Source organism: Corynebacterium sp. MSK012, assembly GCF_030232435.1.
GTDB lineage: Bacteria > Actinomycetota > Actinomycetes > Mycobacteriales > Mycobacteriaceae > Corynebacterium > Corynebacterium jeikeium_D.
On record NZ_JASPJU010000003.1, the window covers coordinates 1 to 57,671 of the forward strand.

A 57,671-nucleotide genomic window follows, 5' to 3' on the forward strand; every position below is an offset into this window, starting at 1 on the left:
AGCTATTCTTTGGTGATTTGTGGTGTGTGGTCTGGGGTTATGGTGGCATGCGGACACACTTTTCTTTACTTAACCCTGGGTTCAGTGGGGTTTGGGTTCAGTAGGGGCTAGTGACTGCGATTATGGCTGGCGGCGGTGGGTCGATCCGAGTTACTGACTGCGTTTATGTCAAAAATGGCCTGAAAAATGGCATGAAAGTGTCATAAACTCACACAGTTTCACATCTGCAGCCCATAATTCTTGGAGTTGTCAGTTCTTGCGGCTAAGTAGCAAAAAATGTGCCCGCCAGCGATACGCCAGGCGGACACACTTTTGCTGCCTTCCCCACCCTGCCCCCCTTGCTCAGGAACTTCCTGATCTTACGGTTTGTCTACTCCTTGCGCTTCTTGTTCTGGTAGACGATCGCGCCGGCAATGCCGATAAACACGGCGACCACTGCTACAACGGTGCCAATGACCAACGGGCTCATGCCCTCATCTTCCATGTCCGACGAGGATGCGGATGCCTGAGAATCCGTATCCGAGGAGTCAGATTCATTCGACGCATCTTCTGACGAGTCCTTTGACGATTCCTGTTCCGGCTCTCCCTTGGCCAGAATCGGCTTATCGGATGGAGTCGGGCCGTTCTTGTCAGTCGGTCGCCAGTCAGGCCCCTTAGTTGGCTTGTTGTCCAGGAGGAATGCGAGCTGGAACGGCTGATCGATGCCACTGACCTCTTCATCCGGGCGATAGTTAGCCATTCGGACAGTCGCGTAGTAGTAGCCGGCGTTGGCTACAGGTCGTCCTCCAACATTAGATTCTCGGTTGTTGTATTCGACCGGACGATCTGTTGACAAGTTCAGGTCCTCGGAATCCTGATAAAAGTGCATTGTTCCATCCGCCACGGAAACCTCGAATGGATTCAACAGCGCAACTCCCATGGAATCGGCATTATCGCGCTCCGAATTTCCAGTGCGGGCAGCAATCACTGGTCGCTGACCCCACTCGACAGGGATCTTGTAGAACTTCTGTTCACCGGGCACGATTGTGTCAGAGATGTTATCCCCAGATTTAACTTCCGGCGCTTGGGCTGCGTTATTGCCACCGTTTACGGGCTTGGCCTCTCCAAAAGTGGCCTTTTTGTAGGCTTTGTCGCCGGTCGAAGAAGACCGCCCCTCATTTAGTTTGTCAGCATCCTGCTTCTTCAGGACTGGCTCAAACTGGACGCTAACCTCGACCTTCACCGGTTCATCACGATAGTCCGCTACTGAATCACCGTCATAGACCCACACGTTATTTGCGACGAGCCACTTGGTTTGATCGCAACTGGATTCGATGCGGTCACTATCCCATGCAAGAACGCTTGCATCGGCCGAAGTTGGAGTCCACGAATCGGCACTAGCTTCGGCGCCAGTCAGCGACCCCATACGACCGTCGTCCTGGCATTTTCCGCCAGTTTCATTGATGATTTCGTCAACTTCAGTTCGGACATCCTGCTGGCCCTTACCCTCAGCATCGATATTCGCTAACACCTTTGAGGTAACAATCGCGTTGTGTCCCTTCGGCACCGCGATTCGGTAGTAGAGCGGGGTGCGATCGTGCTGGGCAACCTCTGGCACTAGCGTCGTCTGGTACTTGCCCTCGCCGAGCCATTTCGCGCCCTCCTTAGTCTCGGAGAACTCGAAAGGAGTACCCGTGGTTTCGTAGCCCTGCACTGACCGCTGAGTTAAGAACTTCATGTGGTCTGCGAGCTGGGTGGCATCGTCCGCAGTCATGCTTTGACCGCCAGTTGCCTGCGCAACACACTCAAGCTCAGCGCGAGCCTCTTCATCGACCTTGAATCCCACGGTGTGAATCGTCAGGCCAACACCCTGCCCCGCCAATTCTTTCGCAACCTCACACACCGGTGGCGGCGCGCAGGTGTCGATACCGTCAGAGACCAAAATAATTGACCGCTCACCGTCTGAGCCAAGCTCATCAGCCGCCTTACGCAGTGCATTGCCGATCGGCGTATAGCCCTGAGCTTCCAACCCGGCAATCCTGCTCTTCAGGCCTTCTTTGTCGACCTTTTGGACAGGCGACAGCACCTCGATGTCCTGGCAACCACGTTCGCGGTTGGATTCATCACTGGATTCGCGCTGGCCATAAACCAGCATGCCAAGCAGCGCATCATCCGGGAGGGAGTCAATCAGCTCCGTGGATGCGCGCTTTGCCGCATCGAGGCGGGTGCCTCCGGCGTCGTCGGCAAGCATCGAACCAGACAGATCCATGATTAGCTCTGCTTTTGCTTCGCCCGTACCCCCTTCGCCCGTAGGAGCGGGCTGTTCCACCCCGGACGGCGAAGGCGAATCTTGGGCTGCCGCCACCGGAGCCGGAATCGCACTAAACCCAATCGTCCACGCAGCCAACAACAGAGTGACAACGATGGTTACCCTTAGGCGCTTTGAACTACTTGACGAAAAACTATCTTTAAAAAAGTCTTGAACTACCACCATCACAGCGCCTCAAACTGTTTTCCCAACTACAAAAATCAATCGTGTTGGTAGTTTTTCACAGTGACCCCGGTCACGCTAGAGGTGTTTTTAACGGCTAAACAAATGCCGCCTGAACAATTCATGAACCATGAGAAAATCGCACAGCCGTTGGGGAGCCAGCAAAGCAAAAACGCAGCCCCTGAACAGCGAATACTGAACAGGGGCTGCGAAAGTACTAATTCTCGTAACCACTATTAAATTATTCTTTGCCAACCTACGCCGAAACTAAGCCTCAACGAGCTTGTAAATCCAACCGTGGGTGTCCTCAACCTCGCCGTGCTGGATACCGGTCAGGCGCTCGCGCAGCTTCATGGTCCACTCGCCGGTCTCGCCACCGTTGATCTCGAACTCGCCCTCAGCGGACTTCACAAAACCGACCGGGGTGATGACTGCAGCGGTACCGCAGGCGAACGCCTCGCTCATGACACCGGAAGTGGCATCATCCTTCCACTCCTCGGTGGAAATGCGACGCTCCTCGACATTCATGCCCAGATCCTGAGCAGCCTGCAGCAGCGATGCCCGAGTAATGCCCGGCAGCAGCGAACCAGACAGCTCTGGAGTCACCAGCCGAACACCAGCGTCAGCATTCTCATCCGGGTAGATGAACGCCAGGTTCATGCCGCCCATCTCCTCGATGTACTTGCGCTCGACAGCGTCCAGCCACACAACCTGGTCGCAGCCCTTTTCCTCTGCCTGCTGCTGAGCCGCCAGCGAAGCTGCGTAGTTACCTGCGAACTTCGCAGCACCGGTGCCGCCCGGCGCGGCACGCACGTACTCGTGGGAGATCCACACGGTCACCGGGTTAATGCCACCGGAGAAGTACGCGCCGGCAGGTGAAGCGATGAGCAGGAAGGTGTAAGAGTTCGACGGGTGCACGCCCAGGGTGCTCTCGGTGGAGAACATGATTGGACGCAGGTACAGGGATTCTTCGCCACCAGCTGGCGGCACCCATGCTGCATCGGCTTCAACCAGCAGGCGGATTGCCTCGAGGAAGGTCTCCTCCGGCAGCTGCGGCATTGCAATGCGGTCAGCGGAGCGCTGGAAGCGACGGGCGTTCTGCTCCGGGCGGAAAGTAACAATGGAACCATCCGGCATGCGATACGCCTTCAGGCCCTCAAAAATCGACTGCCCGTAATGCAGGACCGAAGAAGACGGCTGCATTTCAATCGAACCGTATGCCTGCAGCTTGGCGTCATGCCAGCCCTTGTCTGCAGTCCAGTCAATTCGGACCATGTGGTCGGTGAAGTGCTTACCAAAACCAGGGTTGCCCAGAATCTCCTCACGCTCGGCATCAGAGAGTGGATTCGGGTTACGTTCGATTGCAAATTCCAAAGCAGACATGTCTTTCATCCTAAACCGTCGAGGATCGAGTCGTATCAATACTCGCCCCCGAAAGACCGTGTTAGTCAGGGCAATGTCAGCGTCGCGGGCACTAGGCGCGGGTACATTCCAATAGTCGTGGCGCTGGCTCGTCAGTCCGCTGTCCAGGGGTGAAGGACACGAACCGGCAAATAGGGATACGGTGGTGTACCACATAGTACGACTACAAGGAGATGCAACTACATGTCAGTCCCCGCTAACAATGATTCGGCACAGCTCGGCGCTTCTCGTAACGCCGCAGTTTTGTCCAACTACCTGCCGGCTATCGGCACTCGCGTGGTCATCGCTGCCGACAAGTCTCTGCCCGCGGACGCCGACGCGGTTCTCGTCGCGCTTATCGACGGCGAGGATGGTCTCGAGCTGGTCGCACCCGAGGCCATCGGTTCGGTTGCAGAGCAGCTGCTCGCCTCCTTTGAGGCAGTCTCCGCCAGCGCTAAGGCCGAGTCCGTGACCACCATCCCGGCTCCTGCTGGCCTGGATGTCGACAGTGTCACGGGCGTTGGCGTGGGTTCTGAGGACCTGGATGCGGAAGACATCCGCCGTGCCTGCGGCGCCGCTGCCCGCCGTATGACCAAGGCCAAGGTGGTCTTTAACACTCTCGGCGCCATCGATCCGCAGGCTGCAGCCGAGGGCTTTGCGCTGGGCGCTTACGCTTACTCCGGTCAGAAGAGCACCGAAGAAAGCAACGAGGCCACCCAGAAGGTGGTTGTGTTGGGCGCTGATGACGACGTCGTAAAGCGCGCTTCGGCAATTGTAGATGCCGTTGCCACCGCGCGTGACTTCGTCAATACAGCATCGTCGCACCTCTACCCCGAGACGTTTGCTGACGCTGCTGCAGCGCTGGGCCGTGACGCGGGGCTCGAGGTCGAGGTGCTTGACGACGACGCTCTGCGCGCCGGCGGTTTCGGAGGCCTCAATGCCGTGGGTGGTGGATCCTCGCGCGGGCCGCGCCTGGTGCGCCTGATCTGGAAGGGCGATGAGTCGGCAGAGAATTCGCTGGGCCTGGTCGGTAAGGGCATCACCTTTGATACTGGCGGTATTTCGCTGAAGCCGGGCGCCAGCATGGAGAACATGATCTCCGATATGGGCGGCGCTGCGGCTGTTATTGCCACAGTCGTCCTGGCTGCTCGCCTAGGTGTATCCACCCCGGTGACCGCAACTGTTCCAATGGCGGAGAACATGCCGGGTGGTAAGGCGTACCGTCCGGGCGACGTCATTACGCAGTACGGCGGTAAGACCATTGAGATTCTGAATACCGACGCTGAGGGCCGCCTCGTACTCGCAGACGCCATTGTCCGCGCCTGCGAAGACAAGCCGACTCACCTGATTGACACCGCTACCCTGACCGGTGCGCAGCTGGTCGCTCTTGGCGAGCGCACCCCGGGCGTCCTGGGTAACGACGAGTTCCGTGACCGTGTTGCAGAGCTGTCTCAGAGCATTGGTGAAAATGGTTGGGCAATGCCGATTCCAGTTGAGCTAGCAGAGGCCCTGAAGTCGCCGGTGGCTGACCTGCGGAATGTCACGAACTCTCGCTTTGGCGGTATGAGTGTTGCAGCTGCATACCTGCGCGAATTCGTTGGCGAGGATGTTGAATGGGTTCACATCGACGTTGCCGGTCCGGCCTTCAACACCACCGGGGAGTATGGTTATACCCCGAAGCGGGGCACTGGTGTTCCGGTTCGGACGATGTTCTCTGTGATTGAGGATTTGGCAACGAAGTAGCCGGTCATCCGACTGCGCCCCGCCCGGCTGGAATCCTGGCTGGAATGAGCTATTCCACGCACCAGTCGAAAGCGGGCGCAGCCCACGGGGCAAGCAGAGTTTTCAACCTGTAAGCTAATTTGTAATAACCGTCTTAAAACGAGATTTCTTAACTTTTCGAGGAGTGCACAAACATGGCGACCTCTATTGAGATGCCGGAGCTCGGTGAATCAGTTACCGAAGGCACCATTACCACCTGGCTGAAGAAGGTCGGCGACACCGTCGAGGTCGACGAACCGTTGCTCGAGGTTTCCACCGACAAGGTCGACACCGAAATTCCATCTCCGGTCGCCGGTGTTCTCACCGAGATTCTCTTTGAAGAAGACGACACCGTCGATGTTGGCGAGGTCATCGCAAAGGTCGGCGAGCCGGGCGAAGAGCCGGAAGGCGCTGACGATTCCGCTGAGGAGACCGAGGAAGAGGCTCCGAAGGAAGACGCTGAAGAGCCAAAGAAGGAAGCACCGAAGGCTGCCTCCGGTTCCGCTACTGACGTTGAGATGCCGGAGCTCGGCGAATCCGTCACCGAAGGCACGATTACCACTTGGCTGAAGAAGGTCGGCGACACCGTCGAGGTCGACGAACCGTTGCTCGAGGTTTCCACCGACAAGGTCGACACCGAAATTCCTTCCCCGGTCGCAGGTACCCTGCTCGAGGTTCTCTACGATGAAGACGACACCGTTGACGTCGGCGAGGTCATCGCTCGCGTTGGCGATGCAGACACTGCTCCGGCCGCCAAGGAAGAGGCCGAGGAGGCATCTGCCGCAGTCGAGAAGGACGAGGAGCCAGTAAAGGCCAACGAGGAGACTGAGGAAGACTCCACTGACGTTGACGCTGGCGACGCTACTGACGTTGAGATGCCGGAGCTCGGCGAATCCGTCACCGAAGGCACCATCACCACCTGGCTGAAGAAGGTCGGCGACACCGTCGAGGTCGACGAGCCACTGCTCGAGGTTTCCACCGACAAGGTCGACACCGAAATTCCTTCCCCAGTCGCAGGCACCCTGCTCGAGGTCCTCTACGACGAAGACGACACCGTTGACGTCGGCGAGGTCATCGCTCGCGTTGGCAGTGGCCAGCCAAAGAAGGCTGCACCGAAGAAGGAAGCTCCAAAGGCTGAATCCAAGCCGGAGCCAAAGAAGGAAGCTCCAAAGGCAGAGTCCAAGCCGGAGCCAAAGAAGGAGACTCCGAAGGCTGAGGCTCCGAAGGCTGAATCCAAGCCTTCCGCTAACAAGGACGTTCCTTACGTCACCCCGCTGGTCCGCAAGCTGGCTGACAAGCACGGCGTTGACCTGACTAAGGTCGAGGGCTCTGGAATCGGCGGCCGCATTCGTAAGCAGGATGTTCTGCGCGCTGCCGAGGGCGGCCAGGAGACTACTGCTGAGTCCGGCTCCAACTGGTCCACCAAGGGCGTTCGCCCTGAGCTCGCTGAGCTGCGCGGCACCACCCAGCGTGTCAACCGCATCCGCGAGATCACCGCTGCCAAGACCCTCGAGTCTCTGCAGACTTCCGCACAGCTGACCCAGGTCCACGAGGCCGATATGACTGCCATCTGGGATTTGCGCGCTACTAAGAAGGCTGAGTTCGAGAAGAAGCACGGCGCAAAGCTGACCTTCCTGCCATTCTTTGCAAAGGCAATCGTTGAGGCTCTGGTCAGCCACCCGAACGTCAACGCTTCCTGGAACGAAGAGACCAAGGAGATTACCTACCACGAGCAGGTCAACCTGGGTATCGCTGTCGATACCGAGCGTGGTTTGCTCTCCCCGGTCATCCACAACGCTCAGGATATGTCCCTGCCGGAGCTGGCTGCTGCTATTGCGGACATCGCAGACCGCGCTCGCAACAACAAGCTGACCCCGAACGACCTGTCCGGCGGCACCTTCACCATTACCAACATCGGCTCCGAGGGCGCTCTGACCGACACTCCGATTCTGGTTCCGCCGCAGGCCGCAATGGTCGGCACCGGCGCGATTAAGAAGCGCGCAGTAGTCGTCACCGAGAATGAGGCAGATGCCATTGGTATTCGCGCCATGGTCTTCCTGCCAATTACCTACGATCACCGCCTGATCGACGGCGCTGATGCAGGTCGCTTCATGACGACCGTTGTTGACCGCCTCGAGGTTGCTAACTTCGAATCGGATCTGCAGCTCTAAGCAGCTTGCTCCCCTCCTGGGGTAGTAGCGCCGCGGGAATCTAGCTGGCTTGCTAGCAGGAGGTTCTGCCTCTTCCCTGCCCGCGTTAGTCGCACTTTGCGGCTGACGCGGGTATTTCTTTTGCCGCATTCGTCCCGCAGGTGAACCTAATCAGCGATTCCTTCAAATGCGCAGGCCCCCTATTCTTGGCTAGTGCTCAGATTTCACGTAGCCACACATAGCTAGCAAAGGCTCCATCGGCACAAAGAATTAACGTGCTGTTATTGCGCCGTTAAGCCATTAGCAGACAGCGGGAGGGTCGAACCGAAAGCAAAGCTGCAAGTAGCAAATGCGCATACTTTTTGTCCTGCCGAAATGCGAGAACACCACACACCCCCGCACACAGTTCCGGCTATCGCTTTCAGCTACACCGACGAGAGCTGAAGATAGCGATAATTAAATTCATTATTTGTTAACCTCGCCGTCACCTAGTTAGCAATTAGCCTTTACCAATCTAAGAAATCATTAGACAGCAGGCTTCTTTGGCGTGCCTATTTTTGCTCTCTGTACGTAACTTAGAAAGGTGGAGCATGTCCTCGGCTCCAGCGAATACTAGTTCGTCGACCGGGACCACATCATCTGAGCAATCGAGCTCCTCAGATAAGTGGTGGCACCTCTTCTTCGGCGGGCTTCTCGCAATCAACATCGTAATTTTTGTCTTCTGGGCTTATGACTTTGTGGGCCCGCAGGCAAATACGGCAATCCTTCTGATTACCATCGCGTTCGCCGTCTTCATGGCGTTCAACATCGGCGGTAACGACGTTGCTAACTCCTTCGGTACTTCAGTCGGTGCCGGCACCCTGAGCATGAAGCAGGCGCTTGTTGTCGCTTCAGTCTTTGAGGTTTCGGGCGCCGTCCTCGCTGGTGGCGAGGTTACTGACACCGTCCGTTCCGGCATTGTGGACCTGAACGCAATCCACGGTTTGGACCCGATGGAGTTCGCCTTCATCATGATGTCCGCGCTTCTCGGCGCGGCAGTGTGGCTCCTCGTTGCCACCCGCATGGGTTGGCCAGTCTCCACTACCCACTCCATCGTCGGCGGTATCGTCGGTGCCGCACTGACGGTCGGTTTCATCACCGGCAAGGGTGGCTGGAGCATGGTCCAGTGGGATCAGATTGGTCAGATCGCCGTTTCCTGGGTCCTCTCTCCGCTCCTCGGCGGTTTGGTCGCGTTCCTCCTGTTCGGCGGCATTAAGAACTCGATTCTCGTCTACAACGACAAGGCTTCCAAGCAGCTGCAGGCCATCCACCAGGAAAAGGCGGACCTCAAGGCGCAGCACCGCGACGACTTCGAAAAGCTCCCTGAGCACGATCAGATCTCGTACACCAACGCGATGCTTCGCGACGCTACGACGATGCGTGACAACGACTGGACTCCGGATGACCTGGAGTCTGAGTACTTCCGCAAGCTCGTCCACATCGAATCCAAGGTTGATGATGTCCGCGCTCACCGTGCGCTGGAAGCTTGGGTTCCGGGTCTAGCAGCCCTGGGCTCTATTGTCATCTCCGCGATGATGCTGTTCAAGGGTCTGAAGAACCTTCACCTAGGGCTTTCCAGCCTGGACAACTTCCTGATTATGGGCATGATCGCCACCGCAGTGTGGCTTGCCGTTTACATCTTCGCGCGTACTTTGAAGCGTCAGGATTTGGATCGTTCCACCTTCCTGCTGTTCAGCTGGATGCAGGTCTTCACCGCTGCTGCGTTCGCTTTCTCCCACGGCTCGAACGACATCGCTAACGCGCTTGGCCCGTTCGTGGCAATTCTGGATGTTCTCCGTACCAACGAGATCTCTTCCGAGTCCGGCGTCCCGCTGGCAGTCATGACCACCATGGGTGTCGCTCTCATCTCCGGTCTGTGGTTTATCGGCCGCTTCGTTATCAAGACCGTCGGATCCGGCCTGACTGAGATCCACCCAGCATCGGGTTTTGCCGCAGAGCTTTCCGCTGCTGTGGTCGTTATGATTGCTTCCCTGCTGGGTCTGCCGGTTTCCTCCACCCACATTCTGATTGGTGCCGTTCTCGGTGTCGGTATCGTTAACCGTGCCGCTAACTGGAACCTGATGAAGCCGATTGGTTTGGCCTGGGTTATTACCCTTCCGGCCGCTGCAGGTATCTCGGCAATCACCGTTTCCATCCTCCGCGTCGTCTTCGGCTAAGCCCACAAAAGCACGCCACTTTTACCCCGGCGGTCACTTTCTAGTGACCACCGGGGTATTTTTACGTCTGGCGCTATCCAAGTAAGTTTGGCGCTATCCAAGTAACAAGTAATCTGAGGCCTACAGAGTTTCGGCGTATCCTATAGGCCACCATGACTGCCCCAAGAAAACCTTTTACTCGCGCAGATAAATCCATTCGGGAATCAAGCTCCGACATCGAGATTCAACATCTCGGCCTTGTCGACTACGAAGAGACCTGGCACCTACAGGCAGACCTTGCTGCCAAGCGTGCGAAAGACCTAATTCCAGATCAGGTTCTCGTGCTTGAGCACCCGAGTCTTTACACAGCAGGAAAGCGCACCCAGCCGGAGGACCGTCCTACCAATGGGTTGCCGGTCGTCGATGTCGACCGCGGTGGCCGCATCACCTGGCACGGCCCGGGCCAGCTTGTGATGTATCCCATCATCAAGCTCGCTCAGCCGGTCGATGTGGTGGACTACGTCCGCAGACTGGAAGAAGCCCTCATTCAAACCGTTCGCCGAGCCGGCATCGCGGCTGCTGGCCGCATCGATGGCCGCTCGGGGGTATGGGTTCCCGCATCAAACGGACTGAGCGACCGAAAGATTGCGGCACTGGGAATCCGCGTGACCCATGGTGTAACCATGCACGGACTCAGTCTGAACTGCGACAACTCTATGGAGTTCTACAACTACATCATCCCGTGTGGCATCTCCGATGCTGGAGTGACCACCCTATCCCGGGAGCTTGACCGAAATGTTAGCGTGTCAGAGATGACAGAGCCGCTTCTGGCAGATTTGCAAGATGCTTTGGAAGGCCGTTTGACCGTTGCCGACCATTCCTTCGGCTCCGCGCCCGACCCCACGAAGGACCTGCCACACCGGGTGAAGCACAACTCCACCACCGGCATATTCGAGTACTCATCAACAAAAGAGTAGGATGAAACTGTGACTGTTAAGCCAGAAGGACGTAAGTTACTGCGCGTCGAGGCACGAAATGCCGAGACCCCTATCGAGAACAAGCCCCGGTGGATTCGCAACCAGGTTCGTCCGGGCCCCAGCTACAAGGACATGAAAAACCGTGTCTCGGGTGCCTCTTTGCACACGGTCTGTCAGGAGGCTGGCTGCCCGAACATTCACGAATGTTGGGAAGACCGCGAGGCCACCTTCCTCATCGGCGGCGATAAGTGCACCCGCCGCTGCGACTTCTGCCAGATTAACTCAGCCAAGCCCGACCCATTGGATAAGGATGAGCCGCGTCGTGTTGCGGAATCCGTCCGCGAGATGGGTCTTCGTTACGCCACTATCACCGGTGTCGCCCGCGACGATCTGCCCGACGGTGCATCCTGGCTCTACGCTGAGACCTGCCGCCAGATCCACGAACTCAACCCGAATACCGGAGTCGAGCTCCTTGTCGATGACTTCCGTGGCGACGAATCTGCAGCACAGCAGGTATTCGACGCCAAGCCCGAGGTTTTCGCCCACAACTTGGAAACGGTGCCGCGTATCTTCAAGCGCATCCGCCCCGCATTCCGCTACGAGCGTTCCTTGGAACTCATCACTCGCGCTCGCGAAGCTGGGCTAGTTACCAAGTCCAACCTCATCCTGGGCATGGGCGAATCCTACGACGAGATCATCTCCGCTATGCAAGATTTGCACGATGCCGGCTGCGATATTCTGACAATCACTCAGTACCTCCGCCCCACTCCACTGCACCATCCAATTGAACGTTGGGTTAAGCCGGAGGAGTTCGTCAAGCTCTCCAAGACCGCTGAAGAGATGGGCTTTGCCGGCGTCATGTCCGGCCCGCTGGTCCGCTCTTCCTACCGCGCTGGACGGCTCTACGCCCGCGCACTGGCGCACCGCGGTCAGGAGCTGCCTGCGCATCTGTCCGCGCTTGCCGACGACAACGACAACAACCTCGCGCTTCAGGAAGCCTCGACTCTGCTCGACCGCTATGGCGCATCGGAGGATACGCCAGTCACTTCGACTATTCCGGCTTCCTAGAGGCCGACGGCCGCAGCGCCGTCGTAAAGCGAAACGGCGCTACGGCGCGGTCTATTGCCTAAAACTACATCGCATGCCCTAAAGTTGGTGATTATGGCGACCAATGATGCGAAAGAAATGAAGAAGGCGAACCGCGCCGCCAAGCGCGCTCAGCGTAAGCAGACTCGTAGCCAGATGTGGCAGGCGTTTAAGCTGCAGCGCTCGCGGGACAACAAGCTCGTGCCTTACATGGCGCTGGGCTTCTTCGGTCCAATTATCCTGCTGTTACTGCTTGGTCTGCTCATTGGTGGAGTCTGGCCCTGGATTCTGACGATTATTGGTATCTCGATCGGCTTTATGGTCGCGATGTACATCTTCTCTAAGCGTCTTGAGGCGTCCTTCTACACAGAGGCGGAAGGCCAGGCCGGCGCTGCAGCGTGGACGCTGGACAATATGCGTCAGGGCGTTGGCTATGTCTGGCACGTCAAGACCGGTGTTGTCGCTAATCAGCACATGGATGCTGTTCACCGTGTTATTGGTAACGCCGGTGTTGTGCTGGTCGGTGAAGGTGATCCGAACCGCGTCAAGCAGATGATTGCTCGTGAGAAGAAGTCGCTGGCACGCATTGCGGGCGAAGCGCCGATTTACGACATGATTGCTGGTAGCGACGAGGGCCAGGTCCCGCCGAAGAAGCTGCAGCGCGAACTCATGCGTTTGCCGCGCAACCTGAATAAGGATCAGGCCAACGCTCTGAATGAGCGCATCCAGTCGATGGACCGTATTCGCGATGCGCGCGCGAACATGCCCAAGGGTCCAATGCCGAAGGGCGCTAACCCACAGGCCGGCATGAACCGTCGTGCGCGCCGTGCCGCCAATCGCGGCAAGAAGCACTAGAGGTTTTAGCTAGGTTTCACCAGGGTCGGTTGCTCGGGCAACCCGCCGAGGGGCAATCTAGGTTGAAGCAGAAAAAAGGGGCTTTCGGGCCCCCTTTTTTTTGTGCTTTAAAGCTTTAAAACGATGCCTAAAGCCATGTCTTCACACACAGTTATTGATGTCTTGTTGAAGTGATTGCTCTCACTTATCACGCTGTCAGCAAAGGTCGTATCCTTGCTGGAAACAATGCTTAATGAAGATTACTGCTAGTTGTGCCACCATGGGATATGTGCAACTCTTGGCTGAAAATGAACTCTTAGCGCTTCTAGTGATTTTGTTTCTTGGCCTGGCAATTGGCCAGATCAAGATCTTCGGCTTCAAGCTTGGCGTGGCTGCCGTCCTCTTCGTCGGCCTTATCCTCGCGACTATTGAGCCGGAAATTCAAATCTCCCCGTTGATTTACATCGTGGGCCTGGCATTATTCGTCTACACCATCGGGTTGGAGGCGGGCCCCGAGTTCTTCAGCTCGTTACGCTCGCGCGGTATCAAGCACAACCTGTTCGGCATTGGTGTGCTCGCAGTTGTCACTATCGAGTCTTTCTTGCTGATCAAGTTTTTGCCTATCGACCCGGTGGAGGGCGCAGGCGCCTTCACAGGCGCCCTGACCAACACCCCGGCTATGGCCGCAATCGTCGATGCTCTTCCTAGCCTCATTTCGGATAAGGGCGAGCTGGCCGCTGCCCACGATATGCCGGTGATTGGTTACTCCCTGGCCTACCCAATCGGCGTGCTGGCAGTGATTGCCTCTATCGGTATTATGTCGAAGGTCTTCCGCGTCGATCACGACCAGGAAGCTATTGACGCAGGTGTCGCCGCGCTTCCGCTACATACTCGGGACATCAAGATTCTCAAGGACGACCTGCCTTCCATCACTGACCTTCCGTCGAAGTTCGGTTTGGACATCACGGTTTCGCGCATTGAGTACAAGGGCCACCTCTACATTCCGTCTCCGGGTGACACTGTCTCCGTCGGCGATATTATTTCCGTCGTCGGTACAGAGGAAGAAATTGCTCGTGCCGCCGAGTACATTGGCGAGCTTATGCCGGGTGATCCGACACACGACGGTCGCCTGGACTTCCGTCGCATCTTCGTCTCTGCATCTGACGTGGTCGGTGTACCCATTGCGGAACTTCAGACTCGCATGGACGGCATAATCATTACGCGTATTCGCCGCGGCGACCACGACATCGTCGCAGAGCCAAACATGCGCCTAGAGCTTGGTGATCGCGTCCGCGTGGTTGCACCGCCAGAGAAAATCAAGGACGCAACAAAGTTCTTCGGCGACTCCTACAAGAAGCTTTCCGACGTCAACCTCTTGCCCCTCACCCTTGGGCTTACGCTGGGTGTCTTGGTGGGTCTCATCAAGATTCCGCTTCCGGGCGGCAGCTCGCTCGCCCTGGGGTCCGCTGGTGGTCCACTGGTTGTGGCGCTGATTCTGGGTGCTGTCGGTCGCACTGGCCCGTTGGTCTGGCCTATCCCCTACTCGGCCAACCTGGCGTTCCGCACCATGGGTCTAGCACTGTTCCTGGCAGGTATCGGCACCACTGCCGGTAAGGGATTCCAGGCTGCGTTGTCTGACCCGGCATCACTGACAGTTCTGGGTCTTGCCGCCATCATCGCGTTTAGCTCCGCACTGTTGACCCTCATTGTCGGTCACCGTGTGCTGAAGATTCCATTCGGCCAAACTGCGGGTATCCTCTCGGGCTTGCAGACTCACCCGGCAGTGCTCTCATACGTCAACGACCAGGCCAAGAACGAGTTGCCGGCAATGGGATACACAACGGTGTATCCAATGGCCATGATCATGAAGATTATTCTCGCCCAGGTCCTGGTCGTGTTGGTGCTATAGCGCTAACCCAAAATGACGGCCGTGCCAGTGGCACGGTCGTGCATGCCGCGCATATCCGAGTCGGTGATTGCTGGCGGCAGCAAGAAAAGAGTAAGCAAGCTGCGGAAGAAGGCACGAACAAAGCCAACTCGCTCGCCGGGCTTGTCCACGCGAGCGACACCCATCTTCATCATCCACTGGCCCGGAGTGCGGGCGAACAGCCAAACCGACACCGTGCCAATAATGAGGAAGACAACTGGCGAATAGGTCGCAAGGAATGACTGCCAGGCGATAAACGAATCCCCGAACTGGTCAATCTGCGCCTCGCTCGGGCCGAAGAACATCGAAAAAGCGCCGGCAATCATCAAGGAAATAATCCAGTCAATGAGAATGCCGCCGACGCGACGCATCAACGTCGCTTGCGATCCTGGGCCATCGGGGGCAAGACCCAATGCCTGGCCGGGATAGTCCGAGAGCTTGTCCGGATTATCGAACTCTCCCGGAATCTGAGGGCCATCTAGCCAACTGTGCTTTTCTTCCATGGGTTCATAGTCTAATGCAGCAATCCGGCTATCAAATCACGGGCTGGGACAGCCATTCAGCGCGTGCGGGGGTAATCCGGGGGCGATGTTGCGTCGCCTTTTCCATTTTCTTATCAGCACGGGAGCTAAAGGCGCGTCGTAAAGCGTGTGTGACATGAATGCGCAGGGTATTGCCTTGTTTCCACAAATAGATAACCTGCTCCCTATTTGCGTAACCTGTTCCGTATTGGCGAATTTCTCACGCACCATGCCAGAAATTCGTGGTTCTAATTCCAGAATGAATGCGTGGTTCGTTAAGCTTGAAGGCGTCAACCGGCCAGTCCTTGACAGCGCGGCAGGTGCACGAAACATCGTGCAAGAATTCCCTACTGCGTACTAAACAAGGCCAACTAAGGAGACCGCACATGTCCTTCAAAACTCCCGAGGAAGTAGTCGCGTATATCAAGGAAGAGGGCGTCGAGTTCGTCGACGTCCGCTTCACGGATGTTCCCGGCATCGAGCAGCACTTCACCATCCCGGCATCCGCATTTGACGAGGACGCGATGGCCGAAGGCCTGGCATTCGACGGTTCCTCGATTCGTGGTTTCACTTCCATCGACGAGTCCGACATGGCACTGCTGCCCGACCTGAGCACCGCGCGCATTGACCCGTTCCGCAAGGCAAAGACCCTGAACGTCAAGTTCTTCGTCCACGATCCGTTTACCCTCGAGCCGTTCTCCCGCGACCCGCGTAACGTCGCGAAGAAGGCGGAGGAATACCTCATCTCTACCGGCATCGCCGACACCTGCTTCTTCGGCGCTGAGGCGGAGTTTTACATCTTCGACAACGTCAAGTTCGAGACCGACACCAACCGCGGCTTCTACGAAGTTGATTCCATCGAAGGCTGGTGGAACCGCGGCAAGGACCAGAACCCGGACGGCTCTGCAAACCTGGGTTACAAGACCCGTCTAAAGGGCGGCTACTTCCCTACCGCTCCGTACGACCACTACCAGGACCTGCGCGACAAGATGTGCCTGAAGCTCGCTGACGCCGGCTTCGACCTGGAGCGCGCCCACCACGAGGTCGGCACCGGTGGTCAGCAGGAGATCAACTACAAGTTCAACACGATGTTGCACGCTGCAGACGACCTGCAGACCTTCAAGTACATCATCAAGAACACCGCCTGGGAAGAGGGCAAGTCCGTCACCTTTATGCCGAAGCCGCTGGCTGGCGACAACGGCTCGGGCATGCACGCTCACCAGTCGCTGTGGAAGGACGGCAAGCCGCTGTTCCACGATGAGGCCGGTTACGCAGGTCTGTCGGACATCGCTCGCTGGTACATCGGCGGTATCCTTCACCACGCAGGTGCGGTACTGGCCTTCACCAACCCGACCCTGAACTCCTACCACCGCCTGGTCAAGGGCTTCGAGGCTCCGATCAACCTGGTCTACTCGCAGCGCAATCGCTCTGCCGCTGTTCGCATTCCGATCACCGGCTCCAACCCGAAGGCAAAGCGCATCGAGTTCCGCGCCCCGGACCCGTCGGGCAACCCGTACCTTGGCTTCGCTGCCATGATGATGGCCGGACTGGACGGCGTGAAGAACCGCATCGAGCCGCACGCTCCGGTCGACAAGGATCTCTACGAGCTCCCGCCGGAGGAAGCCGCCGACATCCCGCAGGCTCCGACCTCTCTCGAGGCCGCACTCGAGGCCCTGCGCAACGACCACGAGTTCCTGCTCGAGGGCGATGTCTTCACCGAGGACCTCATCCAGACCTACATCGACTACAAGTACGAAAACGAGATCGAACCGGTTCGCCTGCGCCCGACTCCGCAGGAATACGAAATGTACTACGACTGCTAAAGTTTTCGCTTCACGACGGCCACAGCAAGCACCCCCCATTGCTCCTCATGGCCGCCCAACGAGCTTGTTAGATGCCGCCTGACCACAGTTAATGTGGTCAGGCGGTTTTTCATTGCGGTCATGCTGGCTGCGGGCGCCTGGGCCCGCATACGCGCGCGTATGTGAGCACGAATTTGTGCGCGGTTCCGGGCCACTCCCCTGAACAGGGTCATACACCACCACAAAAGGGCCGCGACTCCTGCACGAGTAGAGTTGCACACTCTCCGCCCCAGTCTTATCGATGCAATATTCACTTGTCGATGCGCTATAGCGTGGCCATAAGTGAACAGCGCATCGACAAGTGACAGGGTGGGGAGGATACCGTGCGCATAAGTGCCGGACAGCCGTCGATAAGTGACGAAAAATCGTCGATAAGTGAAGGAAAATCATCGATAAGTGCCAGGAAATTGGCCATACGTGCGAGGGTGTCGCTAGGGACAACACGAGGGACGGATGCGAGGGACACCGCAAGGGGGGGGCGGACACCAAGAGCGGATGGGGCATGCTGCGAAGGTAGGACGCCAGGCAATCACGCCCGTTGAACCAGAAATGTGTCGCAACTTAATGACATGTGACAAAGTTCATAAACATTGATGCGTGGGAGGATAATTCACTCATCTGTAATCGTTCTCAAAAAGTATCAATTGTGCATGTCGAAGTAGTTATTACGGGCAACTTATTGACGGAAATTGGACTCTGTCGCTGTGACCGTCGTAAAGCGGGAATGTCGTGCTGAAAACTGCGTAAACGCCCCCCTACGCTGTGGTTTTTCCGTATGGTGGTACGACATACCCCTCGGAAATGGCGCCTCGAGAGCCCACGCCGAGGCGTTTTGATTGATTCTGGAGAGCATGCATCTGGAATAACTTAAGCCCAGCCGCCGCATAGGGTGGCCGATGAACATTAAGAAGGATTTGAGCATTCTTGACTAACGAAAACGCTGCCAACCCAGAAAACTCAACTCGCATTGATTTTCTCTACCTCAGCGAACCTGACATGGTTGAAGCTGGTGTCACGGATTTCGCCAAGTGTGTTGAGACCATGGAAGAAACCCTGATTCTGCTGGCCGACGGCGACTACCGGATGGCCGGCGCTTCCGCTAACTCCCACGGTGCCCAGATCAACTTCCCGGATAACCCAATCCATGAGGGTATGCCGGCAAATGGCCCTGACCGTCGTTTCATGGCAATGCCCGCTTACCTCGGTGGTCGCTTCAACGGCGCAGGTGTGAAGTGGTACGGCTCCAATGCCGATAACCGCCAGAACGACCTGCCACGTTCGATCCACCTGTTCATTCTCAACGATGCAATTACGGGTGCCCCGAAGGCTGTCATGTCGGCAAACCTCCTGTCGGCCTACCGCACTGGCGCTGTTCCGGGTGTCGGCGTCAAGCACCTGGCCGTCGAAGACGCCGAGGTCGTTGGCATCATTGGCCCGGGTGTTATGAGCCGCACCATTCTCGGCTCCGCTATGTCGCAGCGTCCGAGCATTAAGAAGGTTAAGGTCAAGGGCCGCTCCCAGGCTTCGACCCAGAAGGCTGTGGATTGGATTAAGAACGAGTTCCCGCAGCTGGAAGAGGTCCGTATCGTCGAGACCGAAGAAGAGGCCATCCGCGACTCCGACATCCTCATCGCCGGCACCTCGACTTCCTCCGATGGCCCGTCCGGTTTCCCGTACTTCAAGAAGGAGTATCTGAAGCCCGGCGCGCTGCTGCTCATGCCAGCCGCTGCACGCCTCGACGACGACTTCGTGCGTTCCGACGACTGCAACCTCGTCGTTGACTACACCGGCCTGTACGAAGAGTGGTTCAACGAGAACGGCCCAGACGTGACCTATGAGCGCTTGCTCGGTATTCCGGGTAACCGCTGGTGGGACATGAAGGAAGAGGGCACCCTTCCCGCCGAGAAGCTTGTCAACATTGGTGATATCGCTTCCGGTAAGGCCCCGGGTCGCCAGAACGACGAGGAAATCTTCTGCTACTCCATCGGAGGCATGCCAGTCGAGGACGTCGCCTGGGCCACCGATGTCTACGACAACGCCCTGGCAAAGGGCATCGGCACCAAGCTGAACCTGTGGGATGTTCCGCTGCTGAAGTAGTAGTGACCAGCAAGTTCGATAACACGATTAGTAAGCTCAACAAGCTAGACGCGAAGTAGGCGAGTTTTACCAATGGGTAAGTTCAAACCCAGCAGTGACCAGACAACTCCGGAAGGAATCCAACGATACATCCGGGACAATGACATTCGCTGGGTAGACGTCCAGTTCACCGACGTTCCCGGCATCGAACAGCACCTAACCGTTCCGGTATCCGAGTTTGATGAGGACTCAGCCTATGAGGGCCTCGCCTTCGACGGATCGTCCATTGCGGGTTACACCTCGGTGGATAACTCCGACATGATGCTGCTGCCCGACCTGGACACGGCTTTCATCGACCCGTTCCGTAAGTCGAAGACGCTGAACATGAAGTTCTTCGTCCATGACCCGCACACCCGCGAGCCGTTTAGTCGCGACCCGCGCAATATTGCCCGTAAGGCCGAGAACTACCTGAACGAACTGGGCTTCGCCGATACCTGTAATTTTGGCGCTGAGGCAGAGTTCTACATCTTCGACTCCGTCCGCTACGACTCCAGTTCAAACAAGTCATTCCACGAGGTGGACTCGGTTGAGGGCTGGTGGAACTCCGGTGTGAAGGTAAACCCGGACGGATCGCGCAACCTCGGCCACAAGGTGCGCACCAAAGGCGGCTACTTCCCTACTGCTCCGTATGACCACATGCAGGATCTTCGTGACGAAATCGGCGAGCACCTGCAGGATGTTGGCTTCCATGTTGAGCGCTCCCACCACGAGATGGGCTCCGGCGGTCAGCAGGAGATTAACTATCGTTTCAATACCCTGCTGCACGCCGCCGATGACATGCAGACTTTCAAGTACGTGGTGAAGAACACCGCCAAGTTCAACCAGAAGTCCGCTACCTTCATGCCGAAGCCGTTGGCCGGCGATGGCGGCTCTGGTATGCACATCCACCAGTCACTGTGGAAGGATGGCAAGCCACTATTCCACGATGAAAACGGTTACGGCGGCCTGTCCGACATGGCGCGCTACTACATTGGCGGCATCTTGAAGCACGCCGGTGCAGTCCTGGCTTTCACCAACCCGACAATGAACAGCTACCACCGCCTGGTTCCGGGATTCGAGGCTCCCGTCAACTTGGTCTACAGCCAGGAGAACCGCTCGGCCGCCATCCGAATCCCGATTACCGGCGCAAACCCGAAGGCCAAGCGCATCGAGTTCCGCGCTCCGGACCCGTCGGGCAACCCGTACTTGGCTTTCACCGCCGCAATGATGGCTGGTCTCGACGGCATCAAGAACCGCATCGAGCCTGGCAAGCCGATTGACAAGGATCTCTACGAGCTGCCACCAGAGGAACTCAAGGACGTCCCCACCGTCCCGCATTCGCTGGAGGGTGCGCTGAAGGCGCTGGAAGAGGACCACGAGTTCCTGCTTGCCGGCGATGTCTTCACACAGGATCTCATCGACGCGCATATCCGCTACAAGTTCGAGCAGGAGATTATGCCGGCACGTCTGCGCCCGACGACGCAGGAGTTCGAGCTCTACTACGACTGCTAGCATTCGCCCCGTAAAGCTCGCTTGACGACGCCCACACCGCTACCCCACCTAACCGTATTGGGGTAGCGGTGTTTTTAGCTGGGACACGCTGTTTTTAGTCGGCACATTTAGTAGAGCTAGCACCACTGCGAACTAAACGGATTGGGGCTACCCTTGATTGTTATGAACAACAAGTCACTGACCCGTTCCACCAATAACAAAATGGTTGCCGGTGTGCTCGGTGGGTTCGCTGAGTATTTCAACTGGGATGCGACTTTGCTGCGCGTTATATTTGTCGCGTCTTTCCTGATGCCTGGTCCGCAGTTTCTTCTCTATCTCGCAGCATGGATCATCATGCCGAAGGAAACTTACGTATAAGCGCGATCTACCGAAATATACTTAAATAGCCATACCTTGGAGTATTTATCTAATGAGCGACGCCGCTCCCGAAAAATCCACCAAGAAGATTTACCGCTCGCGTAATGACCGCCTCCTCGGTGGCGTCCTTGCAGGAATCGCGGAAAGCCAAGGCTGGGATATCACTTTCACACGAATGGTCTACATCATCCTTCCCTGCGTTGGATCGATGATTGGCTGGAAGATTGGCGCTGGATTCCTAGCTCTTTACCTCTTAGCCTGGTTCGTCCTGCCAGATGGCGAGTACACGCTTGACGACGATGCCCGCGGCTCCAACCACGCAGAGAAAGAAAATAAGCAATAAACGTCAAGCTTAATAAGATTGATACCTTTCCGTTACTCGCAACGCCCTCACCAGCACTATTCCAATTTCGCAATCACGCAAATTCGGTAACAAATAGAGCATAGAGTGCACAGACTCGCGCCATTTGACTTGCACAGGCCCCAGAATTACCTAGTGTTCTTTCTGTACGGCTTTGAAGCCACACCATCTTCGAATGTCCGATATTCAAAAGAATTGTCAATTTCTCTTTGAATTTAATTCGGACAAATAGTGGAAGATGCCAATAATTGAATAGGTAACTTAGTTAGCTCTCAAGAAAGTGGTTTTGAAATGCAGAACAAGAAGATGACCCGTATCGCTACCGCAATCGTTGGCTCCGCCGCCCTACTCGGCGGCCTGGCTGCATGTTCTTCCGATGATGCACAGGATGCTGCTAACAACGCCAAGGATCAGGCTGGCCAGGTAGCAACCGACGCCACTGATAAGGCTGGCGACGCTATGGACGGCGCTAAGGACAAGGCCGGCGGCGCAGCTGATGGCGCTAAGGACAAGGCTGGCGAGGCTGCTGATGGCGCTAAGGACAAGGCCGGCGAGGCTATGAACGGTCTGGGTCTGGGCGACGCTGCTGGCGAGGATGTGGCAGAGGCTGACCTGCCTGAGTCCATCACCGAGGCAGCTTCTTCCTTCACCTCCCCGTACGATGCTGAGGCTGGCGAGTTCAAGTCCGCTAAGAAGGTCGGCGACGCAGTTGCCGCTGAATACGAGAACGTCACCTTCGTTGAGTCCCCGGAGACCAACGGTGCACAGCCGCTGATCGGTAAGATTCGCGAGACCTGGGTTGCCAACGGTGCACTGGAAAACGAGATTGGTCTGCCGACCGCACCGGAGTCGGAGATTGAAAACGGCTGGGAGCAGCCGTTCACTAAGGACACCATGAAGTGGACCTCTGAGGACGGCCAGAACTACTCCGACTCCTACGAGAACAAGTAGTTCTACACGAACCGAAAGATTTTGAGCGTGCCGGGTGGCACGCTCTTTTTCTTTCCCCCTAGCTAGTTAAATCCCCCTTTCCCCTAGCCAAAAACGCCAGAGGCACCGCGCCGATGTGCGCCAACAATGTTGATATCGACAATCCCCACGGCAGCCATTGATGCAAAGACCGTGGTGGGGCCTACGAACTTAAAACCAGCTTTCTTCAATGCCTTGGCAAGCGCCTTGGACTCCTCGGAGAAGCTGGGCACCTCTTCGATTGAACGTGGCTCGGGAGACTTCTCCGGTTTAAACGACCACATCAACTCGGCTAAGCCGCCGTTTTCACGCAAGGCAATAGTCGCGGCGGCGTTATTGATTACCGCGGTAATCTTCCTGTGATTCCGAATGATTCGTTCATCATTCATCAATCTTTCGACATCTTCGTCATCGAAATCAGCAACCGCATCGGGGTCGAAGTTCGCGAAGGCTTCCTGAAACGCGGGCCGCTTCTTCAGCACTGTCTCCCACGACAACCCCGCCTGAAATACCTCCAGGCTGAGCCGTTCGAATAGTCCTTGCTCATCGCGCACCGGCATCCCCCACTCGGTGTCGTAGTACTCTCTCAGCAGCTCACTGTGAGCAGCCCATGCCGGTCGAGCCAATCCATCCTCACCGATGATGAGCCCATTGTTTTCCGTGTAGTCCGATCCAATTTTCATCAGTCTTTCCAATCCCCCAATTCCGGTTTGACTTAGCTGAGCACCGCAGCTCTTAATTCATATGCTTGTGTTGACGCCCAACCAGAGCGCCATACACCAGATCCAGCGTCGGCGTTTCCACTTTCGCCTTCTGCCCCCATCCGGCGGATCGCGCCAATCTGGGCATCGAGCTCATTGGTAAGTCCCGCGGTGTAGTCGCGCTGCATCGACGAGGTGTTGTCGTACCCTTGATCATCAGTAAAGGCCAAGGTCCGCGACACGATGTCCTCTGGCAGCGCAACGCCGCAGGCTCGACCGACTGCCTCGGTTTCTTCAAACATCCGCGTCAAGCTGTCGCGCATTTCCGAACGCAAGTAACCAATCGGACTATCAGCCAGGGCACCTAGGGCACCGAGGTTAGCCACGAACATCGCTTTTGCCCAGATATCGACCCAGATATCCGGGAGCTGTTCGCCACCGAGCCCAGCCATGTGCAATGCCTCGATAACTGCCCCGACCAGGTCATTAGTGGAGTCATCGAATGTGCCGATGTTCAGGCTCATCGGTCCTGGTCGGAAGGTGACTTCTGCCGGGCCAGTGTGGATAAAGAAACCGCGGATAACACCCGGGAACACCTTGTCTTCACCGAACCGCCCCGCTGCCAAATAAGGGATTTCCACCGAGTTATGGGTGGTCACCACTGCTGCACCAGCCGGAACTTGCGGGAAAGGATCGTTGCCCGGCAGCGCCTTGGTTGCCGCAATCACAACATCGACGTCGACGCCATCGGCAGTGAGTTCACCCCAATTGTCGGCTGCTTTGACGGGGATAATGCTGCGTTCCCCGTGCTCGTCGATAAGCGTGAGCCCCACCTCACGAAGACGTGTCAGGGTCTCGCCGCGGGCGAGAAAGACGACATCATAACCCGCTTGCACGAGGCGACCGCCAAACCAGCCGCCGACAGCTCCTACACCTAAAACTCCAATCCTCATAGCTGCCACCTTACGACTTCCGCACTGAGCGCGAAATAGGTTGCATGCGGTTGTCCACAGACAATCCAGGCTATCCCCAAATGTGAAATTTGAGCTTGAATTACTACCTTGTCAAAACTATGTAAAGCGGAGTAGGGTCGAAGTTAATAGATATCAACCCAGGGTTGTTACTCTTTTGAGGCAAGACCTGAGGCCCACAGTTTGTGGTGCCTCGGGTCTTTTTGCGTTTAACGGCCCTGCTTACTGTGAAGGAAGGTCACGATGGGGTCGTCAAAAGATTCCAGCGCGAGGGCAATAGTTGAAAACCTCGGTGGACCCGGAAACATCACAAGCATGACGCACTGTGCGACGCGTCTGCGTTTTGAACTCGGTGATGTCTCCAAGATTAACGAGGACAAGATTGACAAGGTGCCGGGCGTACTCGGTGTCGTTCACCAGGGCGATAACCGCTACCAGGTCATCTGTGGCGGTGGCGTCGAATCGATGTACACGGCAATTAAGCATCTACCGGAAATGAAGGGTGCCGGCGCAGTCGCCACTAAGTCCGACGCAGACGTTAAGGCAGAAGCTCGCTCGAAGGCACGCGGCAAGTACTCCTGGCTGGACAATTTCTTCGAGTACCTCTCGGATTCCTTCCGCCCAATCCTGGGCGTGCTGTTGGGTGCATCGCTGATTATCGCGATTGCGGCTGTACTCGACGGCCTGAACATCGTCGACTTCCGCGCTGAGGATAAGTCCGCCACCTGGATTTTCGTCGATGCCATGTGGCGCAGCGTCTTCTACTTCCTGCCAATCATGGTCGCCTACAACGCAGCGAAGAAGCTGCGGGTAGATCCATGGCTGGGCGCAGCCATCATGGCTGCCCTAATGACGCCGGAGTTTATGAGTCTGCAGGATACCGATCGCTTCTCGGACACCATCAAGACAGTCAACGAGGAACTCGGTACCGAAACTTTCACCGCCAACATCTTCGGCCTGCCAATGCAGCTCAATGACTACGGCGGACAGGTCTTTGTACCGCTGATCATGGTCGCCATCCTGGCAGTGGTCTACCACGGTTTGAAGAAGATCTTCCCGGAGAATGTGCAGATGGTCTTCGTGCCGTTTATCTCCATGCTGATCATGATTCCGCTAACGGCCTTCCTCATCGGCCCGCTGGGCATCTGGCTTGGTAACGGCATCGGCTCCGGCCTGGCATGGATGAACTCGAACGCACCGTTTGTGTTCGCAATTCTCATCCCGATGCTCTACCCGTTCCTCGTACCGCTTGGCCTGCACTGGCCACTGAATGCGCTGATGCTGGTCAATATCCAGACTCTCGGCTACGACTTCATCCAAGGCCCGATGGGTGCCTGGAACTTCGCCTGCTTCGGAGCAACTGCCGGTGTGCTGGTTCTTTCCATGCGCGACCACGACACTCAGATGCGCCAAACTGCAACGGGTGCACTCGCTGCCGGTCTCTTCGGTGGTATCTCCGAGCCGTCCCTCTACGGTATTCACCTGCGCTTCAAGCGGATTTACCCGCGCATGCTGCTCGGCTGTTTCGCCGGCGGTCTGACTATCGCCATCCTGTCGGCTCCGTTCGGTGGTGTGACAACCAACGCCTTCGTCTTCACCTCCCTCATCACCACTGTCGTGTTCAAACCGATGTGGGTCTACCTGATTTCCGTCGCCGTGGCATTCTTCGTCGCCATGTTCGCCATCATTCTCACCGACTACCGCACGCCGGAAGAGAAGGCTGAGGCCGAGGCCGCACGCGCCGCAGAGCTTGACGACGAACCCAGCGACGCCACCCCACACGCTGCCACCAGTGGCTCCGATTCGGCTCCAGCTGAGGCTTCCGGTGACGCTGGTACCAACGCCGAGGCTGCCGCACCGGCTGCTGCGGCAGCTGGCGCCGGTGGTGTCGCAACTGCCGTTGATACCAAGCCTGTACAGGTGCAGGCCCCGGTTGCCGGTGAGGTTGTCAGCCTTGCCGAGGCCGGCGACGCGGTCTTTGCCTCCGGTGCTCTCGGTGACGGTGTCGGTATCAAGCCAACCAGTTCTACCGTGGTCGCACCCGTATCGGGCACGTTGATGACTGTGGCAAAGACCGGTCACGCCTTCGGTATTAAGACCGATGACGGTGTAGAGGTACTCGTCCACGTCGGTATCGACACAGTCAAGATGGCCGGTGAAGGCTTCGATGTCCAGGTTTCCAAGAAGCAGCACGTCGAGGCCGGCGATGTACTTGCCGAGGTCGATTTCGACAAGGTCAAGGAAGCTGGTTACCCAACCACGACACTGATGACCATCACCAATACCAAGAAGCTAACCAAGGTTTCCCCGGTCACCGGCATCTCTGTCCAAGCCGGCGACATGGTCATCGAAGTTCAGCCATAATTGATTTCTAGAAGGCATACCGGCCTGAAATCCCTCAACTTATGGAGGAGTTCACGGTTACCGACATGGAAATCCTGAGAGTATTCAATAACAACGTGGTCCTGGCCAAGGACGCGACCGGTGAAAAAATCATCACCGGCCGCGGCATTGGGTTCAAGGCTCGCCCGGGACAGCCGGTTGATTCGAGCAAAGTAGTCCGAATCTTCGTCCCGGCAGAAGGCCGCGATCCGGACCATATTGCCACGATGCTCACAGAAATTCCGCTGGCTCACATGACTCTTGTGACCGATGCGGTAACCGCAGCCGGCCTGCCGGAATCGATGACGAAGAACGCTTCCCTCCTTGTGGCGTTGGCCGATCACATTGGTTTCGCCATCATGAGGGCAGCTAACGGGCAGCGAGCAGAGTACCCGCTGCTCGCGGAGGTCAGCCAACTTTATAGTGAAGAATACGCGCAGGCGCAGGCGATTTTGTCGCATATCAATCGCGCCCTCAATGACCGTCGTATAGCGCCATTGCCCCGCTCAGAAGCGGTGGCGATTACGTTACACCTGGTCAATGCTGGTTTTTCTACGGGTGATTTGAGCTTCACCTACACCATGACGGGCGTCCTGCAGCAGCTGCTCACAATCATTGAAAGTGATTTTGGCATCACGCTGGAGCCAGAGACTGTCAATGTGGGGCGCTTCATCACACACCTGCGCTACCTGTTCGTCCGGATTGCCAAGCATGAGCAGTTGAAAGATCACTCCTCCGCTATTGGCCAGGCCATCCGTGACTCCGCCCCAGAGGCGTTTCGCTGCGCACAGCGTATCTCCGCAGTCATTGAACTGCGTCTGGGGTCGGGGTTGACGGAAGACGAAGTTTCCTACCTCACCCTGCACATTGCACGCATTGTGCAGGCAGCGGCTGTATCTCCCACCGCCTCCAGGGTTTCCCGGAGCGTGCGCGACGTTGATGCTAAGCAAGCACCAGCGGGCGGCGCACCCGCGGTGGGATGTACAGGCACTGTGCCTGAGTCAGAAAATTTCACATATTCGACCCGAAAGGATTCAACCATGATTACTCGTACCGCTACCATCGGTTCCTCCGTAGGCCTGCACGCTCGCCCGGCTTCCCTGTTCACTCAGGCTGCTGCTGAGTACGACTACGACATTGTCATTTCCCTTGACGACGAAGAGGCCGATGCCGCCTCGATCCTGGAGGTCATGACCCTCGGCGCTAAGCACGGCGACGAAGTCACGCTGAGCTGCGAGGACGACTCCGCAGCTGCAGCTCTGGACGAGCTTGCAGCCATGCTCGAGCGCGACCTGGATGCCGAGTAAGCCCAGCTAAAACACTCCTGGATAACACCACGGCACACCACGACCGACGAGTATCCCCGCAGAGGTCCCGAAAAGGAGATCGGAAGCAATGAACGAGCAGCACACTGTCATCTATGGCATCGGTGTCTCGACCGGTACGGCCAGCGCTGAAGTAGTAAAGGTACTCCCCGCCCCGGGAGTTGATACTCAAGAGCCGTCGTCGACCGATCCCGTCGCCGATGGTGAGCGCGTCCGCGCGGCGATGGCCAACGTCGCAGAGTCGCTGAAGAAGCAGGCTGAGCACTCCAGCCCGCAGGCACGTCCGATTCTGGAGGCCACTGCGCAACTGGCTTCCGATAGGGCGCTCGCCAAGGCCGTGGTGAAGAAACTCAAGGCGGGTTCCGGCGTCACCCAGGCCGTTCACGATGCCGTTGAGGACTACGCGCAGCTCCTAACCAGTCTCGGTGGCTACATGGCTGAACGTGTCACCGACCTCTACGATGTTCGCGACCGCACAATTTGCGAGCTGCGTGGCCTGCCAAAACCGGGCGTCCCGGATGTCTCCACCCCAACTATTCTGCTTGCCGACGATCTCGCGCCCGCCGAAACCGTGGGTCTTGACCCCGAGTTGGTCGTAGGCATTGCCACCGCTGGTGGCGGGCCGACCAGTCACACGGCTATCCTCGCAGCACAGCTGGGCATTCCAGCCGTCGTTAAGGCGAAGGGCGTCATGGAACTCGAGGCCGGAACCTTCGTCGCCATTGACGGCGGCGCCGGTGAGGTGATTGCGAATCCGACCGCCGATGAGGTCGCCGCGTTGGAAGAGCGCGCTCGACGCCGGGAAGCAGCCCTAGCGCAGTCTGTGGGCGCAGGCAAGACCGCTGATGGTTACCCGGTGAATCTGCTGGCCAACATTGGTACCGCGGAAGATGGTGAGTCTGCGGCAGCGCAGGATAATGAGGGCACCGGCCTGTTCCGTACTGAGTTCCTTTTCCTCGACCGCGACAAGGCTCCGAGTTTGGAAGAACAAACGGAAACCTACACTCGTGTGCTGAAGGCATTCGGTGAGCGACGCGTGGTTGTGCGCACGCTGGATGCGGGTGCGGATAAGCCGCTGAGCTTTGCCGACCTAGGCGAGGAAGAAAACCCGGCGCTGGGTCGCCGCGGACTGCGCCTGTCGCAGGCTCGGGAAGATTTGCTGGATACGCAGCTGGATGCACTCGCCGCTGCGTTTGACGCCACCGGCCGTAAGGCTGACCTGCGGGTTATGGCTCCGATGATCGCAACGGTCGAAGAAACAAAGTGGTTTGCAGACAAGGCACGGGAGCGTGGCCTGCCGAAGGTCGGCATCATGATTGAGGTCCCCGCAGCAGCAATTCGCGCGAAGCAGCTGCTGTCCATTGTGGACTTTGCCTCCATTGGTACTAACGACTTGTCGCAGTACACTATGGCGGCCGACCGTATGCAGGGGGCTCTGGCGGATCTCCTATCGCCATGGCAGCCGGCTGTGCTGCAAATGATTAAGTCCGCATGCAAGGGCGGCAATGCTACCGGCAAGCCCATTAGTGTCTGCGGTGAAGCCGGCGGTGACCCGCTGCTGGCACTGGTCCTGGTGGGCCTCGGCGTGAGCTCGCTGTCCATGGCTTCCAAGAAGGTGCCGGCCGTCCGCGCCGCTCTCCGCCTCCACGACCGCGCTACCTGCCAGCAGATGGCAGCATACGCTGTCGATGCCGAAACTGCGGCCGATGCGAAGGCCGCAGTGACCGCGCTGGTGGATCCGAAGGTGAAGGATCTGCTGTAGAGCGACGGAATTAGCACTAAGCCTGGCGTACACACGCTGTCAGCGTAAACGTGTGCGCCAGGCTCTTTCTCTTATGTTCGCTGCCCCATCACAGGCAGCAAATTTTCTGGGAAATTTCTTGATTTTCTCTCTCTCGAACGCCCCATTAGGATAAATAGAGTGCCTTCGTCGGCACCACCAACGCCGTCGAAGCCCCTTAATAATTCCAATAAAGACGGCTCATACAAGCCGCAACTTAATTCACGCATCAGGCTCCACCCAGCCCGTGAAAATTCACAATTTCACATTAAGAGTGTCAGTTTTCGACATCGTGGCCTTTCATCTACATGGGCACACGAACTGCAATTGCGCTGTTGTAACGGGCGTTTGCGCCACCGCAGCACAGGCAACAACGGCGTCGCCACAGCAGCTTGCAGCATCGCCCTTGACCTTACGGGCGACACTAATTTAGAAAGAACACAATTCTCATGACCAAGTCGAGCGGAGTGGAGTCCCCGAAGTCTTTCGCTTCCATTATCGTTGTTACAGCTCTCATGCTGTTTTCGATGTTCTTCGGCGCGGGCAACCTCATCTTCCCGCCGAAGCTCGGAGTGGATTCCGGTACCAATTTTGGCCCCTCAATCACCGGCTTCCTGCTCACCGGTGTGGCGTTGCCAGTTCTGGCCATCATCGCTATCGCCATTTCAGGCAACAACCTGCGTGACCTAGCGTTCCGCGCGGGCCGCATCTTTTCCTTGGGCTTCCCGGTAATCGCATACCTTTCCATCGGTGCTTTCTACGCTCTGCCGCGTACCGGTGCCGTGTCGTACGAAACCGGTGTCCAGCCGATTTTCGGCAGTGATTCACTGGCCGTCGCTGCGGCCTTCTACTTTGTTTTCTTCGGTATCGCCTTAGCACTTGCGTGGAATCCGAATGAAATTGTGTCCAAACTGGGCAAGATTCTCACCCCGGCTTTGCTGATTCTCTTGGTTGTATTGGTTGGAATGTCGGCATTCAAATTCGATGCCGCTCCGGCTGCGCCAATTGAGAAGTACTCCTCTACCCCATTTGCCTCCGGCCTGGTCGAGGGCTACCTCACCATGGACTCCATCGCCGGCCTGGCATTCGGCATTATTGTGATTTCCGCCCTGCGCGTCAGCGGTGTCCCAGAAGGCAAGCGCATGGTTCGCGGAACCATGACCGCAGGACTGTTCGCCGGCATTTTGCTCGCCATCATCTACTTGGGTCTGGGCTATGTCGGCCAGGTGCTGCCGAATGCCGCCTCCTTCGATAACGGCTCGGGCATTCTCGCAGAGGCTTCCAAGCTGGCCATGGGCCAGGTCGGACAGATTGTCTTCGGCCTCATCGTTCTGCTCGCATGTATGACCACGGCTGTCGGCCTAATTGCCGCCACCAGTGAGTTCTTCAACCTGCTGCTTCCGGGCATCAGTTACAAGGCCTGGGCCATTATCTTCACGGTCATGTCCTTCGTAATGGCAACACAGGGGCTGTCTCAGGTACTGGCGATTGCCGCGCCGATCATCACCTTTATTTACCCGCCGGCTATCACTCTGATTGCACTGACTCTTCTCGACCCGGTCATTTCCTACTCCTTCAAGCTGCATTACACCTACCGCCTGGGCGTCTGGGTTGCCACCATCTGGTCGGGTATCTCAGTACTCTCCGGTTTGGGTGTCGGTGGTTCTGCTTTGGCGGACTTCCTCAGTCTCGTACCTGGTCAGAGCATCGAGTTCGGATGGTTCCTGCCGACTCTGGCAGCGACGGTGATCGGATACGCAATTGACGTCGTCACGCGAAAGCAGCGCGCAAATCGCCCGGCGAGTGTGCTTGCCGACGAGACCGTTGCAGAAGAGGTAGCCGAAAAGGCGTAAAACCACACCCGGTTATTTGCGTTGCATAACGTAAATACCGCACGCTAGAGAAGTAAATTCCATCCGAACAAGGATTGACTATGAGTACCCGAATGCGTTTTACGCAAACGCTCCTTTTCCGCGTTATTGTCGCGATTATTCTGGGCATTGTCTGCAGCTTTTTCTTCCCGGACTGGCTGGCTCGAATTTTTGTCACTTTCAATGGCCTCTTTGGTAACTTCCTGGGCTTCTTTATCCCGGTGCTGATTTTTGCCCTCATCACGCCGGCGATTGCCAGCCTGGGCCGCGGCGCCGGAAAGTGGCTGGGTATTACCACTGCTATCGCCTACGGCTCGACGGTGTTCTCGGGTCTATTGGCCTACGCCGCCACCCAGGGGCTCTACCCTTGGCTGCTCGGCGCTGACCAAGCCGGCGCATCGGTGGATATTGATGAGGGCGCGCTGGAGAGCTTCTTCAATGTGGAGATGCCACCGCCGTTTGACGTCATGACCGCCCTGTTGCTGGCTTTCACGGTCGGTGTGGCGATGACCACCGTGAAGTCGGACTCGCTCTACCGCGGTGCGACGCAGCTGCGCGACGTGATTATGAAGATCATCTCGGCGTTTATCATCCCGCTGCTGCCGATTTACATCTTCGGCATGTTCCTGTCTATGGGCATGAACGGCAACCTGACCACGACGCTGTCGATGTTCTTCAAGGTGCTGCTTCTGGCAGTCATCGGCACCGTGCTCCTGTTGGCAATCCAGTTCTCCATCGCTGGCGCCATCGCTGGCCGTAGCCCGTGGACGTCCCTGAAGAACATGCTGCCGGCTTACGTCACCGCACTCGGCACCTCCTCCTCGGCCGCTACCATTCCGGTGACGTACAAGGCCGCGCTGAAGAATGGTGTCTCGGAGAAGGTCGCTGGCTTTACCGTGCCACTGTGCGCAACCATCCACCTGGCCGGTTCGATGATGAAAATCACGCTGTTCGCATTTGCCGTGATGTTCATGGCGGACAAGCCGCTTTCGCCGGGCATGGCCATCGGCTTCATTCTCACTTTGGGTATCACCATGATCGCGGCTCCGGGCGTTCCAGGTGGCGCAATTATGGCCGCGGTCGGTGTGCTGCAGTCCATGCTGGGCTTCGATCAGGAGCAGGTCGCTTTGATGATTGCCGCCTACATCGCCATCGACTCCTTCGGTACCGCATGTAATGTCACTGGAGACGGTGCAATTGCCATGATTGTTAACCGCTTTGCCAAGGATGATGTCATCGACCGTTCCGAAGAGCTCAGCTTCGACGCTGAAGAGGCCAATTCCGCATCTTCCACAACCGAGGCCTAACTGGCTTCGGTGCATATGTAAAAATTAAAGAAAACATCCACCGGTCAACCCCGTCGCAATCTTTCAAAAGGCCTTCTTATGGGCCGATGCGGCGGGTGTTGGCATACATGTAAGGGGCCCGCCTTGGACTTCATTTCGACTCGCGACCCAGAGCGCACGCCGCACAAGTTCTCAGACATTCTCCTGGGAGGTCTCGCTAACGACGGTGGCCTCTACCTGCCGGTCGAGTACCCACAGGTTGACGATGCCACTTTGACGCGTTGGCGCTCCGTGCTTGTCGACGACGGTTACGCAGCCTTGGCTGCAGAGGTCGTCAGCCTTTTTGTGGACGACATTCCACTGGAGGATTTGCGCGGTATCTGTGCACGGGCGTACACCTACCCGAAGTTCTCCGATCCGGATATTGTGCCGGTGACGAAGCTGGAAGATCAGCTCTACATCGGTCACTTGTCCATGGGCCCCACAGCGGCATTCAAGGATATGGCGATGCAGCTGCTCGGTGAGTTCTTCGAGTATGAACTGGCTCGTCGTGGCGAGACCCTGAACATCCTCGGCGCCACCTCTGGTGACACGGGTTCCTCGGCCGAGTATGCAATGCGCGGCCGTGAGGGAATCAGCGTGTTCATGCTAACTCCGGCTGGTCGAATGACCGCGTTCCAGCAGGCTCAGATGTTTGGTCTGCAGGATGCCAACATTCACAACGTCGCCCTCGACGGTGTCTTCGACGATTGCCAGGACATCGTTAAGGCGGTCTCCGGTGACTTGGAGTACAAGGCCAGCCGCCACATTGGCGCAGTCAACTCCATCAACTGGGCTCGCCTGATGGCTCAGATCGTGTACTACGTCTCCTCGTGGATTCGTGTCACTGGCGGCAACGGTGCTGAGGCGAACAACGCGCAGAAGGTCAGCTTCAGTGTGCCGACCGGCAACTTCGGTGATATTTGCGCCGGCCATATTGCGCGCCAGATGGGTGTGCCAATTGACCGCCTGATTGTGGCTACCAATGAAAACGATGTCTTGGATGAGTTCTTCCGCACGGGTGCCTACCGCGTGCGCAGCGCTGCGGAGACTCAGGCTACCTCTTCCCCATCGATGGATATCTCCCGCGCGTCTAACTTCGAGCGTTTCATCTTCGATCTGCTGGGGCGCGATGCTGAGCGCACTGCAGACCTCTTTGGTGTCAAGGTCAAGGAGGGCGGCTTCTCTCTTACTGCTGATCCGATCTTCCCGGAGGCTTCTGCCCAGTACGGTTTCCTCTCCGGTCGCTCGACTCACGCTGACCGCGTCGAGACCATCAAGGACTGCTGGGAGCGCCTAGAGGTCATGGTCGATCCGCACACCGCTGACGGCATCCACGTCGCCCGCGGCCTGGTAGACCAGGTATCCACCCCAATTGTCTGCCTGGAGACCGCTCTGCCGGTAAAGTTCTCCGAGACCATCCTGGAGGCCACCGGACGCGAGCCGGACTGCCCGGAGCGTTTCGCGGACATCATGAATGCCCCGCGCCGCGTTACTGAGCTGCCGAATGATGTCGATGTGGTGAAGAAGTTCATCGACGACAACGTGGCTTAAAACCGGGCATAGCCCAACCTCCCCCCCCATCCGCGCAGCAGCGATGTGGAATAGTGCCCTCTTTTTTAAGGGCAAACGGCATTATCTTGGGCTATAGGGCTGTTATTACCCCCGTGATTACCTCACAATTGTTCACATGAGTTTCACTCGAGTTAATAGCCGTCCTATGCCCCACGCGCCCGCATCTTCCCCGCAGGAAGGTTCCCAAAAGACAACCACGGTCTCGCGGGCGCTGGCCGACACACTGGCCCAGCACTGCGACCACTGCTTCGGTCTCATCGGCAACGCGAACTCCCACTTCACGTCAGCCCTTACTGAATCGGGATTCGGCTACTCCTCCGTCCGACACGAATCGGCTGCTGTCGGGGCCGCCGATGCATTCCACCGTGCAGGTGGAGGGCTTGCCATCGCGACCGCCACTTGCGGCGCAGGATTTACCAATGCGCTAACCACTCTGGCCGAGGCTCGAGTAGCCCGTATTCCGCTAATTTTTGTCGTCGGCACGCACCCGGAACGCCCACGTCCCTTTGACCTTAATCAGGCGGCGCTCCTCGACGCCCTCGACGTCTGTCATCGCACCGTTACTCCCGAGTCCGCGCTTGACGACGCAAACTTTGCGGTCCAGCACGCACTGAGTTCTCGGCAGCCTGTCGTGCTGCTGCTCCCCTATGACATCCAAGAAGCACCGATTACGGCATCTGCGTCTGAAACACAGTCGACTAATCAGGAGCATCTGCACACCGGCCGACCAGAATGGTTGGAGTCAACTGTCGCGTCGCTGGCCGAGGAACTGCAAACTGCCCGTCGCCCACTCATTATTGCTGGTAGAGGTGTGTTGCTCTCTGGTACCGCAGATCTAGTCCGCCGCATCGGGGACGGTGCGGGGGCACTGTTTATGCACTCAGCGATGGCTCGTCATGTGCTTTCCAGTCCGTGGCAGATTGGCACCGTGGGCGGTTTTGCGCATGCGTGGCAGGTGGAACTAGCTCGACAGGCCGATGTGGTGCTGTTCCTGGGAGCAAGCTTCAACGCTTTCCAAAACCGTGGCGGCAACATGTTTGCACCGGACGCGAAGATTATCCAGGTTGTCGACGAGCCCCATCCCGCTGCTCAGCCGTCGGTGACACCGCTATTGGCTAAGTTGGAGGAACTTCTGCCCGTACTGGCAGAGCAGCTGGAGAAGTCCCGGGGGGCGTCGTCAAGCACATGGCGTGCGGAGTTGAAGACACTGCCGACGACAGCGGAGGTCGAGTCGCTGACGTGCGCGGATGGCCGGTTGGATCCGCGGGCGTGCCTGCAGTATCTGAATCGTATCCTGCCCAATCAGCGCGCTGTGTGTACTGACGGTGGCCATTTCCTGGGGTGGGTTCCGAAATATCTTGATGTGCCTGGTCCGCAGCAGCAAGTGATTGTGGGCACGGCGATTCAGTCAATTGGTTTGGGCATGGGGTCACTTGTCGGCCTCGCGGCGGCACGCCCCAAGGACTATTGCGTGCTAGTCGCCGGTGACGGTGGCGGCACGATGGGTATTGCGGATTTACCTGCGGCGATTGAGCAGCTGCGGCGTGGTCGTGGCGGTTGCGTGGTGTTCATTAACGATGCTGCCTATGGCGCGGAGCTGCACCAGTTTGGCGATGTCGGGTTGGACACCTCGTCCATGGAGATTGCCGACTACGACTTCGCCGCAGTCGGACGTGCCTATGGCGCTCACGGTTTCAGTGTCGGCGAACCTGAGGACTTTGCCCAACTCGACGCCTACTTCCATGACGTTTCCAACTCCGATGAGGCTTCCGTTGCCGTAATTGATTTCAAGGTCTCACGGCTGGTGGTCGCGGACTTCGTGAAGGAAGTTCTGGCTAAGGCACAAAGGTAGTTTGCCGCAGGCATGATCGGGGCCATCTAGACCCCGGTGCGACCCCTCTTCAGGCCGGTTGGTTGATGGGGTCTACAATGTGGCGAGTGGTAAAGCAGCGTAACGGTAAAGATCAGATTTCATCAACAGATCAGCCCGCCACCGCGGTGGCAAAGGACCCGCGCGAGCATGTCACTGGCCGCGCGATTGCCGTCTGGCTGGCGGCGCTGATTACCTACATCGTTGCCATCGTCGGCCGCACCTCCATGGGTGTCGCTGGCGTCGAGGCGCTCGATCGCTTCCATATCAACGCCTCCCAACTCGCGCTGTTCACCGCCGTGCAGGTTGGCGTCTACGCCCTGGCGCAGATTCCGACGGGCATCATCATTGACCGCGTCGGCGCCAAGAAAACGATGGTCGTGGGCGCACTGATCATGGCACTGGGCCAGGTCATCATTGCGTTCACGACATCGTATCCGCTGGCTGTCATTGCTCGTGTGTTCATCGGCGCCGGCGATGCCACCGCATTCCTCGGTGCTATGCGGCTGCTTCCCGCGTGGTTCCCACTGCGCGTCACTCCGCTGTTCACGCAGCTCACGGCTGGTCTTGGCCAGCTCGGCCAGTTCATCTCTGCGGTCCCGTTCCTCGCGATTCTGCACGCCGCGGGGTGGGTGCCCGCGTTCTTGTCGCTGAGCACCGCGGGTCTTCTCATCGCTATCGTAGGCATGATCGCGCTTGCCGACGTCCCGGAGAACTCCTCCACAGCCAAGATGTCACTTCGTAAACGCCGCGCCGCCGAGAAGGCCGCGAAAACGGCTGCCGATGGCGGAGCCTCTGCCGCAGCCGATGAGAAACTAACTATCGGCCAGACTCTGAAGATTGTGACCACTCACCCGGTGTGCTGGCAGGGTTTCTTCACTCACTGGACTGGTTTGATGCATCAGTGCATCTTCACATTGCTGTGGGGCATGCCTCTGATGATGCTAGGTATGGGTCTTAAGCCCTCCGAGGCCAGTGTGGTGCTGGTCGTTAACACGCTGTCAGTAATTATCGCCGGGCCGTTGATGGGCATGGTCTCGGCACGCACCGGCCGCGACCGTATCAAGGTTGTTGTCGCAATCGCGTTTATCAACATGGCCGTCTGGCTTGTGTTCCTGGCACCGAGCAACCCACCAGCGTACTGGGCAATTATCGTAGTCAACATCCTAATGGCCGGTCTTGGTGCAATGTCCAACTTCGGCTTTGACTCAGTGCGCGAAGAGGTCGATCGCAAGGTACTCGCCACCGGCACTGGGTTGGCGAATATGGGCGGTTTTGTGGCCACCATGCTCGCTGCACAAGGTGTCGGCTTCCTGCTGGATATTGCAGCTCCCGATGGAAATTACACCTGGGAGACCTTCCGCATTGGCTGGTTGGCTGTCGTCGGTGTGTGGGTGATTGGTTTCGTTGGCCTGCTGGTTGCAAAGCGTGCGGCGGCACGCTTTGTCGCCCAGCAGAGCCGTTTTGAGCTGGAACCTACGGAGTAGGAACTACAGGAAGTCGAGAGACGGAGCGGCTAGAACAGCGAAAGCTGCTCTGGTCCTTCCAGTCCCTCCGAGTCATCCGAGTCCTCCGATCGCCCAGAGGAGTCTGCGCGGCCGCTATCCGCCGTGCGTTCGCTGCCATCGGTCTGAGCACCATGGGAAGCGCGCTCACCGGTGTCAGTTTCGGAGGCTGCGTTCTCCGGGACGTCGTCAAGCGAAGGCGTTGATGCTACGGCCTCACGCTCATACATTTCCTGCAGCTTCTCGGTCTTGGTAATGCGGACTAGCTCGGCGTAGATGACCAGCTTCATAGAACTATTGACCAGTGGCCCCAGCTGGGAAAACAGGACATCGACGTCGCCGTCAACCGCGAGGCAAGCGCGACGCAGGCTCTCCTCGGAAATAATCCAGCGAGAAGTTTCCGCGCAGGTTTCGCGGTCGCCGATGAAGTCCAACGCGAGGGCAACCTGGTTGCTGGCGACGCCATCCAATGTGGCAGCCAGGCGCTCGTTAGGTGCGGCATCCTTGAACAGGCGGGCAATCTGGACTGCCTCCGCCGTCGGCACCTGGCCAGCGGCATACTCAGCGATGAGTTCGGCCATGCGCTGAGCACCGACGTGCTGATCAGTCAGCCAGATGTCGTGCAAGGCATACATGATGGCCATGGCTTGCCAGGAGGCGTGCCCATGATAGAGAATACCCAAGATGCCGGCCTGCTCCAGCAGCCAACCGACCATCGCTTCCCCATCGGCGCCATTGCGAGCGCAGAGGTTGTCGACATTCCAAGCCATATGCCCTTCGACGCAGCAGCCATAGAACTTCTGATCTTCCTCCAGCTGCGCGGCCAGTGACACTACTTCACGCGCGGCATACGGGTAGCCGTAGGCAAGGGTGGCATGCGACAGATCATCGACGCCCATGGTCACCCACGGAAACTCGCCGTGCCACGGACCGCGACCAACGAGGAAGCCCGCCGCGAGATACGCCCATCGGGTCGAGGCATCAGCGTTGTACCAGTACTGCAGTGCGCGCGGCGTCGGATGCCCGCTGTCAGCGTGAATCAATCCCGCGTTGACCAGCATCTCCACAATCCAGGGCGCCGCGAAAGCACTCGCCCCTATTGACGCTGCGAAGTCCTGAATCCACAGCAGGCTCGATTCCTCATACATGTGCAACGGGTCCTTCAGACGTCCGTCGCCGCTGCCCGCAGCATCCATAAACGCCGAAGCAAACGCCACCGCAGCCACCGAAGCTTCGGTCAATTCCTTTGACTCCAGCGTTGCCGGGAAAGACTCCGTCGGATGCGGCTTACGAATCGACCACATGTCGCCCTTGAGCGCCAACGCGACTGCGCCCACCAGGCGGGCAACCACTGTCGATTCGTTGCGTGCTTCCGATTCTTGCTCAAATGTCGGCATCGCCGGTTCTTCTAGCACAGTCAGCAGCAGACGCTCTTCGGCCCAGCGCACCGCGTCGGCACGTAGTTCAGACCACATATAGGAGGGCAAGTACTTCTCGTCGGTTGCCATCCAGCGCAGCTCATTGCGAATATCCACCGGAGCTGTCATCACCAGAGCCCGCACCTTCACCGGATCGCAGAGGAAGCCTGCAATGAGCTCCACCTGGCGAGCCTGCACATTCCGCACCGTTAAATCGCTGGCGTTCAGGGCTCGCGGTGTGCCCTCTCCCGGCGCGTTATCCGGCTCCAGCCCCATGCGCTCCATACGGCGACTCAGCACATCCGCTGGCATATTCGCCACTAAGTCGGCGACGCGGAAGCTAAGGCTCGGTTCCGCCGGGAACACCTCCGAAATATGTGGCGGCACATGCCACACGCCCGCCGGTTCCTCCCACACGAGCCCCTGGCGCTGGCCACGGCGTAGCACATGCTCAAGCTGCTGCTTGCCGACGCGACGACGCTTGCGGTCAACGCCCTTCGGCGTATCGTGCGCCATCACGTCCGCATCCGATGCCCAATAGGCCACTTCTGTGAGGGTATCCAGCGATGCGGAATCCTCCAGAATATGAACCAAGTGGGCCACATCGAGAACATCGGGATCACAAAAAGACAGCGCCGTATGCGCTGAATCCTGTGACATCAGCAATTCCACCGCCTCTTGCCCAGCAGCTGAGGTATCAGCGGCTGGGCACGTGCGGCTCAATAAAAAACGCAGGTCAGTGCCATCGAGGTTGAGAATGAAATCCTCATACCTAGGGCGTACCGAGTAATCGACGTTGCGTTCCATAGCCCACCATTATGCCCGGTCGCCGTGCTAAGACAAAGGCTGCACCCCGCTGCCACATATTGAGCCTCGCAGCGAGGTGCGGCAGACCTCTGCCCGGCCTACTCGTGGTCGGGGTTCTCCTCACCCCAAAACACACGATTGACGACACGGCTGGAGTGACGAGTCAGACGCAAATAGTGCTCAATAAAACCGTTGGAATCCGATGCCTCCCACCCCGCCGCACCGGCGACCTGAGTCAGCTGACGCCCCGGCTGGGGCAGCTGATCCGTGCGCTTACCACGGGTGAGCACCAGCGCATTGCGAGCATTCGTCGCCATCAGCCAGGCATCCCGAAGTGCGTCGGTATCCTCCGCATCTAGAATTCCGCGGTCTTTCAGCACTTCCAGACACTCCAGCGTCGACGTGTTGTGCAACTCCGGCACCTCGTGGGCATGCAGCATGATTAGCAGCTGCACAGTCCATTCGATATCGGTCAGTGCACCGGAACCGAGTTTGGTGTGGGTACGGCGATCGGCTCCGCGAGGCAGTCGCTCGGAATCAACACGCGCTTTCATACGACGGACATCGCGGACCATCTTGGCATCAGCTCCGCCCTGTGGGTACCTCAGCGGATCGATGGCCTTAAGGAAGCGGGTGCCCAGGTCTTTGTCGCCGGCAATCCAGGTAGCCCGTAGCAGTGCCTGAATCTCCCAGGTTTCACCCCAGCGCTCGTAGTAGGTCACATAGGAATCCAGGGTCCTGACAATCGGGCCCGAGCGTCCTTCTGGGCGCAGGTCCACGTCGACCTCCAATGGCGGGTCCTGGCTTGGCTTTGCCAGCCGACGACGCAACGAGTCACAAATCCTGGTTGCCCACTTGACCGCCTCGGAATCGTCGACAAGCGGCGCTCCATCGGCGTCCTTGCGGGGTTCACAGATGAACATCACGTCGGCATCGGAGCCGTAGCCCAGTTCAGCACCGCCGAGTCGCCCCATACCGATTACGGAGATAATGCCCGGGACCTCCGAGTCAGGATGCTCCAGCGACCACGCACGGATTTCGGCGGCGAGGGCAGCTTCGAGTACGTTGTCCCACACCATCGACAGAGAATGACAGACCTCTTGCACATCCATCAGTCCGAAGAGATCTGCGGAGGCAATGCGCGCGAGCTCTGCACGGCGCAACGCACGTGCCACACCAATGGCCTTAGCTGGACTGTTGTGACGAGCAGCCGCTGCGACCAGCGCACGCCCGACTGCATCGGAGTCGGTATTCAGTAGCTTCGGCCCGGACGCGCCGTCGCCGAACCGTTTAATTACGTCCGGCGCACTCATAATCAGATCAGACGCGTACGGCGAAGAACCGAGCACCCGCATCAACCGCTGGCCGACGACGCCCTCATCGCGCAGCGTACGCAGGAACCACGTTTCGTCGTGGAGCTTCTCAGAGAGCTTGCGATAATTGAGCAGACCCGCGTCGGGGTCTGGCGTCGACGATAGCCACTCCATCAGCGTCGGTAGCAGCATCGCCTGAATACGCGACTTGCGCGAGGTGCCCGCCGCCAGCGCAGAAAGATGCTCGTAGGCGCGATCCGGGTACTGATAGCCCAGCGCGGCCAGCTGGCGCTTTGCCGCATCGGCCGATAGCTGCAGGGTTCCAATGTCCTGCTCCACCACGGAGTTCAGCAGTGGACGGTAGAAAAGCTTGTTGTGCAGGGAGCGGATCTGTGAGCTGGCCAGTCGAACCTGCTTGGCCAGCGGTTTGCTGGCATCGGTGCCGCCCTCACCGACGATGCCAGAGGCGCGACCGAGCCACTGAAGAGCTTCGGTGTCGTCGTCGGCAGGCAACAAATGCGTCCGCCGCATCTTTTGCAGCTGCAGGCGGTGCTCCAGCAGACGGACGAACTCGTAGGCGTTAATCAGCGCGGCACCGTCTTCGCGACCGATATAGCCAGCCTCGACAAGTGCGTCGAGTGCCATCACAGTTGGCAGCACGCGGAGGCTATCGTCATAGCGACCATGGACCAGCTGCAGCAGCTGCACCGCGAACTCGACATCACGCAGACCACCGCGACCGAGCTTGAGCTCTCGGTAGCGAAGCTCTTCGGGGACGTTTTGGACCACACGGGCGCGCATGCGTTGAACATCATCGACGAAGGATTCCCGCTGAGAGGCGGTCCACACCATCGGAGCTAGAGCATCGATGTATTCGCGGCCCAGCTCGATATCGCCTGTCATCGGCCGCGCCTTCAGTAACGCCTGGAACTCCCAGGTTTCAGCCCACCGCTTGTAGTAGGCGACGTGGGAATCCACGGTGCGTACGAGTGCACCCGACTTACCCTCCGGTCGGAGATTCGCGTCGACCTCAAAGAAGCAGTGGCAAGAAATCCGGATAAATTCGCTGGCCAAACGGGTGGCTCGGGCATCCGCCGGCTCTGCGACGAAAATGACATCCACATCGGAGATGTAGTTCAGCTCTTCCGCACCGCACTTGCCCATGGCGATTACGGCCAGGCGTGTTGAGACCGGCGACGAAGGAAAGACCTGTTGCACCGCGACAGAGAGTGCAGCCGTCAACGCCGCATCAGCCAGATCACTGAGTGCCTCCGAGACCTGACGGAATGGGACTTGTGGCTGTCCCGGACGGCGAGGGCCCCGTGGGTACGTGCCAGCCAAGTCGTAGCACGCAATACGCATAATCAAGTCGCGGTAGGCGCACTGCATCGCAACTTCGGCCTCACGGCCGGTTAGCTTCGCACGGTACAAACCGGGGCCTTCAAGCGTGGCGGGCGCAACGACGGGGTTGCGATACTCGGGATCCTCCTGCTTTTCCAGACTGGCCTCATCAGTGAGTTCGATGACCTCGGGCACAGCCCCGACGCTGGAGAGCATCTCGCGGAACATGTCTGCCTCAGTTGGAAACTCAGCTTGGAGCAGAACCCACTTTTCTGGGTGTGCAACCAGGTGATCGCCCAGTGCACTCGAGCCGCCGAGCAGCGCAAACATACGCGTACGTAGCGGCACCTGCTCGCGCATGGCTTCATCGAGACCGGACCAGGTGGCCCAGTTCTCCAGCTTTCCCTGCTGCTCCAGCTCGTCGAGAGCGCCTTTCAGCCGCACTAGCGCCATAAGCGCCAGCTTGGGGTCGCTGGCTCCGGCAAGACCCCACAACAGATGTAGGGACTCCTCGTTGTACCACCCCAAATCTTCCAGGTCAGCCCGCGTCCGATCGTCATTACGCAAGCCCAGCGCTGCGGGCCGCGGCACTGATTGGCGAGATGTGCGAGGTCGATTCATCACCATTGAAACTGGTCACCCAAAAACAAATTAAAGACGAAAAAGGAAGGGGGCGGTACGGGGAAACTAGTAATCCAGAGTTGTGCGCAGCTCCCACTGCGTCACCTGACGCTGGAACTCGCGCCACTCGCGCCACTTATTGAGCAGGAAGAACTCGTAGACATGGTCACCGAGAGCATCGGCCACCAGATCGGAGCGTTCCATCTCCTGCAGCGCCACCTCCAGGGATGTCGGCAAATCGCGGTAGCCCATCGCACGTCGTTCCCGCTTGGTCAACTCGGAGATGTTGTCCTCTGCCTGCTCCGGAAGCTGGTAGCCCTCCTTAATTCCCTTCAAACCGGCGGCCAAAATCACCGAGTAAGCAAGATACGGGTTACAGGCCGAGTCCAAGGAACGAATTTCCACCCGGCGCGAATGTGCCTTACCCGGTGAGTACATGGGCACACGCACGAGAGCCGAGCGGTTGGCCATGCCCCATGTCGCGGACGTCGGAGCCTCATCGCCAAATGCCGTGCGCTTGTAGGAGTTGACCCACTGATTGGTCACAGCGGAAATTTCGCTGGCGTGAGTCAGAATGCCGGCAATGAAACCCTTTGCGGTGTCGGAGAGCTGGTTTTCATCATCCGGGTCGTGGAATGCATTAGTGTCCCCTTCAAAGAGGGAAATATGAGTGTGCATGCCATTGCCCGGCAAATCCTGGAAAGGTTTCGGCATGAATGTCGCCTGCACACCGTTTTTCATTGCGATCTGCTTAATGATGTAGCGGAAAGACATCACGTTATCCGCCATAGTCAGCGGATCGGCGTAGCGCAGATCGATTTCCTGCTGACCCGGCGCATTTTCGTGATGGGAGAACTCCACAGGGATTCCCATGTCTTCCAACACCGTGATCGCTTCTTGGCGAAAGCGGGGTGCGCGGTCGTAGACCGCCTGGTCAAAGTAACCGCCATTGTCCGTTGGCACCGGCGGCTTTCCATCAGTAGCCAGGCTCTCTACTAGGAAAAACTCAATCTCCGGGTGGATGAACGCGTGGAAGCCCTCGTCGGCAAGCGCCTTAATTTGGCGGCGCAGCACCTGGCGTGGATCTGCCCACGACGGCTGACCATCGGGCATGACGATGTCGCAGAACATGCGCGCGGACGTGATTGTGTCTTCTTTATGCAGACGCGGCATGACCTGGAACGTCGAAGGATCCGGTTGCGCGATAGTGTCAGCCTCGGAAACGCGGGAAAAGCCCTCCACCGCGGAGCCATCGAAACCAATGCCCTCTTCAAAGGAGCCCTCGAGCTCAGCCGGTGCGACGGCAACGGACTTCAGATACCCCAAAATATCGGTAAACCAGAGGCGGATATAACGGATATCTTGCTCTTCGATTGCGCGGAGGACGAATTCCTGCTGACTGTTCATACTTTCCAACGTTACCCAGGTGCCCGGATTCGCGGTACACATTTTGACCATCCGGCGTGGCTAGCCAACTGCCGCGCCCGTGTCATAACCGCTGCCCTCGTGGCCTCGAATTGCGGGTGACTATGGCATGCTCTATTGACATGAGCGGAAAAAAGATTCGTCTGAATAATCTGGCCGAATGGAAGGCTGAGTCTCGCCCCTGGGCAATGCTGACTTGCTACGACTACTCCACCGCGCGCGCTTTTTCCGCCGCCGGTGTCGAGCTGCTGTTGGTCGGCGACTCTGCAGCAAACGTTGTCTACGGCTACGACACCACCACCGAGATCTCGCTGGAAGAAATGATCCCGCTTGCTCGCGGTGTCGTCCGGGGCGCTGGCAACGCACTTGTGGTTGCCGATTTACCCTTCGGCACTTACGAGGCCTCCGATGAGCAGGCCGTGCTGTCCGCCGCGAAGATGATGCGCGAAACCGGCGCACACATGATCAAGATCGAAGGTGGCGTGCGTATCGCCCCGCGCATCCGTGCGCTGGTCAACGCCGGCATTCCGGTCATGGCGCACATCGGTTTCACCCCGCAGTCCGTCAACGCGCTGTCCGGTTTCAAGGTCCAGGGGCGCGGTGCGGGGGCGGACCAGCTGCGTGCCGACGCCCATGCGGTAGCCGATGCTGGTGCCGCGGCCGTGGTCCTTGAGATGGTGCCTGCGGATCTGGCCACCGAGATTACCCGCGAGCTATCCATCCCAACCTGTGGCATTGGCGCTGGTAACCAGTGCGATGGCCAGGTTCTCGTCTGGCAGGATGCCTTTGCAGTTCCGGCCGATGGCCGCAGGCCGTCGTTTAGTTCGGTGTTCGAAGAGGTCGGCGAGATGCTGACCAAGGGAGCGAAGCAGTATGTCGACCAGGTGCACTCCCGCGAGTTCCCTACTGAGGCGCAGAACTTCTCGGGTTAGCTCTTCGATTCGGGGGTAGGATTAGTGGTTATGGCATCTAAGTCTGGTTCTAAGTCCAAAACTCCAACTGCGGCGTTGGAGGTGGAATCTAAGTTCTCAGCTACCCCAGAAGTGGTAGCCCCATCGTTCGATTTCGTTCCACAGGTTGGCTCCACCACCACTGAGGTGCGAAATCTCTCCGCGATTTACCTGGACACGGCGGACCTGCGTCTGACCCGGTCCAAGCACACTCTGCGTCGCCGCACGGGCGGCCCCGATGAGGGGTGGCATCTGAAGGCGCCGGGTACCGGCGGTCGCCTCGAATATGGCGTTGGCCTGGAAGAGGGCTCTGTTAACGGTGAAGGCCGCGATGCTGACTACATCGTGCCTACCGAGTTGCTTGCCCCCGTGCGCGCAATTGTGCGCAATCACCCGCTGCAACCAATCGCGCAGGTAGACAATGAGCGCCACGTCACCACGGTGTTTGCCCTCGATGGCACGCCCATGGCGGAGTTTGCGGATGATCACGTCACGGCGACTTCCTTCCTCGATGGCGGCGAAACCACTACTTGGCGTGAGTGGGAGATTGAGCTGCTCGGGGATTGGGCAAATCACCCGGACGGTAAGGCCGTAATGGCAGCGATGTCCAAGGTCGCTGAGGTGGCTGGCGCCGTGCCGTCGGAAAGCCCTTCGAAGTTGGCGACGGCGTTGGGTGACTCCATCGACTCCGCTCCCCTGCCGCCGGTTCCAGCGAAGCTGCCGAAGGGTACTCCGGGGCGCACTGTGGTCGATGCGCTGGCCGCTAACGTGGCCAAGATGGTCGAGTACGACCCGAAGGTACGCCGCGATGAGTTTGACTCGGTGCATCAGATGCGCGTCGCCACTCGTGAGCTGCGCAGTCATATGCAGACCTTCCACGGCATTGTTGTGGGCGATAAGGTCGCTGAACTGGAGGGCAACCTCAAGCAGCTGGCGGGTGTTCTCGGCGTGGCTCGTGACGCTGAGGTCGTCGCTATGCGCTGGGAGGAGCTGCTGGCCAATCGCGAAAGCGCCGCTTTGGGCGAGGAGCTGCGTGCGAATCTCGTCGAGGATGTCCAGAAGGACTACGACCGCGCTCATCAGCGCGTCATTTTCGCACTCAATTCAAGCGAGTACCTGCAACTTCTCGACGATCTCGATGAGTTCCTCGCCAATCCGCCAATTGCCGCAAATGCGGACGAGGCCGAGGCTGGGGAAAAGAAGTCTAAGAAGAAGGACGAATCGCTTGTCGACGGCGCGGAGAACGCAGACTCCGAGGATACGTCGGCAGCTGGTTCCGAGGTCGCGGCTGAGGCTGATACTGCCGCCGATGCAGCAGCTTCCACGACCTCAGACAAGGCCGAGCCGGAGAAGGTAGCGGCACCGAAGGAACTCGACACCACTGCGGTGCTGCTTGATCACCTGCGCAGCGCGTTTTCGAAGTTCCGTCGTCGCCACAACCTGGTACTCGATGGCCGCGAGGATGCTGACCTGCCAGAGGCAGATTTGGACGAGCGTTACCACGATGTCCGCAAGGCTGCGAAGAAGCTCCGCTACAGCGCGGAAGCTGCTCAGAACGCGGACCTGCCGACCGAGAAGCTCTACGCTGCTTGCAAGAACCTGCAGTCGGTTCTCGGTGACTTCCAGGACACCTGTACTGCGCGCGACTTCGTGCTGGCTCGCGCTAAGCGTGCCTCCCGTGCGGGCAGGGACACCTTCGGCTACGGCGTGCTTTACCAGATGGAGTACTACGACGGCCTGAAGGCCCTGGCTGAGTACGACGATGCCGTGGCAAAGGTTTTCAAGGCCTTCCGCAAGATGGAGAAGAAGATTAAGAAGGGCAAGAAGGCCTAAAGGCGTAGAGCCTTATTTTTCAGCTACTCCCCAGTCGTCATCTTCTTCATCCCAGTCGTCGGCCGCCTTGTTGCGCTCGGCGACTTTTTCCATGGCAGCGCGGGCTTCCTCTTCGGAATCGTAGGGGCCCATTCGGTCGTCCCAACCGGTTTTCTTTCCCTGAAACACCGTGCCCGTCGACGGCTGGTAGTACCACTTACTGCTGTTGTCGCTCACGATTTTTCTCCTCTTCCACATCGAGAACTTGTCGAGTTATCAAGCGGTTCTGTCACCGCCAACTCCACACATAAGCAAACTTGCAGAGAGGCAACCATTTGCCTGCCATGTGCGCTGCGGCGACATAAAATCCCAGTATATAGGTTTGTCACTGTCCCCCGACCCGGGTATTATCGACGGAATTGTTCACCTTAGAACACAAGCGTTGAACGCGAACACTGCACACCAGCACTATGAGTCCGATCTCTGGAGAGGTTTCACCCATGCCCGCCGCACCCGCTGTCGTAAACGACGTCTTCGATGCCGTCGGTTCTAATGCTTCAGTTGCATACGCCCCGGGTTCCATCAACCTGTTGGGTGAGGACTGCGCGTCCTCCGGCGGCATGCTCCTAGCCACCGCCATTCCGGCCTATGCTGCGGTCGGCATCGAGGAAATTGACGAGCAGCAGCTCGTTGTCGTGTACAAGCGCGAAACTACCAAGATGGATTTCCCGGATAGCGTCCCCGCCGCTTTTTCTCAGGTGCCGACCGCTGTCGCGGCTGCCATTGTCGCATTGCAACACTCGCTGCATCTCGTTCCGCGCAACAGCAACGGCCTGAAGGTCACCATTGCCTCCACCATCGCGCCAGGTCGCGGTTTTGGAGAGATTCCGGCAATTCAGTGTGCTCTCGCGCTGGCTCTCAATGCGCGTTTTGGCGACCGCGATGATGTGCCCACCCGCACGCGTATTGCCACCGCTATCCACGAGACCATGGTGCAGATTAAGGGACAGTCGTGGCCGCTGTACCCCTACACCACGGCGCTGCGCAGCCGCCCGGACAGCCTACTGTGCATCAACCACTCCGATGAGGCAGTCACGCAGACGGCGTTCCCGCAGTCGTTGGCGCTGACTGTCGCTTACTCCCCCGATGTCACCGGCGGTTCGCCCGACGAGGAGCGCTACGAGTTCTTCCAGCAAGCCTGCGCCGCTTTTGGCGTGCCGACTCTCGCTAGCCTCCCCGACTCACAGGAGCGGGTCGCGGACTGGGTGCGTGCTCGTCACGAGGTGCACCCGGACGACGAAGACATCCCGACCATCGGCCGTGCCATTCAGTGGCTTGACGAAGCCGACGCATCCTCCGACCGTGCCCGCGCAGTCATCGGCCACATCCGTCACAGCGATATTCAAGCAGCCATCGCAGGGGTTTCGCGCGATGTCAGTGAGCGTGGCTCCGCGCCGTCGGCAAGCTCTGTGCTGGGGCAGATTGCCGAGCTGACCGACACCATTGACTGCGAGAAGATTGCCCGTTGTGCGCCATGCCCGGGTGCGTCGCTGGTGATGTGGTCCCACGTCGACGACGCCGATCGGATTGCCTCCGCGCTTAACGACGGCGGTTCCGAGACCATCCGTGTGGAGAACACTGCAGCCGGCGCGGTGGTCGAGTAATAGAGCTTGTGTGAACGAGTCGGCCTATGAGCCGGATTCTGTCCCTCGGCGCTCCTTTCGGAAAGCGCCGGGTGGCGATCATCCATCTCGGTCTGCCATTGCTGACAGCCTGAAGCAGCACACCCGCGAGTATCGGACGGGCAGCCCTCAAACACTCGCGCACGCGCACGACGAAGCATGCGCGATTTTGCCTTGCTCCTGGTGGGGTTTACCTAGCCGGTGCAATCACTTGCCCCGCTGGTGCGCTCTTACCGCACCTTTTCACCCTCACCGGATCTCCACAGCTTTACGTCAAAGACATCGGCTGTGCGCCCGGCGGTCTATTTTCTGTGGCACTATTCCCGCAGGTCACCCTGGGTTGCTGTTAGCAACCACCATGCCCAGTGGAGTCCGGACTTTCCTCGACAGCGGCCTGGACACACTCTGTAAAAGAGGCGTCCGGTTCCGTTAACTGCCGCGATCACCCGGCCGGCTCGCTCGAATGGTTAGTGTACCCGCCACAACCGCAATTCAAATAACCCGCCGTGCTCGGCTGCTAACCACGCAGGTAGCTGGTGTCGTTAATCAGCCGCACCGATGTCGGCCCATCTGCGTAAAACTCCGCGATGGAGAGGCTGGCCAGGTCCAAGTGCAGGCGAGTGAAGATTTCAAAGCCGCAGCCGAGCCCCTGGCGCAGCAGCGACTTGATTGGCGTGACATGGCTGACTACCAGCACATCCGAGGCACCGAATTGTTGAGCGATGCGCTCACGCGCGGCGCTCACTCGGCTATCGACGGTAGGGAAATCCTCCCCCTCCGGTGGCGCCACGGCCGGATCCGCAAGCCAGGAACTGTGCAGCTCAGGGGTGGCGTTGTGAGCCTCGGAGAAAGTCATGCCCTCCCACTGCCCAAAGTCGGTCTCGCGCAGATCCTCTTCAACGTGGATGTCCAGCCCGAGCGCTTTGGCTGCCGCCTCTGCTGTCTGCTGTGCACGACGCTGTGGAGAGGCCACAATCGCCGAGAAACTCATGTTGCCGCTATCGACCAGCGCCGCCAGGTGACGTGCTGCCGCTTTCGCTTGCTGTCTGCCCACCTCTGTCAGGTCGGGGTTCGAACGGCTTCCCGAGTACTCCCGGCGAATCGACATTGGCGACTGCCCATGGCGCAGCAGCACCAACCGCGTGGGATCCGTAGTCGCCCCCGTCCAGCCCGGCGCGCTATCGCGCTTGTCTGCAGCCTGGCTCATCTACTTGCCTTTCACCGCTCCCAGCGTTTCCGCACGCACAATCATCGCGCCGCATTCAGGACAGAACGTCACTTCTTCCGGCGCGAGCGTGGTGAATTCATGCACGGTTCCGACATCGAGCTCCATGAAGCAGGAACCGCAGGTGCGTCCGTTCAGGCGTGCAACGGGGATTCCATTAGCAAGCGCTAGACGACGGTAAAGCTTGGCTGCCGAACCATCAATAAGCTTGTCAGCCTCCTCGATTCGGGTCTCAGCGATGGAAATGCGCGCAATGAGGTCAACCTCGGCGTCGTTAAGCCTTTGCTTGGCAGCGACGATGTCATCGTGCGCCTCATCGGCGTCGTATTCGTGCTCAGCGTCGACCTGATAGGCCTCCTGCATGCGCTCATACTGCTGGAGTTCCTGTTCAGCGCGTTCGCGGCGCCGCTTGGTGGAGCGCAGGTCGTGTTCGAGGTCACGGCGCGTGGATGCGTCTTCTGCGGCACCGAGCGACAGACGGTCTGCCTTTTCGCGGGCCTTCAGCTTGTTGATGTCCGATTCCAGCTTGGCAATATCGCGGCCGATATCGGAGGCGCTGAGCTTGGAGCGCGCTGCCTCACTGGCCTGACGGCTGTGCTTTTTGCGCAGCTCCTGCAACTCGGCACGCTCGGGCAGAACGTTCTGGCGGGCGGTGAGCCCATCCAACAGAGTTTGGTTTTCCGCCTTTTCCAACATCGCCACTTGGATTTGTGGACTAAGCCTCATGGTCTTCACTTCCTTGCCTGTGTCGACGATTCTGCCACTGTCCAGGGATCGGTGCGCACCTCAAGGACCTCGGTCGCGACCCCGAGCCTCTCGGCCAGCATGTCTGCGGCCTGGTAGCACCAGGGGAACTCGCTGGCCCAGTGAGCCGTGTCCACCACGCAGAAGTCCGCGGTCCGCAGTGTCTCATCGACAGGATGATGCCGCAGGTCAGAGGTAACGAACGCATCGACGCCCATCTTTGCCACAGTGTCCAGGAAAGAGTCACCTGAACCAGATGCGACGGCAACCGTGCGAATCATCCGCTCCGGATCGCCTGCGCCACGCACGCCCCATGCCGTTGCGGGCAGGCGCTCAGCCACACGGGCGACGAAGTCCTTAAATGGCATCGGCGTATCCAGCGTGCCCACTCGTCCAATGCCCACAGCCTGCTGCGGATCCAAGCCGGTAGCCTGATTGTCCACGATGTCGAAGGCAGGCTCCTCATACGGATGCGCCGCAACGAGAGCCTTGACAATCGCCGCGCGCACGGACCGTGGCGCGACCATCTCCAGGCGTACTTCCTCGACATACTCAATCTGCCCCTCGGCACCGATGAAGGGATTCGCCCCGCTCAGCGGGCGGAACTGGCCGCGGCCGTTAATGCGAAACGCACAGCTGTCGTAGTCGCCGATAGTGCCCGCGCCCGCCTCAAACATGGCTTGCGCGACCTTATCGACGTGATCTGCCGGAACCTTCACTGTCCAGGTATCCAAGCCGGGAGCCGGCTGCGGAGCTAGCGGCGCACCCGGTTCAACTCCGAGCACCGTGGCCAACTGGTCGTTGACACCCGGTCGGGCGCTGTCAGCGTTGGTGTGCGCTGCAAAAAGAGCTACACCTGCCCGAATCAGCTTATGAATAATCCGACCCTTCGGTGTATCCGCCGCCACGGAATTCACACCACGCAGAAGCAGCGGATGGTGCACAACGAGCATCTGAGCACCGGAGGCCATCGCGCGATCTGCAACCTCGTCAGTGCAGTCCAGCGCCAACGCGATGCGACGCACCTCATCCTGCGGGTCACCGCAGATCAGGCCAACTTTATCCCAGCTCTCCGCCAGTGCCGGCGGGTAGGCCGCGTCCATCGCCGCACGCACGTCGGCAACGGTCACCACTGCGTTATTGCCCTCGGCACGGGTCTGCGCAGAGTCCGTCATACATCCATCCCTTCAACATGCATTTCTCTCCAGCTTCTCTTCCAGCGTAGTGAACTCTGCCCCGACCCATCAGTTCTGCGACAGCAAATCCGCTACTTCCGCAATGAGCCGCCGCACACTGGTCTCGTCTCGCACAGCCAGCCGCCACCACGAACCGTCCAAACCGGCGAAGGTGTCGCAACGCCGCACGGCTACTCCGCGCGCAGCGAGCCGCTGTCTCAGGCGCTCGTGCTTGACGACGTCAACCTCCGCAGCGTCCGGACCATCATGCGTGCTCAGGGCAACCCCCGGGCGCGCCAGCACAAAGGGAGCCTTGGAATCCAACACCTGCCAGCCGGCGGCTACTAACAGCTGTGTCATAGCCTCGCGCTGCTGACCAATCTCAGCGCGGATTTGTGGCAACAGCTCTGCCTCGCGACACGCGATTGCCGCCATAGCGGTAAGTTGCAGCGTGCCCAGTGGCCAGTGCGGACGCAGTCGCCCCAACTTCGCCAGGAGCTCAGGGGTTCCCAGTGCGTAACCACAGCGCAGGCCTGCGATTGCCCAGGTCTTAGTCATGCTGCGGAAAACGATGACATTATCGGGGATACTGTTCGCTTCCCCCGGCCTGCAATCAGCTAGTGAGCACCGCCGAATAATCTCACCATCGGCGACGTCCATAAATGCCTCATCCACGACCAAGATCCCACAACGGCTGGCGAGCCCCCGCAGGTCATCCGCTGAATGAGCAACACCGGTGGGGTTAGTCGGATTGCCGATGATGACCATCCGACCGTCAAGCTGCTGGGAATGCGGGGAGGAGGCGTTCTCGTGGACGTCGGCAAGCGTAGGCGTGAGCGTGTACGGCGACGGTAGTACCAGCGAATCCACCCCGACTCCCGCGGCGCGGAACGCGGCTTCAGGTTCGGTGAACTGCGGCTGGACGATGGTGGCGGGCAAGCCCAGGTGCGGCAAGAGCGAAAAGCCCTCGGCGACGCCGTGGAGAAGCAGTACCTCGTCGGCGCTGCGATTGTGGTTGGTGGCAATGGCAGCGCGGACGTCGGCATCGAGCTGCGCAGACGGATACGCGGCAAGTTCTCCGAGGGACGTGGCCAGCGAGTCCTGCAGCCACTGCGGTGTGGTGCCGTGAACATTGACGGCAAAGTCCAGGTCAGCGCCATGGGCGGCCTGATCGCCGTGATAGCGCAGCGGGTCGTCTAACATGCCATCCAGCCTAATGACCTTTTAGGATGAACAATATGTCCACTGGCCATCGCCCCACTGTCCTTATTGATGTCGACGGCACCATCGCCGATTCTCTCCCCGCAATCGCACATGGGTTCCGCCTTGCATTGAAGGCAATTGACCACCCACTTCCGCCCGAGAGCTTTATCAACACGATCCCCGGCCCGCCAATGGTGGAGACACTCGCATCCCTCGGACTTTCCGACGAACAAGTCGACCGAGCCTTCGCTGTGTACATGGAGCATCAACACGCCGGTGCTTGGCAGCGTGCCGAGATGTTCCCCGGCTGGCCGGAGCTCCTGCGCGATTGGCGGGCAGCTGGTGTCCAACTAGCCACTGCGACGTCCAAGGGCGACTACTTCGCCCGCAAGACCCTGGACAATTTCGGGCTTCTCGACGCCTTTGACTTCATCGGCGCCGCCAGCGACGACGGCTCACGACAGACTAAGACTGAGGTCATTGAGTACACGCTCAAGGAGTTGGGCATTGAAACCGATGAAGCAGTGCGTCCGCACGGTTCGGTCGTAATGGTTGGCGATCGCATCCATGATTTTGAGGGCGCCGCACAGTTCGGCATCCCCGCCATCGCTGTTAAATGGGGCTACGGCTCGGAATCTGAGTGGGCATCGGCAGCGGCGGTGGCGTCCTCGCCTGAGGACCTGAATCGTGTTGTGCGGGAAATGTTGTATCTTTAAGACTCGTCAACGATTAGTGACAATCCTATTTTTATTTTCCGAGAAGTTTGGTTTTGCCTATTATGCTTATGAACTCGTCGCATCGTACTGAGTCCGTGTACGTCGTGTTTGTCTGCTCCGGAAATATCTGCCGCTCCCCCATGGCTGAAATCATCGTCCGTGACGCGGTTGAAGCCAATGCGCTTGCCGACGATGTCCTGCTCGCCTCCTGCGGAATCGGCGGCTGGCATGTCGGCGAACCCGCCGACGAGCGAGCACAAGCCGAGCTGGAAAATGCTGGCTACGATCCGAACCACACCGCGGCACAGCTGGGCGATGAGCACATGGATGCAACGCTTTTCATCGCCATGGATGAATCGCACATCAATGGTCTACTCCACGCTGGCGTGCCAAAAGAGAAGATTCGCCTGATGCGCTCCTTCGACCCGGCATCCCCGAAGGGGGCCGTCGTGGCCGATCCTTACTACGGAGGTCCGGAGGGATTCGTCCGCACTCGAAACGAAATTGAGGCCGCGACGCCGGGAATCATCGCATGGTTGCGTGAGACTCTGGCGCTGGCCTCTGAGCGCTAAGGTTTCAAAACAACCTTTTCTTTTGTTTTGCTGGCATTGCCCCGGTTTCGAAACGCCCAAATCTTATTCAAGATGAAGTTAGCGGGCGTGCCCAAAATAACGCCGATAAGGTTTGCCCAGTAGAGGCGGTTTCTAAAGCCGGTGGAGTCGTCGAAAATATCCACCGGCAGTGCCAGCGGCGAGGTGGGGTTAGTCAGCAGCGTGATGACTACCAGGTTCACAATCAGCGCTGAGATACCTGCAAATAAAAATGGGAAGAACTGCCTAAACCAGTTCGGGCGATTGTCAGTTCGGAAAGTCCAGGACCGGTTGAGCTGGAAGTTCCAGATGTTAGCCACGACAAACGCCAGAGTTGCATAGACGTGGGAGTAACGGATATTCCACCGCGTTCCGAACAAGTTCATAAACACGTCGTGCTCATTGGTGCCCAGACTGAGACCCAACTTGCGGGCAATAATCACGACAATCAGGTTGACAACCACACCTGTGCCGCCGACCAGACCGAACTTGATGAACTGGCGCGAGACTGTGCTGAAGCGGCGTGAAGGCGAAGATTTCGCTGTTTGCGTGCCCACCACGACACCTCTCTTTCCATCTATCCCGGGTAGATTCCCCGTCAAATACGCTCAAACAACTTTACCCGAAGTTCACTCAATCTCCGCACCGCCAACCACCAGCCGCTCTAGTGCCAGCCACAGCACCGGGTAAGCTCAATGAATGTGTTTAAGAATGTGCGCCAGTTTCTGACCCCTGGATGGGTTCTCACTGCGATTGTCGCCATTGCGTTTTCCTATCTCGCATTTACTGTTCTGGCTCCGTGGCAGTTGGGTAAGAACACCGCGACGCAGCATCGCAATCAGCAGCTTGAGCACTCATTCGAGCTCGACCCCGTAGATGTCAATGAGCTAATGCCCAAGGGCAAAGGCTTCGTCGAGGGCAACGAATGGCGTCGCGTTACCGCCACCGGGTCCTTCCTGCCGGATACCCGCGTACTATTGCGTAACCGCCCAGTAAATGGCGCACCCGCTGTCCAGGTACTCGATGTCTTCGTCGCTGACAATGGCGAAAACTACCTGGTCAACCGTGGCTTTGTACGCCCTACAGACTCCAGCACCCCCAATGTTGAGCCAGCCCCGAAGGGCACCTTGACTATCTCGGCCTTTACCCGCCGAAACGAGATTCCCGCCGAGACCGCTCCAATCGCCGGCACCCCGCCGCAGGTCTACGGAATCAATACCAAGGAAGTGTCCGAGCTAGTCGACACCGAACTCAACCCCGATTGGCTTCAGCTCTCGGACAAATCCGATGCCGTCATCGAGGCCATTCCGCTGCCCACTCTGGAGTCCGGCCCCTACCTCTCCTACGGCATTCAATGGATTTTCTTCGGCGCTCTCGTGCCGCTTGCCGTCGTCTGGTTCATTCGCGCTGAAATCGTCGAGCGCAGACGAGACCGCGCGGAGCAGGAGGAGATGGCCAAGAACCTCCGCGACGCCGAAGCCGCGGAACCAGTAGATGACGCTGATGCCACCGAGGCCGCAACACCCGAATCGGACGACGACGCCACTCCGACGCCTCCGCCGGCTAAGTCCGACGAGGATCGCGCCGCCGAGCTGCACCGTCAGCGCATGGCGCAACGCTACGGCAACACTGGCCACCGCGCCGCAGGTTATCGCGATAACCGATACGACGAGCGTTTCTAACTCTCAGCTCGCGCTTTCACGCGTCGGATACATCCGGCAATTACTGCTGCTCCGGCGCAGCTGAGCGCAACAATGTTTTGCACTCGCTTGCTCAGCCCTGCGGCACGCCGCACATCGGCCACCGCAGGCCTCCGACCACTGCCAAGCACCGGGCGCATCTCCACTCCGCTGGGATACACCGTCGCGCCGCCCAGCTGCAGCCCCAGCGCGCCTGCAGCGCTTGCCTCCACGACGCCCGCGTTTGGACTTGGGTGGTTGCCGGCGTCTCGTCGCCACGCTACCAATGCTTGACGACGGTCCGGACCTGCAACCACAGTTGCGACAGCTGTAAGTCTCGCGGGGAAGAACCCGGCGACGTCGTCAAGCCGTGCACTGGCCCACCCGAACTGGCGATAGCGAGCGTTGCGGTACCCCACCATCGCGTCGAGGGTATTGGCCGCTCGATGAGCGACCACACCAGGAGCTCCTGCAATGGCACCCCACATGAGAGTGCCGGTGACGGCGTCGGAGGTATTCTCGGCGAGCGATTCGACGGTGGCTCGGGCGATGCCATCAGCGTCGAGAGCTTTCGGATCACGCGAGCACAGCCACGGCACTAGCGCACGAGCGGCATCGATGTCACCGGAGGTGAGTCGGTCGGCCATGCGTTCACCAGTGCGGCGAAGAGTGGTGCCGCCAAGCGACACCCACGTGACAGCAGCCAGCGTGAGGCTCGGAGCGACTGTGCTGGCCGCAGCGGTTAGCGCTACCGGTGTGGCCACTGCGATGGTGGTGAAAGCTACACCGCACCCTTTGGAGTCGGCGTAGATTCGGCGCTCAAGCTTGCTGACAGCCTGCCCGTAGAGGGCCACCGGATGGTGATTGGTGGGATCTGCGAAAATGCGGTCAAGTGCATACCCCACAGCGATAGCTGCACCGCGCCGCCAGAGTTGTCGGCTCCTGGCATGTGTACGCAATCTAATCAAACTGTCCCTGTAGAACGGCTACGACATCGAGCGGCTCGCCCGCATTTGCAGCCTTGACCATTGCTTTACCGGTGGCCGCGTCGATCATCGGTTTACCATCTCCGCCGATTGCGTAGACAGGAACGCCCGCGAGCAGAGATCCGACAAAAACAATGGTGGCAAGCGATTTTGTAAAACGCACAGACCGGGAGTTTAGCAC

Annotated in this window: 42 protein-coding genes, 1 other RNA gene and 2 pseudogenes; 28 read left to right on the forward strand and 17 right to left on the reverse strand. The window is 58.6% G+C overall.

Annotated elements, in window-relative coordinates; translation table 11 throughout:
• Positions 1-370 precede the first annotated feature (370 nt).
• Both QP977_RS02305 and QP977_RS02310 read right to left on the reverse strand, forming a co-directional pair.
• On the reverse strand, positions 371-2,248 hold the full coding sequence (locus tag QP977_RS02305; RefSeq protein WP_070546916.1) for a vWA domain-containing protein: 1,878 nt from the start codon (positions 2,246-2,248) through the stop codon (positions 371-373).
• Positions 2,249-2,737: 489 nt separating this feature from the next.
• Positions 2,738-3,853, reverse strand: a complete 1,116-nt coding sequence (locus QP977_RS02310) for a branched-chain amino acid aminotransferase (protein ID WP_070546919.1) — start codon at positions 3,851-3,853, stop codon at positions 2,738-2,740.
• 222 nt (positions 3,854-4,075) lie between these two features.
• Between QP977_RS02310 and QP977_RS02315 the strand changes: the two genes are divergently transcribed.
• The 7 genes from QP977_RS02315 to QP977_RS02345 all read left to right on the forward strand — a co-directional run bounded on the left by QP977_RS02315 (position 4,076) and on the right by QP977_RS02345 (position 14,783).
• On the forward strand, positions 4,076-5,614 hold the full coding sequence (locus tag QP977_RS02315) for a leucyl aminopeptidase (RefSeq protein ID WP_070566890.1): 1,539 nt from the start codon (positions 4,076-4,078) through the stop codon (positions 5,612-5,614).
• Between the two features lie 173 nt (positions 5,615-5,787).
• Complete coding sequence (gene sucB, locus QP977_RS02320; protein ID WP_088611598.1) at positions 5,788-7,803, forward strand: 2-oxoglutarate dehydrogenase, E2 component, dihydrolipoamide succinyltransferase; 2,016 nt, start codon at positions 5,788-5,790, stop codon at positions 7,801-7,803.
• A gap of 569 nt (positions 7,804-8,372) precedes the next feature.
• Positions 8,373-9,998, forward strand: a complete 1,626-nt coding sequence (locus QP977_RS02325; RefSeq protein WP_016423042.1) for an inorganic phosphate transporter — start codon at positions 8,373-8,375, stop codon at positions 9,996-9,998.
• Positions 9,999-10,150: 152 nt separating this feature from the next.
• The gene (gene lipB, locus QP977_RS02330) at positions 10,151-10,954 is read left to right on the forward strand and encodes a lipoyl(octanoyl) transferase LipB (protein ID WP_049170215.1); all 804 of its coding nucleotides are present in this window, start codon (positions 10,151-10,153) and stop codon (positions 10,952-10,954) included.
• 9 nt (positions 10,955-10,963) lie between these two features.
• Positions 10,964-12,022 (forward strand): lipoyl synthase, encoded by a 1,059-nt coding sequence (lipA, locus tag QP977_RS02335; RefSeq protein ID WP_016423044.1) that lies wholly within the window; start codon positions 10,964-10,966, stop codon positions 12,020-12,022.
• A 93-nt stretch (positions 12,023-12,115) separates the two neighbouring features.
• Positions 12,116-12,895, forward strand: a complete 780-nt coding sequence (locus tag QP977_RS02340) for a DUF4191 domain-containing protein (RefSeq protein ID WP_069359204.1) — start codon at positions 12,116-12,118, stop codon at positions 12,893-12,895.
• A 268-nt stretch (positions 12,896-13,163) separates the two neighbouring features.
• Positions 13,164-14,783 carry an aspartate:alanine exchanger family transporter gene (locus tag QP977_RS02345; RefSeq protein ID WP_172954657.1) on the forward strand — a complete coding sequence of 540 codons (1,620 nt, stop codon included), beginning with the start codon at positions 13,164-13,166 and terminating at the stop codon, positions 14,781-14,783.
• A gap of 2 nt (positions 14,784-14,785) precedes the next feature.
• On the opposite strand, the gene QP977_RS02350 is transcribed toward QP977_RS02345, so the two are convergent.
• Positions 14,786-15,304, reverse strand: coding sequence for an RDD family protein (locus QP977_RS02350; RefSeq protein ID WP_016423046.1), 519 nt, complete (start codon positions 15,302-15,304; stop codon positions 14,786-14,788).
• Between the two features lie 404 nt (positions 15,305-15,708).
• Here QP977_RS02350 and glnA (QP977_RS02355) point away from each other — a divergent pair, with 404 nt between their 5' ends.
• The 6 genes from glnA (QP977_RS02355) (at position 15,709) to QP977_RS02380 (ending at position 22,480) form a co-directional block, all read left to right on the forward strand.
• Complete coding sequence (glnA, locus tag QP977_RS02355; RefSeq protein WP_048732575.1) at positions 15,709-17,145, forward strand: type I glutamate--ammonia ligase; 1,437 nt, start codon at positions 15,709-15,711, stop codon at positions 17,143-17,145.
• A gap of 963 nt (positions 17,146-18,108) precedes the next feature.
• Complete coding sequence (locus QP977_RS02360; RefSeq protein ID WP_049170206.1) at positions 18,109-19,281, forward strand: ornithine cyclodeaminase family protein; 1,173 nt, start codon at positions 18,109-18,111, stop codon at positions 19,279-19,281.
• Between the two features lie 72 nt (positions 19,282-19,353).
• On the forward strand, positions 19,354-20,811 hold the full coding sequence (gene glnA / locus QP977_RS02365) for a type I glutamate--ammonia ligase (protein ID WP_048732579.1): 1,458 nt from the start codon (positions 19,354-19,356) through the stop codon (positions 20,809-20,811).
• A gap of 162 nt (positions 20,812-20,973) precedes the next feature.
• Complete coding sequence (locus tag QP977_RS02370) at positions 20,974-21,168, forward strand: PspC domain-containing protein (RefSeq protein WP_048732581.1); 195 nt, start codon at positions 20,974-20,976, stop codon at positions 21,166-21,168.
• A 52-nt stretch (positions 21,169-21,220) separates the two neighbouring features.
• Positions 21,221-21,511, forward strand: a complete 291-nt coding sequence (locus QP977_RS02375; protein ID WP_070603031.1) for a PspC domain-containing protein — start codon at positions 21,221-21,223, stop codon at positions 21,509-21,511.
• Between the two features lie 309 nt (positions 21,512-21,820).
• A complete protein-coding gene (locus QP977_RS02380; protein ID WP_070827458.1) occupies positions 21,821-22,480 on the forward strand; it encodes a hypothetical protein in 660 nt (219 codons plus the stop codon).
• 83 nt (positions 22,481-22,563) lie between these two features.
• On the opposite strand, the gene QP977_RS02385 is transcribed toward QP977_RS02380, so the two are convergent.
• Both QP977_RS02385 and QP977_RS02390 read right to left on the reverse strand, forming a co-directional pair.
• Positions 22,564-23,181, reverse strand: coding sequence for a DNA-3-methyladenine glycosylase I (locus tag QP977_RS02385; protein ID WP_070827460.1), 618 nt, complete (start codon positions 23,179-23,181; stop codon positions 22,564-22,566).
• Positions 23,182-23,213: 32 nt separating this feature from the next.
• Positions 23,214-24,152 carry a 2-dehydropantoate 2-reductase gene (locus tag QP977_RS02390; protein WP_284847108.1) on the reverse strand — a complete coding sequence of 313 codons (939 nt, stop codon included), beginning with the start codon at positions 24,150-24,152 and terminating at the stop codon, positions 23,214-23,216.
• Positions 24,153-24,413: 261 nt separating this feature from the next.
• Here QP977_RS02390 and QP977_RS02395 point away from each other — a divergent pair, with 261 nt between their 5' ends.
• From QP977_RS02395 to QP977_RS02435, 9 genes and pseudogenes are all read left to right on the forward strand, one after another.
• Positions 24,414-26,534: a glucose PTS transporter subunit IIA gene (locus QP977_RS02395; protein WP_016423055.1), complete on the forward strand. Its 2,121-nt coding sequence runs from the start codon at positions 24,414-24,416 to the stop codon at positions 26,532-26,534.
• 65 nt (positions 26,535-26,599) lie between these two features.
• Positions 26,600-27,415 (forward strand): annotated as a pseudogene (locus QP977_RS02400) (PRD domain-containing protein); the annotation flags it as partial.
• Positions 27,416-27,592: 177 nt separating this feature from the next.
• Positions 27,593-27,859, forward strand: coding sequence for an HPr family phosphocarrier protein (locus QP977_RS02405; RefSeq protein WP_224433282.1), 267 nt, complete (start codon positions 27,593-27,595; stop codon positions 27,857-27,859).
• A gap of 88 nt (positions 27,860-27,947) precedes the next feature.
• Positions 27,948-29,639 carry a phosphoenolpyruvate--protein phosphotransferase gene (ptsP, locus tag QP977_RS02410; protein WP_070827462.1) on the forward strand — a complete coding sequence of 564 codons (1,692 nt, stop codon included), beginning with the start codon at positions 27,948-27,950 and terminating at the stop codon, positions 29,637-29,639.
• Between the two features lie 467 nt (positions 29,640-30,106).
• Positions 30,107-31,510 (forward strand): branched-chain amino acid transport system II carrier protein, encoded by a 1,404-nt coding sequence (gene brnQ, locus QP977_RS02415; protein WP_069359208.1) that lies wholly within the window; start codon positions 30,107-30,109, stop codon positions 31,508-31,510.
• Positions 31,511-31,590: 80 nt separating this feature from the next.
• Positions 31,591-32,835, forward strand: a complete 1,245-nt coding sequence (locus tag QP977_RS02420) for a dicarboxylate/amino acid:cation symporter (RefSeq protein ID WP_187269940.1) — start codon at positions 31,591-31,593, stop codon at positions 32,833-32,835.
• A gap of 123 nt (positions 32,836-32,958) precedes the next feature.
• Positions 32,959-34,407, forward strand: a complete 1,449-nt coding sequence (gene thrC, locus QP977_RS02425) for a threonine synthase (RefSeq protein WP_049189589.1) — start codon at positions 32,959-32,961, stop codon at positions 34,405-34,407.
• Positions 34,408-34,543: 136 nt separating this feature from the next.
• Complete coding sequence (locus QP977_RS02430) at positions 34,544-36,280, forward strand: thiamine pyrophosphate-binding protein (RefSeq protein ID WP_224784053.1); 1,737 nt, start codon at positions 34,544-34,546, stop codon at positions 36,278-36,280.
• 77 nt (positions 36,281-36,357) lie between these two features.
• Positions 36,358-37,785 (forward strand): MFS transporter, encoded by a 1,428-nt coding sequence (locus tag QP977_RS02435; protein ID WP_049189591.1) that lies wholly within the window; start codon positions 36,358-36,360, stop codon positions 37,783-37,785.
• A 29-nt stretch (positions 37,786-37,814) separates the two neighbouring features.
• On the opposite strand, the gene QP977_RS02440 is transcribed toward QP977_RS02435, so the two are convergent.
• From QP977_RS02440 to QP977_RS02450, 3 genes are all read right to left on the reverse strand, one after another.
• Complete coding sequence (locus QP977_RS02440) at positions 37,815-40,028, reverse strand: hypothetical protein (protein WP_049189592.1); 2,214 nt, start codon at positions 40,026-40,028, stop codon at positions 37,815-37,817.
• A 98-nt stretch (positions 40,029-40,126) separates the two neighbouring features.
• Positions 40,127-43,309 (reverse strand): bifunctional [glutamine synthetase] adenylyltransferase/[glutamine synthetase]-adenylyl-L-tyrosine phosphorylase, encoded by a 3,183-nt coding sequence (locus QP977_RS02445; RefSeq protein ID WP_049189593.1) that lies wholly within the window; start codon positions 43,307-43,309, stop codon positions 40,127-40,129.
• Between the two features lie 60 nt (positions 43,310-43,369).
• On the reverse strand, positions 43,370-44,710 hold the full coding sequence (locus QP977_RS02450; protein ID WP_005511085.1) for a glutamine synthetase family protein: 1,341 nt from the start codon (positions 44,708-44,710) through the stop codon (positions 43,370-43,372).
• A gap of 140 nt (positions 44,711-44,850) precedes the next feature.
• On the opposite strand from QP977_RS02450, the gene panB reads away from it, so the two are divergent.
• Together panB and QP977_RS02460 are read left to right on the forward strand one after the other, a co-directional pair.
• Complete coding sequence (gene panB, locus QP977_RS02455) at positions 44,851-45,660, forward strand: 3-methyl-2-oxobutanoate hydroxymethyltransferase (protein WP_224783789.1); 810 nt, start codon at positions 44,851-44,853, stop codon at positions 45,658-45,660.
• 30 nt (positions 45,661-45,690) lie between these two features.
• Positions 45,691-47,511 carry a CYTH and CHAD domain-containing protein gene (locus QP977_RS02460; RefSeq protein ID WP_049189595.1) on the forward strand — a complete coding sequence of 607 codons (1,821 nt, stop codon included), beginning with the start codon at positions 45,691-45,693 and terminating at the stop codon, positions 47,509-47,511.
• A gap of 12 nt (positions 47,512-47,523) precedes the next feature.
• On the opposite strand, the gene QP977_RS02465 is transcribed toward QP977_RS02460, so the two are convergent.
• Entirely contained in the window at positions 47,524-47,727 is a 204-nt protein-coding gene (locus tag QP977_RS02465) for an SPOR domain-containing protein (RefSeq protein WP_016423068.1), read from the reverse strand.
• A 263-nt stretch (positions 47,728-47,990) separates the two neighbouring features.
• Between QP977_RS02465 and QP977_RS02470 the strand changes: the two genes are divergently transcribed.
• Positions 47,991-49,154, forward strand: a complete 1,164-nt coding sequence (locus QP977_RS02470; protein ID WP_049170173.1) for a galactokinase family protein — start codon at positions 47,991-47,993, stop codon at positions 49,152-49,154.
• An 11-nt stretch (positions 49,155-49,165) separates the two neighbouring features.
• Here QP977_RS02470 and rnpB read toward each other — a convergent pair.
• The 5 genes and pseudogenes from rnpB to QP977_RS02495 all read right to left on the reverse strand — a co-directional run bounded on the left by rnpB (position 49,166) and on the right by QP977_RS02495 (position 53,519).
• Positions 49,166-49,630, reverse strand: an RNA gene (gene rnpB, locus QP977_RS02475) — RNase P RNA component class A.
• Between the two features lie 59 nt (positions 49,631-49,689).
• Positions 49,690-50,355 (reverse strand): annotated as a pseudogene (locus QP977_RS02480) (histidine phosphatase family protein); the annotation flags it as partial.
• A 24-nt stretch (positions 50,356-50,379) separates the two neighbouring features.
• Positions 50,380-51,123 carry a zinc ribbon domain-containing protein gene (locus QP977_RS02485; RefSeq protein WP_049189597.1) on the reverse strand — a complete coding sequence of 248 codons (744 nt, stop codon included), beginning with the start codon at positions 51,121-51,123 and terminating at the stop codon, positions 50,380-50,382.
• A gap of 5 nt (positions 51,124-51,128) precedes the next feature.
• Positions 51,129-52,316, reverse strand: a complete 1,188-nt coding sequence (locus QP977_RS02490) for a Nif3-like dinuclear metal center hexameric protein (RefSeq protein ID WP_187406592.1) — start codon at positions 52,314-52,316, stop codon at positions 51,129-51,131.
• 69 nt (positions 52,317-52,385) lie between these two features.
• Entirely contained in the window at positions 52,386-53,519 is a 1,134-nt protein-coding gene (locus tag QP977_RS02495; RefSeq protein WP_049170167.1) for an aminotransferase class I/II-fold pyridoxal phosphate-dependent enzyme, read from the reverse strand.
• A 35-nt stretch (positions 53,520-53,554) separates the two neighbouring features.
• Here QP977_RS02495 and QP977_RS02500 point away from each other — a divergent pair, with 35 nt between their 5' ends.
• Together QP977_RS02500 and QP977_RS02505 are read left to right on the forward strand one after the other, a co-directional pair.
• Complete coding sequence (locus QP977_RS02500) at positions 53,555-54,235, forward strand: HAD hydrolase-like protein (RefSeq protein WP_049170165.1); 681 nt, start codon at positions 53,555-53,557, stop codon at positions 54,233-54,235.
• Positions 54,236-54,303: 68 nt separating this feature from the next.
• A complete protein-coding gene (locus QP977_RS02505) occupies positions 54,304-54,807 on the forward strand; it encodes a low molecular weight protein-tyrosine-phosphatase (protein WP_369707166.1) in 504 nt (167 codons plus the stop codon).
• On the opposite strand, the gene QP977_RS02510 is transcribed toward QP977_RS02505, so the two are convergent.
• Positions 54,804-55,385: a GtrA family protein gene (locus QP977_RS02510; protein ID WP_042388795.1), complete on the reverse strand. Its 582-nt coding sequence runs from the start codon at positions 55,383-55,385 to the stop codon at positions 54,804-54,806. The genes QP977_RS02505 and QP977_RS02510 overlap by 4 nt on opposite strands.
• A gap of 135 nt (positions 55,386-55,520) precedes the next feature.
• Here QP977_RS02510 and QP977_RS02515 point away from each other — a divergent pair, with 135 nt between their 5' ends.
• Positions 55,521-56,507, forward strand: coding sequence for an SURF1 family cytochrome oxidase biogenesis protein (locus QP977_RS02515; protein ID WP_187406593.1), 987 nt, complete (start codon positions 55,521-55,523; stop codon positions 56,505-56,507).
• Here the strand turns inward: QP977_RS02515 and QP977_RS02520 are convergent.
• Both QP977_RS02520 and QP977_RS02525 read right to left on the reverse strand, forming a co-directional pair.
• Positions 56,504-57,463 carry a cobalamin biosynthesis protein gene (locus QP977_RS02520; RefSeq protein ID WP_255498627.1) on the reverse strand — a complete coding sequence of 320 codons (960 nt, stop codon included), beginning with the start codon at positions 57,461-57,463 and terminating at the stop codon, positions 56,504-56,506. The genes QP977_RS02515 and QP977_RS02520 overlap by 4 nt on opposite strands.
• A gap of 1 nt (position 57,464) precedes the next feature.
• Positions 57,465-57,653, reverse strand: a complete 189-nt coding sequence (locus tag QP977_RS02525) for a hypothetical protein (protein ID WP_150961035.1) — start codon at positions 57,651-57,653, stop codon at positions 57,465-57,467.
• Between the last annotated feature and the right edge of the window lie 18 nt (positions 57,654-57,671).

Excerpts from the sequence above, each read along its gene's own strand:
- QP977_RS02305 (WP_070546916.1), bottom strand. The coding sequence starts at position 2,248 with ATGGATCTGTCTGGTTCGATGCTTGCCGACGACGCCGGAGGCACCCGC.
- QP977_RS02310 (WP_070546919.1), bottom strand. The coding sequence starts at position 3,853 with ATGTCTGCTTTGGAATTTGCAATCGAACGTAACCCGAATCCACTCTCT.
- QP977_RS02315 (WP_070566890.1), top strand. The coding sequence starts at position 4,076 with ATGTCAGTCCCCGCTAACAATGATTCGGCACAGCTCGGCGCTTCTCGT.
- sucB (WP_088611598.1), top strand. The coding sequence starts at position 5,788 with ATGGCGACCTCTATTGAGATGCCGGAGCTCGGTGAATCAGTTACCGAA.
- QP977_RS02325 (WP_016423042.1), top strand. The coding sequence starts at position 8,373 with ATGTCCTCGGCTCCAGCGAATACTAGTTCGTCGACCGGGACCACATCA.
- lipB (WP_049170215.1), top strand. The coding sequence starts at position 10,151 with ATGACTGCCCCAAGAAAACCTTTTACTCGCGCAGATAAATCCATTCGG.
- QP977_RS02340 (WP_069359204.1), top strand. The coding sequence starts at position 12,116 with ATGGCGACCAATGATGCGAAAGAAATGAAGAAGGCGAACCGCGCCGCC.
- QP977_RS02350 (WP_016423046.1), bottom strand. The coding sequence starts at position 15,304 with ATGGAAGAAAAGCACAGTTGGCTAGATGGCCCTCAGATTCCGGGAGAG.
- glnA (WP_048732575.1), top strand. The coding sequence starts at position 15,709 with ATGTCCTTCAAAACTCCCGAGGAAGTAGTCGCGTATATCAAGGAAGAG.
- glnA (WP_048732579.1), top strand. The coding sequence starts at position 19,354 with ATGGGTAAGTTCAAACCCAGCAGTGACCAGACAACTCCGGAAGGAATC.
- QP977_RS02370 (WP_048732581.1), top strand. The coding sequence starts at position 20,974 with ATGAACAACAAGTCACTGACCCGTTCCACCAATAACAAAATGGTTGCC.
- QP977_RS02375 (WP_070603031.1), top strand. The coding sequence starts at position 21,221 with ATGAGCGACGCCGCTCCCGAAAAATCCACCAAGAAGATTTACCGCTCG.
- QP977_RS02380 (WP_070827458.1), top strand. The coding sequence starts at position 21,821 with ATGCAGAACAAGAAGATGACCCGTATCGCTACCGCAATCGTTGGCTCC.
- QP977_RS02385 (WP_070827460.1), bottom strand. The coding sequence starts at position 23,181 with ATGAAAATTGGATCGGACTACACGGAAAACAATGGGCTCATCATCGGT.
- QP977_RS02390 (WP_284847108.1), bottom strand. The coding sequence starts at position 24,152 with ATGAGGATTGGAGTTTTAGGTGTAGGAGCTGTCGGCGGCTGGTTTGGC.
- QP977_RS02395 (WP_016423055.1), top strand. The coding sequence starts at position 24,414 with ATGGGGTCGTCAAAAGATTCCAGCGCGAGGGCAATAGTTGAAAACCTC.
- QP977_RS02405 (WP_224433282.1), top strand. The coding sequence starts at position 27,593 with ATGATTACTCGTACCGCTACCATCGGTTCCTCCGTAGGCCTGCACGCT.
- ptsP (WP_070827462.1), top strand. The coding sequence starts at position 27,948 with ATGAACGAGCAGCACACTGTCATCTATGGCATCGGTGTCTCGACCGGT.
- brnQ (WP_069359208.1), top strand. The coding sequence starts at position 30,107 with ATGACCAAGTCGAGCGGAGTGGAGTCCCCGAAGTCTTTCGCTTCCATT.
- QP977_RS02420 (WP_187269940.1), top strand. The coding sequence starts at position 31,591 with ATGAGTACCCGAATGCGTTTTACGCAAACGCTCCTTTTCCGCGTTATT.
- QP977_RS02430 (WP_224784053.1), top strand. The coding sequence starts at position 34,544 with ATGAGTTTCACTCGAGTTAATAGCCGTCCTATGCCCCACGCGCCCGCA.
- QP977_RS02435 (WP_049189591.1), top strand. The coding sequence starts at position 36,358 with ATGTGGCGAGTGGTAAAGCAGCGTAACGGTAAAGATCAGATTTCATCA.
- QP977_RS02440 (WP_049189592.1), bottom strand. The coding sequence starts at position 40,028 with ATGGAACGCAACGTCGATTACTCGGTACGCCCTAGGTATGAGGATTTC.
- QP977_RS02445 (WP_049189593.1), bottom strand. The coding sequence starts at position 43,309 with ATGGTGATGAATCGACCTCGCACATCTCGCCAATCAGTGCCGCGGCCC.
- QP977_RS02450 (WP_005511085.1), bottom strand. The coding sequence starts at position 44,710 with ATGAACAGTCAGCAGGAATTCGTCCTCCGCGCAATCGAAGAGCAAGAT.
- panB (WP_224783789.1), top strand. The coding sequence starts at position 44,851 with ATGAGCGGAAAAAAGATTCGTCTGAATAATCTGGCCGAATGGAAGGCT.
- QP977_RS02460 (WP_049189595.1), top strand. The coding sequence starts at position 45,691 with ATGGCATCTAAGTCTGGTTCTAAGTCCAAAACTCCAACTGCGGCGTTG.
- QP977_RS02470 (WP_049170173.1), top strand. The coding sequence starts at position 47,991 with ATGCCCGCCGCACCCGCTGTCGTAAACGACGTCTTCGATGCCGTCGGT.
- QP977_RS02485 (WP_049189597.1), bottom strand. The coding sequence starts at position 51,123 with ATGAGGCTTAGTCCACAAATCCAAGTGGCGATGTTGGAAAAGGCGGAA.
- QP977_RS02490 (WP_187406592.1), bottom strand. The coding sequence starts at position 52,316 with ATGACGGACTCTGCGCAGACCCGTGCCGAGGGCAATAACGCAGTGGTG.
- QP977_RS02495 (WP_049170167.1), bottom strand. The coding sequence starts at position 53,519 with ATGTTAGACGACCCGCTGCGCTATCACGGCGATCAGGCCGCCCATGGC.
- QP977_RS02500 (WP_049170165.1), top strand. The coding sequence starts at position 53,555 with ATGTCCACTGGCCATCGCCCCACTGTCCTTATTGATGTCGACGGCACC.
- QP977_RS02505 (WP_369707166.1), top strand. The coding sequence starts at position 54,304 with ATGAACTCGTCGCATCGTACTGAGTCCGTGTACGTCGTGTTTGTCTGC.
- QP977_RS02515 (WP_187406593.1), top strand. The coding sequence starts at position 55,521 with ATGAATGTGTTTAAGAATGTGCGCCAGTTTCTGACCCCTGGATGGGTT.